The 56,117-nt window shown below is 71.4% G+C and carries 52 protein-coding genes and 1 pseudogene (2 of these 53 only partly in view); 32 read left to right on the top strand and 21 right to left on the bottom strand.

The features are described from left to right. Positions 1-499, top strand: partial view of an acyl-CoA dehydrogenase family protein gene (locus JHE00_RS30470; protein ID WP_200324839.1) — the 3' end only. The gene continues 1,604 nt to the left of window position 1, outside the view; the window shows 499 of its 2,103 coding nt (coding positions 1,605-2,103); its start codon lies beyond the left edge, outside the window; it ends in the stop codon at positions 497-499. On the opposite strand, the gene JHE00_RS30475 is transcribed toward JHE00_RS30470, so the two are convergent. Continuing rightward, positions 496-1,731, bottom strand: a complete 1,236-nt coding sequence (locus JHE00_RS30475; RefSeq protein ID WP_200324842.1) for an alpha/beta hydrolase — start codon at positions 1,729-1,731, stop codon at positions 496-498. The genes JHE00_RS30470 and JHE00_RS30475 overlap by 4 nt on opposite strands. A gap of 41 nt (positions 1,732-1,772) precedes the next feature. Between JHE00_RS30475 and JHE00_RS30480 the strand changes: the two genes are divergently transcribed. The 7 genes from JHE00_RS30480 to JHE00_RS30510 all read left to right on the top strand — a co-directional run bounded on the left by JHE00_RS30480 (position 1,773) and on the right by JHE00_RS30510 (position 8,668). After that, entirely contained in the window at positions 1,773-3,164 is a 1,392-nt protein-coding gene (locus JHE00_RS30480; protein WP_200324844.1) for a WS/DGAT/MGAT family O-acyltransferase, read from the top strand. A gap of 73 nt (positions 3,165-3,237) precedes the next feature. After that, positions 3,238-4,311 carry an acyl-CoA dehydrogenase family protein gene (locus tag JHE00_RS30485; protein WP_200325085.1) on the top strand — a complete coding sequence of 358 codons (1,074 nt, stop codon included), beginning with the start codon at positions 3,238-3,240 and terminating at the stop codon, positions 4,309-4,311. Continuing rightward, entirely contained in the window at positions 4,311-5,474 is a 1,164-nt protein-coding gene (locus tag JHE00_RS30490; RefSeq protein ID WP_200324846.1) for an acyl-CoA dehydrogenase family protein, read from the top strand. Before JHE00_RS30485 ends, JHE00_RS30490 begins: the two co-directional genes overlap by 1 nt. Beyond that, the gene (locus tag JHE00_RS30495; protein ID WP_200324848.1) at positions 5,471-6,418 is read left to right on the top strand and encodes a bifunctional MaoC family dehydratase N-terminal/OB-fold nucleic acid binding domain-containing protein; all 948 of its coding nucleotides are present in this window, start codon (positions 5,471-5,473) and stop codon (positions 6,416-6,418) included. Before JHE00_RS30490 ends, JHE00_RS30495 begins: the two co-directional genes overlap by 4 nt. Then, the gene (locus tag JHE00_RS30500; protein WP_200324850.1) at positions 6,415-6,825 is read left to right on the top strand and encodes a MaoC family dehydratase; all 411 of its coding nucleotides are present in this window, start codon (positions 6,415-6,417) and stop codon (positions 6,823-6,825) included. The genes JHE00_RS30495 and JHE00_RS30500 overlap by 4 nt, the downstream gene beginning before the upstream one ends. Further along, a complete protein-coding gene (locus tag JHE00_RS30505; protein WP_200324852.1) occupies positions 6,822-7,994 on the top strand; it encodes a lipid-transfer protein in 1,173 nt (390 codons plus the stop codon). The genes JHE00_RS30500 and JHE00_RS30505 overlap by 4 nt, the downstream gene beginning before the upstream one ends. Before the next feature lie 83 nt (positions 7,995-8,077). Then, complete coding sequence (locus JHE00_RS30510; RefSeq protein WP_200324854.1) at positions 8,078-8,668, top strand: DUF5134 domain-containing protein; 591 nt, start codon at positions 8,078-8,080, stop codon at positions 8,666-8,668. 16 nt (positions 8,669-8,684) lie between these two features. Here the strand turns inward: JHE00_RS30510 and chsH3 are convergent, their stop codons facing one another. From chsH3 to kstD, 5 genes are read right to left on the bottom strand one after another with little or no spacing between them, the layout of a single operon-like run. Then, on the bottom strand, positions 8,685-9,548 hold the full coding sequence (gene chsH3, locus JHE00_RS30515; protein ID WP_200324856.1) for an enoyl-CoA hydratase ChsH3: 864 nt from the start codon (positions 9,546-9,548) through the stop codon (positions 8,685-8,687). Between the two features lie 13 nt (positions 9,549-9,561). After that, entirely contained in the window at positions 9,562-10,581 is a 1,020-nt protein-coding gene (locus tag JHE00_RS30520; RefSeq protein ID WP_200324858.1) for a ferredoxin--NADP reductase, read from the bottom strand. Next, entirely contained in the window at positions 10,574-10,843 is a 270-nt protein-coding gene (locus JHE00_RS30525) for a hypothetical protein (RefSeq protein ID WP_200324860.1), read from the bottom strand. The genes JHE00_RS30520 and JHE00_RS30525 overlap by 8 nt, the downstream gene beginning before the upstream one ends. Beyond that, positions 10,843-11,982, bottom strand: coding sequence for a 3-ketosteroid-9-alpha-monooxygenase, oxygenase component (locus JHE00_RS30530; protein WP_200324862.1), 1,140 nt, complete (start codon positions 11,980-11,982; stop codon positions 10,843-10,845). The genes JHE00_RS30525 and JHE00_RS30530 overlap by 1 nt, the downstream gene beginning before the upstream one ends. After that, entirely contained in the window at positions 11,979-13,688 is a 1,710-nt protein-coding gene (kstD, locus tag JHE00_RS30535; protein WP_200324864.1) for a 3-oxosteroid 1-dehydrogenase, read from the bottom strand. The genes JHE00_RS30530 and kstD overlap by 4 nt, the downstream gene beginning before the upstream one ends. Before the next feature lie 97 nt (positions 13,689-13,785). On the opposite strand from kstD, the pseudogene JHE00_RS30540 reads away from it, so the two are divergent. The 7 genes and pseudogenes from JHE00_RS30540 (at position 13,786) to JHE00_RS30570 (ending at position 20,048) form a co-directional block, all read left to right on the top strand. Beyond that, positions 13,786-15,370, top strand: a pseudogene (locus JHE00_RS30540) (FAD-binding protein). Positions 15,371-15,429: 59 nt separating this feature from the next. Then, complete coding sequence (hsaA, locus tag JHE00_RS30545; RefSeq protein ID WP_200324868.1) at positions 15,430-16,608, top strand: 3-hydroxy-9,10-secoandrosta-1,3,5(10)-triene-9,17-dione monooxygenase oxygenase subunit; 1,179 nt, start codon at positions 15,430-15,432, stop codon at positions 16,606-16,608. 2 nt (positions 16,609-16,610) lie between these two features. Next, positions 16,611-17,453, top strand: coding sequence for a 4,5:9,10-diseco-3-hydroxy-5,9,17-trioxoandrosta-1(10),2-diene-4-oate hydrolase (gene hsaD, locus JHE00_RS30550; RefSeq protein WP_200324870.1), 843 nt, complete (start codon positions 16,611-16,613; stop codon positions 17,451-17,453). Continuing rightward, positions 17,453-18,358 carry an iron-dependent extradiol dioxygenase HsaC gene (gene hsaC / locus JHE00_RS30555; RefSeq protein WP_200324872.1) on the top strand — a complete coding sequence of 302 codons (906 nt, stop codon included), beginning with the start codon at positions 17,453-17,455 and terminating at the stop codon, positions 18,356-18,358. Before hsaD ends, hsaC begins: the two co-directional genes overlap by 1 nt. After that, on the top strand, positions 18,355-18,888 hold the full coding sequence (gene hsaB / locus JHE00_RS30560) for a 3-hydroxy-9,10-secoandrosta-1,3,5(10)-triene-9,17-dione monooxygenase reductase subunit (RefSeq protein WP_200324875.1): 534 nt from the start codon (positions 18,355-18,357) through the stop codon (positions 18,886-18,888). The genes hsaC and hsaB overlap by 4 nt, the downstream gene beginning before the upstream one ends. Positions 18,889-18,917: 29 nt before the next feature. Further along, entirely contained in the window at positions 18,918-19,670 is a 753-nt protein-coding gene (locus JHE00_RS30565) for an SDR family oxidoreductase (protein ID WP_200324877.1), read from the top strand. An 81-nt stretch (positions 19,671-19,751) separates the two neighbouring features. Further along, a complete protein-coding gene (locus tag JHE00_RS30570; protein WP_200324879.1) occupies positions 19,752-20,048 on the top strand; it encodes a hypothetical protein in 297 nt (98 codons plus the stop codon). Here the strand turns inward: JHE00_RS30570 and JHE00_RS30575 are convergent. Beyond that, a complete protein-coding gene (locus JHE00_RS30575) occupies positions 20,045-21,208 on the bottom strand; it encodes a steroid 3-ketoacyl-CoA thiolase (RefSeq protein WP_200324881.1) in 1,164 nt (387 codons plus the stop codon). The genes JHE00_RS30570 and JHE00_RS30575 overlap by 4 nt on opposite strands. Positions 21,209-21,452: 244 nt before the next feature. Here JHE00_RS30575 and JHE00_RS30580 point away from each other — a divergent pair, with 244 nt between their 5' ends. Beyond that, positions 21,453-22,679 carry a cytochrome P450 gene (locus JHE00_RS30580; protein WP_200324883.1) on the top strand — a complete coding sequence of 409 codons (1,227 nt, stop codon included), beginning with the start codon at positions 21,453-21,455 and terminating at the stop codon, positions 22,677-22,679. A 344-nt stretch (positions 22,680-23,023) separates the two neighbouring features. Here JHE00_RS30580 and JHE00_RS30585 read toward each other — a convergent pair whose 3' ends face one another. Genes JHE00_RS30585 through JHE00_RS30595 form a run of 3 tightly spaced genes read right to left on the bottom strand, consistent with a single transcriptional unit; the run spans position 23,024 to position 26,259 of the window. After that, positions 23,024-24,190, bottom strand: coding sequence for a thiolase family protein (locus JHE00_RS30585; protein ID WP_200324885.1), 1,167 nt, complete (start codon positions 24,188-24,190; stop codon positions 23,024-23,026). A gap of 3 nt (positions 24,191-24,193) precedes the next feature. Next, positions 24,194-25,249 carry a thiolase family protein gene (locus JHE00_RS30590; RefSeq protein ID WP_200324887.1) on the bottom strand — a complete coding sequence of 352 codons (1,056 nt, stop codon included), beginning with the start codon at positions 25,247-25,249 and terminating at the stop codon, positions 24,194-24,196. A 14-nt stretch (positions 25,250-25,263) separates the two neighbouring features. Continuing rightward, a complete protein-coding gene (locus tag JHE00_RS30595) occupies positions 25,264-26,259 on the bottom strand; it encodes a Zn-ribbon domain-containing OB-fold protein (RefSeq protein WP_200324889.1) in 996 nt (331 codons plus the stop codon). A 100-nt stretch (positions 26,260-26,359) separates the two neighbouring features. Here JHE00_RS30595 and JHE00_RS30600 point away from each other — a divergent pair, with 100 nt between their 5' ends. Next, the gene (locus JHE00_RS30600) at positions 26,360-27,934 is read left to right on the top strand and encodes an acyl-CoA synthetase (RefSeq protein ID WP_200324891.1); all 1,575 of its coding nucleotides are present in this window, start codon (positions 26,360-26,362) and stop codon (positions 27,932-27,934) included. A 60-nt stretch (positions 27,935-27,994) separates the two neighbouring features. Here the strand turns inward: JHE00_RS30600 and JHE00_RS30605 are convergent, their stop codons facing one another. Further along, positions 27,995-28,783, bottom strand: a complete 789-nt coding sequence (locus JHE00_RS30605; protein ID WP_200324893.1) for a crotonase/enoyl-CoA hydratase family protein — start codon at positions 28,781-28,783, stop codon at positions 27,995-27,997. 89 nt (positions 28,784-28,872) lie between these two features. On the opposite strand from JHE00_RS30605, the gene JHE00_RS30610 reads away from it, so the two are divergent. Together JHE00_RS30610 and JHE00_RS30615 are read left to right on the top strand one after the other, a co-directional pair. After that, complete coding sequence (locus tag JHE00_RS30610; RefSeq protein ID WP_200324895.1) at positions 28,873-30,492, top strand: acyl-CoA synthetase; 1,620 nt, start codon at positions 28,873-28,875, stop codon at positions 30,490-30,492. 13 nt (positions 30,493-30,505) lie between these two features. Continuing rightward, the gene (locus tag JHE00_RS30615; RefSeq protein ID WP_200324897.1) at positions 30,506-31,618 is read left to right on the top strand and encodes an NAD(P)H-dependent flavin oxidoreductase; all 1,113 of its coding nucleotides are present in this window, start codon (positions 30,506-30,508) and stop codon (positions 31,616-31,618) included. Positions 31,619-31,633: 15 nt separating this feature from the next. Here JHE00_RS30615 and JHE00_RS30620 read toward each other — a convergent pair whose 3' ends face one another. Beyond that, complete coding sequence (locus JHE00_RS30620) at positions 31,634-32,878, bottom strand: APC family permease (RefSeq protein ID WP_200324899.1); 1,245 nt, start codon at positions 32,876-32,878, stop codon at positions 31,634-31,636. Between the two features lie 77 nt (positions 32,879-32,955). On the opposite strand from JHE00_RS30620, the gene JHE00_RS30625 reads away from it, so the two are divergent. Both JHE00_RS30625 and JHE00_RS30630 read left to right on the top strand, forming a co-directional pair. Continuing rightward, positions 32,956-33,417 carry a hypothetical protein gene (locus JHE00_RS30625; RefSeq protein ID WP_200324901.1) on the top strand — a complete coding sequence of 154 codons (462 nt, stop codon included), beginning with the start codon at positions 32,956-32,958 and terminating at the stop codon, positions 33,415-33,417. Between the two features lie 20 nt (positions 33,418-33,437). Continuing rightward, positions 33,438-33,884, top strand: coding sequence for an SRPBCC family protein (locus tag JHE00_RS30630; protein WP_200324903.1), 447 nt, complete (start codon positions 33,438-33,440; stop codon positions 33,882-33,884). A 62-nt stretch (positions 33,885-33,946) separates the two neighbouring features. Here the strand turns inward: JHE00_RS30630 and JHE00_RS30635 are convergent, their stop codons facing one another. The 4 genes from JHE00_RS30635 to JHE00_RS30650 form a co-directional block, all read right to left on the bottom strand. After that, positions 33,947-35,611, bottom strand: coding sequence for a fumarate hydratase (locus tag JHE00_RS30635; RefSeq protein ID WP_200324905.1), 1,665 nt, complete (start codon positions 35,609-35,611; stop codon positions 33,947-33,949). A gap of 322 nt (positions 35,612-35,933) precedes the next feature. Then, positions 35,934-36,962 carry a sigma-70 family RNA polymerase sigma factor gene (locus tag JHE00_RS30640; protein WP_230425249.1) on the bottom strand — a complete coding sequence of 343 codons (1,029 nt, stop codon included), beginning with the start codon at positions 36,960-36,962 and terminating at the stop codon, positions 35,934-35,936. Positions 36,963-37,209: 247 nt separating this feature from the next. Further along, a complete protein-coding gene (gene dtd, locus JHE00_RS30645; RefSeq protein WP_200324907.1) occupies positions 37,210-37,635 on the bottom strand; it encodes a D-aminoacyl-tRNA deacylase in 426 nt (141 codons plus the stop codon). Beyond that, positions 37,632-39,122 carry a DUF7782 domain-containing protein gene (locus tag JHE00_RS30650; RefSeq protein ID WP_200324909.1) on the bottom strand — a complete coding sequence of 497 codons (1,491 nt, stop codon included), beginning with the start codon at positions 39,120-39,122 and terminating at the stop codon, positions 37,632-37,634. Before JHE00_RS30650 ends, dtd begins: the two co-directional genes overlap by 4 nt. A gap of 83 nt (positions 39,123-39,205) precedes the next feature. On the opposite strand from JHE00_RS30650, the gene JHE00_RS30655 reads away from it, so the two are divergent. Next, the gene (locus JHE00_RS30655) at positions 39,206-40,477 is read left to right on the top strand and encodes an amidohydrolase (RefSeq protein ID WP_200324911.1); all 1,272 of its coding nucleotides are present in this window, start codon (positions 39,206-39,208) and stop codon (positions 40,475-40,477) included. A gap of 25 nt (positions 40,478-40,502) precedes the next feature. After that, positions 40,503-40,832, top strand: a complete 330-nt coding sequence (locus JHE00_RS30660; protein ID WP_307832190.1) for a DUF3099 domain-containing protein — start codon at positions 40,503-40,505, stop codon at positions 40,830-40,832. Between the two features lie 7 nt (positions 40,833-40,839). On the opposite strand, the gene JHE00_RS30665 is transcribed toward JHE00_RS30660, so the two are convergent. Together JHE00_RS30665 and JHE00_RS30670 are read right to left on the bottom strand one after the other, a co-directional pair. Beyond that, positions 40,840-41,715 (bottom strand): carbohydrate kinase family protein, encoded by an 876-nt coding sequence (locus JHE00_RS30665; RefSeq protein ID WP_200324913.1) that lies wholly within the window; start codon positions 41,713-41,715, stop codon positions 40,840-40,842. Further along, positions 41,712-42,611 carry a pseudouridine-5'-phosphate glycosidase gene (locus tag JHE00_RS30670; RefSeq protein WP_230425250.1) on the bottom strand — a complete coding sequence of 300 codons (900 nt, stop codon included), beginning with the start codon at positions 42,609-42,611 and terminating at the stop codon, positions 41,712-41,714. The genes JHE00_RS30665 and JHE00_RS30670 overlap by 4 nt, the downstream gene beginning before the upstream one ends. A gap of 123 nt (positions 42,612-42,734) precedes the next feature. Here JHE00_RS30670 and JHE00_RS30675 point away from each other — a divergent pair, with 123 nt between their 5' ends. Then, positions 42,735-42,986: a DUF3039 domain-containing protein gene (locus tag JHE00_RS30675; RefSeq protein WP_200324917.1), complete on the top strand. Its 252-nt coding sequence runs from the start codon at positions 42,735-42,737 to the stop codon at positions 42,984-42,986. On the opposite strand, the gene JHE00_RS30680 is transcribed toward JHE00_RS30675, so the two are convergent. After that, positions 42,950-44,203: a YihY/virulence factor BrkB family protein gene (locus JHE00_RS30680; RefSeq protein ID WP_200324919.1), complete on the bottom strand. Its 1,254-nt coding sequence runs from the start codon at positions 44,201-44,203 to the stop codon at positions 42,950-42,952. The two genes, JHE00_RS30675 and JHE00_RS30680, sit on opposite strands and share 37 nt — an antisense overlap. A gap of 207 nt (positions 44,204-44,410) precedes the next feature. Here JHE00_RS30680 and JHE00_RS30685 point away from each other — a divergent pair, with 207 nt between their 5' ends. From JHE00_RS30685 to JHE00_RS30705, 5 genes are all read left to right on the top strand, one after another. After that, complete coding sequence (locus JHE00_RS30685) at positions 44,411-46,168, top strand: DEAD/DEAH box helicase (protein ID WP_200324921.1); 1,758 nt, start codon at positions 44,411-44,413, stop codon at positions 46,166-46,168. Positions 46,169-46,637: 469 nt separating this feature from the next. Next, positions 46,638-47,774, top strand: coding sequence for a sugar ABC transporter substrate-binding protein (locus tag JHE00_RS30690; RefSeq protein WP_200324923.1), 1,137 nt, complete (start codon positions 46,638-46,640; stop codon positions 47,772-47,774). Positions 47,775-47,857: 83 nt separating this feature from the next. Then, on the top strand, positions 47,858-48,631 hold the full coding sequence (locus tag JHE00_RS30695) for an ATP-binding cassette domain-containing protein (RefSeq protein WP_200324925.1): 774 nt from the start codon (positions 47,858-47,860) through the stop codon (positions 48,629-48,631). A 37-nt stretch (positions 48,632-48,668) separates the two neighbouring features. After that, positions 48,669-50,087 carry a sugar ABC transporter permease gene (locus JHE00_RS30700; protein WP_200324927.1) on the top strand — a complete coding sequence of 473 codons (1,419 nt, stop codon included), beginning with the start codon at positions 48,669-48,671 and terminating at the stop codon, positions 50,085-50,087. Positions 50,088-50,112: 25 nt separating this feature from the next. Continuing rightward, positions 50,113-51,282 carry an ROK family transcriptional regulator gene (locus tag JHE00_RS30705; RefSeq protein WP_200324929.1) on the top strand — a complete coding sequence of 390 codons (1,170 nt, stop codon included), beginning with the start codon at positions 50,113-50,115 and terminating at the stop codon, positions 51,280-51,282. Positions 51,283-51,298: 16 nt separating this feature from the next. Here the strand turns inward: JHE00_RS30705 and JHE00_RS30710 are convergent, their stop codons facing one another. Further along, positions 51,299-52,771, bottom strand: coding sequence for a PepSY-associated TM helix domain-containing protein (locus JHE00_RS30710; RefSeq protein WP_200324931.1), 1,473 nt, complete (start codon positions 52,769-52,771; stop codon positions 51,299-51,301). A 137-nt stretch (positions 52,772-52,908) separates the two neighbouring features. Continuing rightward, entirely contained in the window at positions 52,909-53,088 is a 180-nt protein-coding gene (locus JHE00_RS30715; RefSeq protein WP_200324933.1) for a DUF7455 domain-containing protein, read from the bottom strand. 228 nt (positions 53,089-53,316) lie between these two features. Between JHE00_RS30715 and JHE00_RS30720 the strand changes: the two genes are divergently transcribed. The 3 genes in view from JHE00_RS30720 to JHE00_RS30730 are tightly spaced (at most 46 nt apart) and all read left to right on the top strand, a layout consistent with a single transcriptional unit that may run on beyond the window. Next, positions 53,317-54,207 (top strand): EamA family transporter, encoded by an 891-nt coding sequence (locus tag JHE00_RS30720; RefSeq protein ID WP_200324935.1) that lies wholly within the window; start codon positions 53,317-53,319, stop codon positions 54,205-54,207. 46 nt (positions 54,208-54,253) lie between these two features. Then, entirely contained in the window at positions 54,254-55,606 is a 1,353-nt protein-coding gene (locus JHE00_RS30725; RefSeq protein ID WP_200324938.1) for a type I glutamate--ammonia ligase, read from the top strand. A gap of 4 nt (positions 55,607-55,610) precedes the next feature. Next, positions 55,611-56,117, top strand: the 5' portion of a protein-coding gene (locus tag JHE00_RS30730; RefSeq protein ID WP_200324939.1) for a DUF6885 family protein. 294 nt of this gene lie beyond the right edge of the window; the window shows 507 of its 801 coding nt (coding positions 1-507); its start codon is at positions 55,611-55,613; the stop codon falls past the right edge of the window.

The raw sequence follows: 56,117 nt of genomic DNA on the forward strand, positions 1-56,117 counted from the left end.
GCGGTTCAACGAGGTGTTCCTCGACGACGTGTTCGTGCCCGACGTCGACGTGGTGGGCGAGGTGAACGACGGCTGGCGGCTGGCCAGAACGACGCTCGCCAACGAACGGGTGGCGCTGGGCGGCGGCTCGTCGGTGGGCGAGGCCGTGGAGGAGCTGCTGGACTCGGGATCCGCGCTCGATCCCGAGCGCCTGGGTGCGCTCGTGGTGGGCGGCTCGGCGGTGTCGGTGCTCGGACTGCGCGACACGGTGCGCCGCCTCGAGGGCGGGCAGCCGGGGCCGGAGTCGAGCGTGTCGAAGCTGCTGGGCGTGCGGCACCGGCAGGACGTCGCCGAGGCCGCCCTGGACGCGCTGGGGGAGCGGGCGGTCGCGGTCGACGAGTCGACCTCGGCCGCGCAGCACGAGTTCCTGCTGACCCGGTGTCTGAGCATCGCGGGCGGGACCACGCAGGTGCTGCTCAACGTGGTGGCCGAGCGGCTCTTGGGCCTGCCCCGCGGCTAGCGGGTCTCGGCCAGGTGGTGCAGGTAGGTCCACTCCAGGAAGCGCTCCACGCCGCGCACGACGTGGGCGCTGCGGATGGAGGGGAACAGGTCGAACGCGTGCTGCGCGCCGGGGATCTCCGCGTAGGCGACCGTGCTGGGGGAGATCTCGCGCAGCCTGTGGACGAACTCGCGCGCCTCGCGCACCGGCACGAGCGTGTCGTTCTCGCCGTGGATGACGAAGAACGGCGGTGCCTTGTCGGTGATCCGGTCGAGCGGCGAGGTGGCCACGTAGTCGTCGAGGAACTCGTCGGGGTCCTTGCCCACCACGAAGCGGGAGAGCAGCCGCCGCCGGGCGGTGCTGGCCGTGGAGCCGCTCGTGGCGGCGAAGTCGTAGACCCCGTAGTGCGGCACGCACGCCTGCACGCTCGTGTCGATGTCGGTGAAGCCGGGCTGCAGTCGCGGGTCGTTGGGCGTGAGCGCGAGCAGCGCGGACAGGTGCCCGCCCGCGGAGCCGCCCGTGGCCACCACGTAGCCGGGGTCGCCGCCGTACTCGGTGATGTGCTCGCGAATCCACGCCAGCGCGCGCTTGGCGGCGACGATATGATCGGGCCAGTGCGCTCTGGGGGAGAGCGGATAGTTGATCGCGACGCACACCCAGCCGCGCTGGGCCATGTGCAGCATCAGCGGAACGCCCTGCTGGTCCTTGTTGCCGACCGTCCAGGCTCCGCCGTGCACCTGCAGCAGCACAGGCCTGCCCGACACCGGCTCGCGCGGCCGGTAGACGTCGAGCAGGAACCGCCGCCCGCCCCGCGCGTAGGCGATGTCGCGGTCGATCCGCACGTCCTTGTTGCGCATGCGGAAGGGCAGCACCAGCCGGCCCCACGGCGTGGCGAGGTCCTGCGGGCTCGGCGGCCGGTGCAGTCCCTCGTGGTAGCCGGGTCCGAGCACCTCGATCAGCGCCTGCTCGACGGCGCCCTTGGCGCGCCTCGCCGACGCGACCAGCCCGCCCAGTCCCGCGGCGGACAGCCCCGCCAAAGCGAGGCCGGACTTGTCGGCGCCGCGCACACCGTGCTTGGCGACGTGGGCCGCGGTGTCGGCGGCGGTGAGCGCGAGCAGGTGCGGGGCCAGCTCCGAGGTGAGCCAGCCCGCGAAGAAGGCGGGAAACGCGGTGCGGCTGCCGCGCAACGGGCGCAGGGCGTTGATCGTGAGCGCCAGCTGCGCCGCCCGGCGAGTGCGGAACGACGGGTGCATGATCGGAGAGCGTACCGACGTCGGTCGCTTACGCTAGGCGAGTGGAGCGACTGAGCGGGCTCGATGCGAGCTTCCTCTACCTGGAAACGTCCTCGCAGCTGTTGCACGTGTGCGGGCTGGTGACGCTGGACCCGTCGACCGTGCCCGGTGGCTACGGCTTCGACCGGTTGCGCACGCGGCTGGCCGAGCGAGTGGCGCTGCACCCGGCGTTCCGGCGCAGGCTGCACAACCCGGTGCTGAATCTCAACCATCCCGTGTGGGTGGAGGACGAGGACTTCGACCTCGACCGGCACCTGGTCCGCGACGAGGTTCCCGCGCCCGGTGGCCGGGAGCAGCTCGCCGCCGTGTGCGCGCGGATCGCGGGGACGCCGCTGGACCGTTCGCGCCCGCTGTGGGAGATCCATGTCCTCGAAGGACTGTCCGGCGGCGGCGTCGCCGTGTTCGCGAAGATGCACCACGCGAGCGTGGACGGCGTCAGCGGAGCGAACCTGCTGACCTTCCTCGCCGGGCTCGAACCCGACTCGCCACCACCCGATCCGGGGACCGGCGATGCGGTGAACCCGGCGCCGCCCGGCCCGCTGGCGATACTGCGCACCAGTGCGCTCGACGTCGCGCGCAAGCCGGTGGAGTTCGCGCGCCTGCTGCCGGGGCTGCTCGAGCTGGTGCCGCGGTGGGTGGGCCGTTCGCTGCAGGGCAAGGGCATGGCCACGCCGTTCACGGCACCGCGCACGTCGTTCAACGCCACGATCACCGCCGAGCGCGCGGTCGCGTTCGCCACGGTCGGCCTGGACGACGTGAAGGCCGTCAAGAACGCCTTCTCCGTCACGGTCAACGACGCGGTACTGGCGATCTGCGCGGGCGCGCTGCGCCGGTACCTGCTGGAGCGCGGGGAGCTGCCGGAGGACCCGCTGGTGGCGACCGTGCCGGTGTCGGTGCAGGAACGCAGCGACCGCGAGGAGGGCAGCAACCGCATCTCGGCGTTCTTCGCTTCCCTGCCCACCCACCTGGCCGATCCGGCGGCGCGGGTGTTCATGCTCGCGGAGAACAACCGGCTCTCGAAGGAACACCACCACGCCATCGACGCCGACATGCTCCAGGACTGGGCGCAGTTCGCGGCGGCGACGACGTTCGGGCTCGCCGTGCGGGCCTACTCGGCGCTGCGCCTGGCGGAGAAGCATCCGGTGGTGCACAACTTGGTGATCTCCAACGTGCCCGGCCCGCCGGTGCCGCTGTACCTGCTGGGCGCGAAGGTGACGGGGCTCTACCCGCTCGGGCCGGTCTTTCACGGCGCGGGCCTCAACATCACGGTGCTCTCGCAGGGCGGTTCCGTGGACATCGGCCTGCTCGCCGCACGAGAACTCGTTCCAGATCTGTGGCACCTCGCCGACGCCGTCCCGGACGCGCTCGCGGAACTCCTCGACGCCAGGCCCTGAATCCCGGGGTTGCCCGGATCGGCTCCCGTGGTTAAGACTAGAACGTGTTTCAGTCTTGGCCGTGAGGAGCAGTGTGGACTTCACCCCCGACGAGACGCAGCGGGAGATCGCCGAGCTCACCGCGGGCGTGCTGGACAAGGCAGGCGACGACGGCGACCGGGCCTGGCGCGGCCTCGCCGAGGCCGGGCTGCTCGCGCTGTCGCTGCCCGCCGAGCTGGGCGGTGACGGGCTCGGCGTCGCCGAGGTCGCCGCCGTGCTCACCGAGACCGGCCGGGTCGCCGCGCCGGTACCCGCACTGGCCACGCTCGCGCTCGGCGTGCTGCCGCTGGGCGCGCTCGGCACGCCGGGCCAGCGCGCGGAACTGCTGCCCGAGGCCGCCGAGTCGGGCGCCGTGCTCACCGCGGCGCTGCACGAGCCCTCCGACCCGCTGACGATCCGGCCCGCCACCACCGCCGTCGCCGACGACGGCGCGTGGCGGCTCACCGGTACCAAGATCGGTGTCCCGTACGCCGGAGCAGCGCGCCGCGTGCTCGTGCCCGCGACTCTGCCCGGCGGCACGGGCGTGTTCCTCGTCGACCCGCACGGTGACGGGGTCACGCTCACCGCCACGCCCACCTCGTCGGGCTCACCCGAGCACACGCTGCGGCTCGACGGCGCCGTCGTCGCCGACACCGACCTGCTCGGCAGCGCCGGCGCGGGCCGGGCGCTGCGGACCCTGCACCGGTTCGCGCTCGCGGGCACCGCCGCGATCGGAGACGGCGCGCTGGCAGGCGCGCTCGCGCTCACCACGGGCCACCTCGGCACGCGCGAGCAGTTCGGCAGGCCGCTCGCGACGTTCCAGGCGGTGGCGCAGGAGATCGCCGACGTCTACGTCGCCTCCCGCACCGTGCACCTCGCGGCCACCTCCGCGGTGTGGCGGCTCGGTGCCGGACTCGACCCCGATGGCGAGCTCGACATCGCCGCCTACTGGCTCGCCGAGCAAGCGCCCCGCGCGCTCGCGGCGTGTCATCACCTGCACGGCGGCGTCGGACTCGACGTCACCTATCCGCTGCACCGCTACTCCTCGCTCGTCAAGGACCTCGTGCGCGGTCTCGGCGGCGTGGAGTCGCGGCTGGAGCGCGTCGGCGCGCTCGTGGGAGGTGCGTGATGGACGTCGAGCTCACCGCCGCACAGCGGGAGCTGCGGGCCGAGCTGCGCAGCTACTTCGCCGGGCTGGTCTCGCCGGAGGAACGCGAGTCGATGCTGCGCGAGCGCCACGGCGCGACCTTCCGCGAGATCGTGCGCCGGATGGGCCGGGACGGCTGGCTCGGCGTCGGCTGGCCCGTCGAGTACGGCGGCCGCGGCTTCGGCCCCGTCGAGCAGCACCTGTTCGCCGACGAGGCCGCCCGCGCCGACGTGCAGCTGCCGTCGGTGACTCTGCAGACCGTCGGGCCCACGCTGCAGCAGTTCGGCACCGAGGAGCAGAAGGCGCGGTTCCTGCCGAAGATCCTGGCGGGCGAGGTGCACTTCGCCATCGGCTACACCGAGCCCGAGGCGGGCACCGACCTGGCCTCGCTGCGCACCACCGCCGTGCGCGACGGCGACGACTACGTGGTCAACGGGCAGAAGATCTTCACCACCGGCGCGCACGACGCCGACCACATCTGGCTCGCCGTGCGCACCGATCCGGACGCGCCGAAGCACAAGGGCATCTCGATCCTCATCGTGGACACCGCCGACCCTGGCTTCTCGTGGACGCCGATCATCACGTGCGACGGCGCGCACCACGTCAACGCCACGTACTACTCCGACGTGCGCGTGCCCGCGGCCAACCTGGTGGGCGAGCCGAACCGGGGCTGGAAGCTCATCACCACTCAGCTCAACCACGAGCGCGTGATGCTCGGGCCGGCCGGGCGCATCGGCGGGCTCTACGACCGCGTCCGCGACTGGGCCGCGGCCCGCACGATCCCCGACGGCACCCCGCTGCTGGAGCTGCCGGACGTGCGCAGGGCGCTGGCCGAGACGCTCGCCGTGGTGCGCGTGAACGAGCTGCTGAACTGGCAGGTCGCCGTCTCCGACGCGGGATCGGTGGCTGACGCCTCCGCCACCAAGGTGTTCTCCTCCGATCGCCAGCAGCGTGCGAGCAGGCTGCTGGAGGAGGTCGTCGGCAGGCACGGCGACCCGGCCGAGCCAGCCACCGCCGAGCTGGCGCGGTGGCTGGACGTGCTGGCCAAGCGCAACCTGGTGCTGACCTTCGGCGGCGGCGTCAACGAGATCCAACGGGAGCTGATCGCCATGTTCGGACTGGGACTGCCGAGGGTGCCGCGATGAGCGACATCACCGACGTCACCGACATCACCGACATCACCGCCGCGGCGCGGCGGATCGCCGACAAGGGGCCCTCGCGACGCAGGCTCTCCCGCGACCCGGTGAACCAGGCGATGGTCAACAACTGGGCGGAGGCACTGGGCGACACCAACCCGGTCTACACCGACCCGGAGTTCGCCGAGCGCTCCGTCCACGGTGGACTCGTCGCGCCGCCCGCGATGGCGCAGGTGTGGTCGATGGCTGGCCTGCACGGCGCCCGCGCGACCGACGATCCGCTCGGCGCCATGATCGCGATACTGGACGACGCGGGTTACACGTCGGTGGTGGCGACCAACTCCGAGCAGACCTACCACCGCTACCTGCGGCCGGGCGAGCACGTGTCGTCCTCCATCGTGCTCGAGGACGTCACCGGCCCCAAGCGCACCGCGCTGGGCGAGGGCTGGTTCGTCACCACCAGAACCACCTGGTACGTCGGCGACGAGGCCGTGGCCGAGATGCTCTTCCGCATCCTCAAGTTCAGCCCCGCCGCCCGGCCAGGGACCGTGCCCGACCCCGGCGCCGTGCTGCGGCCGGTGATCAGCCGGGACACGGAGTTCTTCTGGGAGGGCACCCGCAAGGGCGAGCTGCGCATCCAGCGCTGGGGCGAGACGCTGCGTCACCCGCCGGGCCCGATGCCGCCTGACGGCGATCTCTCCGCCGAACCGGACTACGTCGTGGCCGCTGGAACCGGCACCGTCTACAGCTACCTGGTGCACCACCACCCGCAGGTGCCGGGCAAGACGTTGCCGTTCGTGGTCGCGCTCGTGGAACTCGACGAGGGTGTGCGCGTGCTCGGCGAGCTGCTCGACGCGGACCCGGAACAGGTCCACATCGGGCTTCCCGTCGAGGCGGCGTTCCTGCGCGTCGACGACGAGCTGACCCTGCCCGCGTGGAAGGTGCGCCCATGACCGTCACCCCCGGCACCGAACTGCCACCGCTGACCATCGAGGCCACGCCGACGTTCGTGGTGAGCACCGCGCTGGCCACGCGCGACTTCCAGGACGTGCACCACGACCGCGACGCCGCGGTGGAACGCGGCTCGAAGGACATCTTCCTCAACATCCTCACCGACACCGGCCTGGTGCAGCGCTTCGTCACCGACTGGGCGGGCCCGGAGGCTCTCGTGCGCTCGATCAGGATCCGGCTCGGCGTGCCCTGCTACGCCTACGACACGCTCACCTTCACCGGTCACGTCACCGGCCTCGTCTCCGACGTCGACGGCGACGAGGCCGAGATCGCCGTGACGGCCACCGGCGACCTGGGCGACCACGTCACGGGCACGGTGCGGGTGCTGCTGCCGGGCGGCGCGTCGTGACGGGCCTGGCGGGCAGGGCGGCGATCGCGGGCATCGGCGCCACCGAGTTCTCCAAGGACTCCGGGCGCAGTGAGCTGCGGCTGGCGGCGGAGGCCGTGCGCGCCGCGCTCGCGGACGCGGGGCTGACACCAGCCGATGTGGACGGACTGGTCACGTTCACGATGGACGGCAACGCCGAGATCGCCGTGGCGCGCGAGCTCGGCATCCCGGAGCTGACGTTCTTCAGCCGCGTGCACTACGGCGGCGGCGCGGCCGCGGCGACCGTGCAGCAGGCGGCGATGGCCGTGGCGAGCGGGGTCGCCGACGTGGTGGTGGCCTACCGCGCGTTCAACGAGCGCTCCGGGCAGCGCTTCGGGCAGGTGTCGTCGGCGGCGGCGCAGCAGGTGAACACCTCGGGCGTGGACAACGCGTTCCACTATCCGATGGGCCTGGCCACGCCCGCTGCGACCGTCGCGATGGTGGCGCAGCGCTACCTGCACACCTACGGCGCCACGAGCGAGGACTTCGGCCGGGTCGCGGTGCTCGACCGCAAACACGCCGCGACCAACCCGAACGCCTGGTTCCACGGCAAGCCCATCACGCTGGAGCAGCACCAGGCCTCCCGCTGGGTCGCCGAGCCGCTGCACCTGCTCGACTGCTGCCAGGAGAGCGACGGCGGGGTGGCCCTGGTGGTCACCAGTGCCGAGCGTGCCCGCGATCTCGCCCGGCCACCGGTGGTGGTCGCGGCCGCCGCGCAGGGCAGCGGGCCCGACCAGTACACGATGACCAGCTACTACCGCGACGATCTCGCCGCGCTGCCCGAGATGGGTGTCGTGGGCAGGCAGCTCTGGCGTCAGTCCGGGCTCGAGCACTCCGATGTGGACGTCGCGGTGCTCTACGACCACTTCACCCCGTACGTGCTCATGCAGCTGGAGGAGCTGGGCTTCTGCGGCCGTGGAGAGGCCGGGGACCTGGTGGCCGGCGGCGAGCTCGAACTGGACGGGTCGCTGCCGTTGAACCCCCACGGCGGCCAGCTGGGCGAGGCCTACATCCACGGCATGAACGGCATCGCCGAGGCCGTGCGGCAGGTGCGCGGCACCGCGGTGAACCAGGTCGCCGGCGCCCGCACCGTCGTGGTCACCGCCGGCACCGGGGTGCCCACGAGCGGACTGGTCCTCTCCGCCGACTGAGCCGGCTACCTCACCCGGGCGACTCTTGGCTTGCGCTCGCGCGCGTGCCACCGTGGACCCACGGCGCGGCGAGTGAGGTGGCGATGGGGATTCCGGGAAGCGTGGCGTGGCTGCTGACGGGGGCCTTTCTGCTGCTCACCCTGCCCTGCGTGCTGCGCCTCGTCCGGCTCGACTACGTCCGCCTCGGCGGCGGCGTGCGCCAGATCGACCTCGCCGCGCTGCTGATGACGCTGGCGATGGTCGCCATGGTGTCGCCGGTCGGCGCGCCCGTGCCCGTACCCGGCTGGCAGGCGCTGTTCCTGCTCACGGCGGGCTGGTTCCTGGTCGGCGCCGTGCGCGGCCGCCGCGCGGAAGGGGTGTGCCGCGGCTGCGACCTGCACCACGCGCTCTCGGCCGTGGCGATGCTCTACATGCTCACGGCGATGCCGCATGGCGGGCACGGGACGTGGCCCACCATGGTCGCGGGAGACGACCCGGCGAGCCTCGCGTGGCCGGTGGTGGCCGTGCTCGCCGCGGTGTACTTCGCCGTCGACGGCGTGCGGGCCGGGGTGCGCGCGCTGCACACGGTGCGCGGCGGTGCGGCGGCGTCGCTGCCCGAGGGCTTCGGCTCGCGCACCCTCTGCCGCGTCGTGATGGGGCTGGGCATGGGTTACCTGTTCGCGGCGGCGCTCTGAGCAGGCCTGTGAAAATTCACCCGGCTTCGGTCAGCACCGCGTCGGAGAGCACGGGCGCGTCGTCGCGCTCGGGGGCCGTGGTGATGACGAGCAGGCGCGTGCCCTCGCGCCAGACGCGGGTGCGCAGCGGCTCGCCGGGCAGCACGATGCCGGCGAACTTCGCCGACCACGACCCGACCCGCGTCACGTCCGCGTCGAGCAGCGCGTCGGTGACGGCCTTGGCAACGACTCCGTAGGTGCACAGGCCGTGCAGGATCGGCGCGTCGAACCCGGCGGCCCTCGCGAACTCCGGGTCGGCGTGCAGCGGGTTGCGGTCGCCGCAGAGCCGGTAGAGCAGCGCCTGCTGCGGCAGGGTCGGGGTGTCGAGCACGACGTCGGGCTCCCGGCCTGGCGGCTCCACGCGGTCGGAGGTGCCGCGCCTGCCACCGAAGCCGCCCTCGCCGCGGGCGAAGATGCTCGACCGCGACGTCCACAGTGGATCACCGGACTCGGAGCGGACCTCCAGCTCCGAGATGATCACCGCGGCCTTGCCCTTGTCGAGCACGTCGACGATGCGGGAGCGGCCCCTCGCCGCGCCCTCGACGGGAATCGGCCGGTGCAGCACCACCTCCTGGGTGCCGTGCACGACCCTGGCCAGGTCCACGTCGATACCGGGAAACGTCACCGCGGGCGGGGAGAACACACGCAGGTTGGGGGCCACGGTGGCGAAGCTCGGCAGCACCCGCAGGTCACGCTCGTAGGCGTAGCGCAGCTCGCGCTCGTCGCCGGGATCCGCGCCCGCGCCCAGTGCCAGGTGGTAGAGCAGCACGTCGGACGAGGTCCAGGCGAACGACGTCTCGCCGAGGTCGGCCCCGATGGCGGTGTCGGCGTCGATGGGCACGAAAGGAACTCCCTCACTCGTAGCTGATCGTGACCTCGTCGGTGAGCGGCAGCGACTGACAGGCCAGCACGATGCCCTCGGCGATGTCGTCGGAGTCGAGCACGTCGTTGTTCAGCATCTTCACCTCGCCGGAGACGATCCGGCAGGCGCACGCGCTGCACTGACCCTCGCGGCACGAGTACGGCGCGTCGAGACCGGAGTCGAGCAGCAGGTCCAGCAGCCTGCGCCTGCGCGGCCACGCGAACGCGTGCTCCCGGCCGTCGAGCGAGACCGCCAGCGCCGTGGGCTCCTCCCCGGCCTCGTCCCCGGCGGATGCCTCGTCCGCCACCGCCTCGAAGGGGTTTCCCTCCAGCGAGACGAACTTCTCCACGTGCACGCGCGAGCGGGGCACGCCCAGCTCGCCCAGCGCGGTGGTGACCGCCGCCATGAACGGGCGGGGGCCGCACACGAACGCCTCGCGATCGGCGAGCGGCGCGGCGAGTACCCGCAGCCGCTCCGGGTCCGGCAGGCCCTGCAGCGTCTCCAGCCAGTGCACCACCGTGAGCCTGCCGGGATGGGCGAGCGCGAGCTCGCGCAGCGCGTCGGCGAAGATCACCGAGCGCTCGTCGCGGTTGGCGTAGACGAGCGTGACCGCGCCGCGTCCCGCGGCGAGCACGGACTTGACGATCGAGAGCACGGGAGTGATCCCGCTGCCCGCCGCGAACAGTGCGAGGTCGGCGTCGAGCGAGGCCGGGGTGAACAGCCCGCTCGGCGGCAGCACCTCCAGTTCGGTGCCCTCGGTGACGTGATCGCAGATCCAGTGGGACGCGTAGCCGTCGCGCTTCACCGTGACCTGCGGGGCCTCGCCGGTGCTGGGCGAGCTCGACAGCGAGTAGCAGCGTGCCACCGAGCCGCACTCGTCGCTGGGGACGCGCACGGTGAGGAACTGCCCCGGCCGGTAGTCCAGGTCGGCGTCGAACACCACCGAGCACGCCTCGGCGGTCTCGGCGACCACAGTGGACACCCGCAGGCGCATCGATCGCACCTCAGTCATGGGCGAAGGTGCCTTCCCTGGCCGCCTCGTCGATGCTCTCGCCCAGCTTCTCGCACGAGTCGAGCAGCGCGGGGTGTGCGCCCTCGGCGACCCGCGCGGCGAACACGGGGCAGCTGGTGGCCGCGTCGGTGGTCCACTGGATGCTCGTGTGCGCCGGGCTGTTCTTCTTCGCCAGCACCGTCGTGTCGCACGAGCGACACGCCACGGGGACCAGCCTGGCGGTGAGGAAGTCGTCGCGGTCGGCCAGCGTCTCGGCGCGCACTACGACACCCCGGCTTCCTGTTGCTGACGCGCCAGGTTGTCGGCGACCTCCCGCTCCCACACCTCGTTGGCGCGCGTGGTGTCGACCTCGAACTCGAAGCGCTGCGTCATGTCGTCGGTGACGTCGGCCGCGTCGACGTAGAACTGGTCGTACCAGCGGCGCAGCTGGTACACCGGCCCGTCCTCCTCGCACAGCAGCGGGTTGTCGATGGGCGTCTTGTTCCGCCAGATCTCCACGTCCTGCAGGAACCCGACCCCGATGCCCTTGGCGAACTTGCCCGCGATCTTGTCGGCCTGCTCGTCGGAGACACCGGGCAGCTTCTTGACGATCACGCCCCACTGCAGCACGAACGAGTTCTCTGAGACGGGGTAGTGGCAGTTGATCAGCACGTTCTCGATCTCGAGGCCGTTGTAGGTGTTGAGCAGCGTGTTGATCATGTACGAGGGGCCGAAGTACGAGGCCTCGGAGCGCAGCAGGTTCTCCTCGCCGCCGTAGTTGGAGGCCATGCCGACGTCGGGGCGGCCCTTGGTGTTGAGGTACTGCGTGGCGACGTGGCCCTCGAAGACGTTCTTGAAGTAGGTCGGGAACGCGAAGTGGATGTAGAAGAAGTGGGCCATGTCCACGACGTTGTCCACGATCTCGCGGCAGTTGGCGCCCTCGATGAGCACCGAGTCCCACGTCCAGTTGCTCCACTCGCCGTTGAAGACGCCGTCGATGCGCGGGATCACGATGTCGTCCGGCGGCGGGTTGCCCTCCGGGTCGTGCCACACGAACAGCTGCTTGTTCTCCTCGAGCGTGAGCCACGACCGCGTGCGCGCTCGCAGTGGAACCCTTTTGGCGTAGGGGATCGAGACGCACTTGCCGTTGCCCGCCCAGCGCCAGTCGTGGAACGGGCACGCGATCTCGTTGCCCTTGACGCTGCCCTGGGTGAGGTCGCCGCCCATGTGCCTGCAGTAGCCGTCGAGGACGTGCACCTCGCCGTCCTCGCCCTGGAACACCACGAGCTTGGTGCCGAACGCGGTGATGGCGTGGGGTTTGCCGTCCTTGAAGGTGTCCGCGAGCCCGAGGCAGTGCCAGCCGCGGGCGAATCGGGTGGGCGGTGCGCCCGCGTCGATCGTGCGAACGGCTGCCTGCGTCATTGCGGACCTCCAGCGTGTCGTGCCGTGGGCTGTGCTCGATTCTGTGCGGCGAGATGGCGTGCCGCAAGGTATCCGAAGACCATCGCGGGCCCGATCGTCGCGCCGGGTCCCGCGTAGGTGCGGCCCATCACGGCGGCGCTGGTGTTGCCCGCCGCGTACAGGCCGTCGATCGGGGTGCCGTCCTCGCGCAGGACGCGCGCGTGCACGTCGGTGACCAGACCACCCTTGGTGCCGAGGTCGCCGGGCACGATCCTCACCGCGTAGAACGGTGCCCGCTCCAGTGCGCCGAGGCTCGGGTTGGGCCTGGTGCGCGGGTCGCCGTAGTAGTGGTCGTAGGCGCTCGCGCCGCGGCCGAAGTCCTCGTCGACGCCCCGGCGGGCGAAGCCGTTGAACCGCTGGACGGTGGCGGCCAGCGCGTCGGCGGGGACGTCGATCCGCTCCGCGAGTCCCTCCAGCGTCGAGGACTTCGCGGCGACGCCCGCCTTGAACCAGCGGCCGGGCAGCGGCTGGCGCGGGCCGAGGCCGGTGAACATGTAGCGGTTGAGGTAGCGCTGGTCGAACACCAGCCAGGTCGGGATGTTGTGCGCGGGTCCGTCGCCGGGGCCGTACATCGCGTGCACGGCCTCCACGTAGGGCGCGGACTCGTTGACGAAGCGCTCGCCGCGGGCGTTGACCATGACGCAGCCGGGCCGGGAGCGCTCGGCGAGGGCGAACCACGGCCCCCCGGTGAGCGGCAGCGACGGCCCCCACCACGCGTCGTCCATCAGGTCCACACCCGCGCCGAGCCGCAGTCCCTCGGTGATGCCGTCGCCGGTGTTGCCGACGGCTCCGACCGTCCACTGTGTGCCGATGGGCTGCCGCTGGTACTTCTGGCGCAGCTGCTCGTTGTGCTCGAACCCGCCGGAGGCGAGCACGACGCCGAGGCGGGCGCGCACGAGCAGCTCCTCGCCGCCGGAGTCGACGAGCACGCCGGTGACCACTCCGTCCTGGGTGCGCAGGCCGGTCATCGGCGTGGACAGCCAGACGGGCACGTCGGCGCGCTGCAACCCGGCGCGCAGTCCCGCGGAGAGCGCCTGGCCCATCGACAGCAGCCGTTGTCCGGTGAGCCTGCCCCTGAGCCAGCGCAGCCCGAGCGCGACCAGCCGGGCGAGCCCGCGCGGGTGGCGGGCCAGCAGGCTCAGCCAGCGGAAGTCCGCCTGCGTGATCGGCACGCCGAGGGGCGGCGCGCTGTAGGGCGGTTCGAGGTGGGCGAGCTCGGCGCCGAGGACCTTGCCGTCGAGCGGGGCGGGCTCGACGGAGCGCCCGCCGGGCCGTCCGCCGGGGGCCTCGGGGTGGTAGTCGGAGTAGTCGCGCACCCAGCGCAGCCGCAGTGGGGTGTGCTCGTGCACGAACGCGACCACGTCGGGGCCGTGGTCGAGAAAGGCCTGCCTGCGCTCGGCGGGCACGACGTCGCCGACGATCGACTCGAGGTAGCGGCGCGCGTCCTCGGGGGTGTCGGTGACGCCCGCCGCGCGCAGCGCCTCGTTGCCGGGAATCCAGACACCGCCGCCGGAGCGGGCGGTGGAACCGCCGAAGCACGCGGCCTTCTCCAGCACGACGACGTCGAGACCCTCGTGGGCGGCGGCCAGCGCCGCGGTCATCCCCGCGGCTCCGCTGCCCACCACGGCGACGTCGAACTCCGCGGAGCGGTCGGCGTCCCCTGCCATGCCACCTCCTGGAACACGTTATAGGCGACTGCGCCGCTGGTTGACGGCGCTTCGGTCACGATAGACGAGAACGTGTTTCAGTTCTAGGGTAGTCGTCGTGAGCGGTCATGCGGATGTGATTGTCGTTGGATTCGGCGCCGCCGGCGCGTGCGCGGCCATCGAGGCCGCCGAGGCGGGCGTCGAGGTACTGGTGCTCGACCGCTTCGGCGGGGGAGGGGCGAGCGCGCTCAGCGGCGGCATCGTCTACGCGGGCGGAGGCACCGTGCAGCAGCGCGACGCGGGCGTGGACGACTCGGCCGACGCGATGTTCGACTACCTCCGGCTGGAGGTCGGCGACGCCGTGTCGGAGCGGACGCTGCGCCGCTTCTGCGACTCCAGCCCGGAGATGGTCACGTGGCTGGAGCAGCGCGGCGTGCCCTTCGAGGGCAGCCTGTGCCCGGTCAAGACCTCCTACCCGAACAACGACTACTACCTCTACTACTCCGGCAGTGAGTCGGCGGGCGGGTTCCGCGACGCCGCCAAGCCAGCCGCGCGCGGGCACCGGGCCCGTGGGCGCGGCACCTCCGGCAAGGTGCTCTTCGCTGGCCTCGCCGGTGCGGCGAAGGCCCGGGGCGTGCGGGTGCTGCCGCGCACGACCGCGTACGAGCTGATGACCGAGGACGGCGCGGTCACCGGCGTGCGGGTGCGGACGCTGCGCGACGCGCCGCGCTGGGCGCGCGGGGCCCATCGCCTGCTGGGCGGGCTCTCCGCGAAGCCGGGGATCTACGTGCCCGCGCTCCGCCGGGTGCTGCAGCGCGGCGTCGAGCGGATCGAGCGGCGGTACGCGCGCGAGGCCGCGCTGACGGCGCGCCGCGCCGTGGTGCTCGCCGCGGGCGGCTTCATCGCGAACCGCGCGCTGGTGCGCGAGCACGCCCCCGCCTACCGCGGCGGGCTGCCGCTCGGGACGGCCGGGGACGACGGCTCGGGCCTGCGGCTCGGCACCGGAGCCGGTGCGGCGACCGCCGCGCTGGACAAGGTCTCGGCGTGGCGGTTCCTCACCCCGCCCAGTGCGTTCCTCGGCGGAATCCTCGTGGGGCCCGACGGCGGGCGGTTCATCGACGAGTCCCGTTACGGCGCGGCGATCGGCGAGGCCATGATCCACGCGCACCAGGGCAGGGGCTGGCTGCTCGTCGACGACGAGATCGTGCGCAGGGCGCGTGCCGGGGTGCGCGGGGAGAGCCAGTGGTTCCAGTGGCTGCAGACGGTCTTCCTGCTGCGCCGGGGCCGGGTGAGCGCCGGTTCGCTCGCCGAGGTCGCGCGCAAGGCGGGTGTCGACCCCGACGGCCTGGTCGAGTCAGTGCGTGCCTATCGGGCCGACGACGCCGACCCGCTGGGCAAGCCCGCCGAGTTCGTGGCGCCGCTCGCGACGCCACCGTACTCGCTCGTGGACCTCTCGATCCGGCCGAACATCGGGTACCCGTGCCCGATGCTGACGCTCGGCGGGCTCGTCGTGGACGAGGACACCGGTCAGGTTCGGGACGGCGAGGGCGCGCCGATCGCCGGGCTGTACGCGGCGGGACGCACCGCGGTGGGAATCTGTTCCAGTTCCTACGTCAGTGGCCTCTCGCTCGCGGATTGTGTGTTCTCAGGAAGAAGGGCGGGACTGGCCGTGTCGGGGTGACAAAAACGAGAACGTGTTCTAGTCTTGGCTACGTCAGACCAGGTAGACCCGCACGGGTTCGTGACCAGGAACGAGGCAGGTATGAGCGAGCAGGGCACCCACGCGGTGATCGCCGGGATCGGGGAACTGCTGCCCGTCCTGCGCGAGCGCGCGCAGGAGGCCGAGGACGCACGCCGAATTCCCGACGCGTCGATCAAGGCCCTGCAGGAGACCGGTTTCTTCAAACTGCTGCAGCCCAAGCCCTACGGCGGCTACGAGGCCGACCCGGTGACCTTCTACACGGCCGTCAAGCTCATCGCGAGCGCGTGTGGCTCCACCGGCTGGGTCGCGTCGATCCTCGGCGTGCATCCCTGGCACGTCGCGCTCTTCGACGCCGAGGCACAGCGGGAGGTCTGGGCCGACGACCTGGACACGCGGATCTCGTCGTCGTACGCGCCGATGGGCAAGGCGACGGTCGTGGACGGGGGCTACCGGCTCTCCGGCAAGTGGAGCTTCTCCTCGGGCTGCGACCACGCGAGGTGGGTCCTGCTCGGCGCTCCCGCGTTCGACGCCGACGGCAAGCCGGTGGACTTCTGCACCTACCTGCTGCCGATCGCCGACTACGCGATCGAGGACGTCTGGGACACCGTGGGCCTGCGCGGTACCGGGAGCAACGACGTGGCCGTCGACGACGTGTTCGTGCCCCAGCACCGCGCGCTGAGCTTCGTCGCGACGTCGAAGTGCCGGACGCCGGGCCAGGAGGTGAACCCGGGGCCGCTGTACCGGCTGCCGTACGGCTCGGTGCACCCCAGCACCATCACGGCGCCGATCATCGGGATGGCCCAGGGCGCCTACGACGCCCACGTGGAGTACCAGCGCCAGCGCGTGCGAGCCTCCTACATGGGTGAGCAGTCCAAAGAGGACCCGTTCGCGAAGGTGCGGATCGCCGAGGCCGCCAGCGAGATCGACGCCGCGTGGCTGCAGCTGACCCACAACATCGACGAGCTGTACCAGATCGCCTGCGAGGGCGGGAAACTTCCGTTCGCGACGCGACTGCGGGTGCGGCGCGACCAGGTGCGCGGCACCGAGCGTGCGATCAGCGCAATCGACCGGCTCTTCGAGAACTCCGGCGGCCGCGCGCTGCGGGCGGGCACGCCGATCCAGCGGTTCTGGCGCGACGCCCACGCCGGGCGCGTGCACGCCGCCAACGATCCCGAGCGGGCCTACACGATGTTCGGCACCGGCGCCTTCGGGCTGCCCGTCGAGAACGCGATGGTGTGAGCATGACCGAGGGTTCCTACGTCGAGGCCCGGCCAGGGCTGCGGCTGCACTACCACGAGGCGGGCGCCGAGCACGCCGAGACCGTGATCCTGTTGCACGGCGGCGGTCCCGGTGCCTCGGCGTGGAGCAACTTCTCCCGCAACCTCGGGGTGTTCGGCAAGTCCTTCCGCACACTCGCGGTCGACCAGCCAGGATTCGGCCGCTCCGGCAAACCGACCGACCATCCGCAGTACTTCACGCACAGCGCGCACGCCGTCGTCGGGCTGATGGACGCGCTCGGCATCGAGAAGGCCCACCTCGTCGGCAACTCACTCGGCGGGGGAGCGGCGGTGCGGCTCGCGCTCGACCACCCCGACCGCGCGGGCAGGCTGGTGCTGATGGGGCCGGGCGGGCTGAGCCTCAACGTCTTCGCGCCCGATCCCACCGAGGGTGTGAAGAACCTCGCGAAGTTCGGCGGGGCGCCCAGCCGTGAGCGGCTCGAGGCGTTCCTGCGCGTGATGGTGCACGACCAGTCGCTGATCACCGACGAGCTCGTCGACGAGCGCTTCGCCGCGGCGAACACGCCGGAGTCGCTGGCCGCGATGGCCGCGATGGGCGCCTCGTTCGCGCGGCCCGAGACCTACGAACAGGGCCTGCTGTGGCGGGAGGCGCACCGGCTGCGTCAGCGCGTGCTGCTGGTGTGGGGCCGCGAGGACCGGGTGAACCCGCTCGATGGCGCTCTGCTGGCGCTCAAGACGATCCCGCGCGCGCAGCTGCACGTGTTCGGCCGGTGCGGGCACTGGGCGCAGCTGGAGAAGTTCGACGAGTTCAACAGGCTGGCCATCGACTTTCTGAAGGACGACTGATGGGTATTCGCTCACTCGGCTACCTGCGCATCGAGGCCACCGACATGGCCGCGTGGCGCGAGTACGGACTCAAGGTGCTCGGCATGGTCGAGGGCACGGGCACCGACCCCGACGCGCTCTACCTGCGGATGGACGACTTCCCCGCGCGCCTGGTGATCGCGCCCGGCGACAGCGACCGGCTCGCGCAGGTGGGCTGGGAGGCCGCCAACGCCGCCGAGCTGGAGGAGGTGCGGCAGCGCCTGGCCGCGCACGACGTGCCCTTCAAGGAGGGCACCGCCGAGCAGAAGGCCGACCGCGGGGTCTACGAGCTGATCACCTTCGACGACCCCTCCGGCAACACGCTCGAGGTCTTCCACGGCGTCGCCCTGCAGCACCGCCGGGTCGTCAGCCCGTACGGGCACCGGTTCGTCACCGGCGAGCAGGGCCTCGGCCACGTGGTGCTCTCCACCCACGACGACGATGCGGCGCTGCGGTTCTACCGCGACGTGCTCGGCTTCCGGCTGCGCGACTCGATGCGCCTGCCGCCGCAGCTCGTCGGCAGGCCGGCCGACGGCGATCCGGCGTGGCTGCGGTTCTTCGGCTGCAACCCACGCCACCACAGCCTCGCGTTCCTGCCGATGCCCACGCCGAGCGGGATCGTGCACCTGATGGTGGAGGTGGAGAACACCGACGACGTGGGCCTGTGTCTCGACCGCGCGCTGCGCCGCAAGGTGCCGATGTCGGCGACACTGGGCAGGCACGTCAACGACCTGATGCTGTCGTTCTACATGAAGACGCCCGGCGGGTTCGACGTCGAGTTCGGCTGCGAGGGCAGGCAGGTCGACGACGAGGCGTGGATCGCGCGCGAGAGCACGGCCGTGAGCCTGTGGGGCCACGACTTCTCCGTCGGGGCGCACGGGCAATGACGTCGGTGACGCTCGACCCGGCACGGTTCCGCTCGGTGCTCGGGCACTTCTGCACGGGCGTGGCCGTGGTGACCGCGTGCGACGGCGACGAGCCCGTCGGCTTCGCGTGCCAGTCGTTCGCGGCGCTCTCACTCGACCCGCCACTCGTGCTGTTCTGCCCGGCCAGGACCTCGCGCACGTGGCCGGTGATCGAGCGGGCAGGCCGGTTCGCGGTGAGCGTGCTGTCCGGCGGGCAGCGCGACGTGAGCGTGACGTTCGGGGCGCGCGGCGCCGACAAGTTCGACGCCGTGGACTGGAGCAGGGCACCGAGCGGCGCGCCGCTGCTCACCGGCGCGCTGACGTGGATCGACTGCGATCTGGAGGCCGTGCACGAGGCGGGCGACCACTACGTCGTCATCGGCAGGGTCACCGCGCTCGGCGAGGACTCCGGCGCCCGGCCGCTGCTGTTCTACCGGGGCCGCTACACGGTCACCGAGACCGAGGCGGTGGGCGAGCTGTTCACCTGGCCGCGCCCCGACGACTGGTTCTGAGCGATCGAGGCATGCGGTAAGAACGCTGCATGACTCACGAGCGCGTGGCAGTGGTGACGGGGGCGGGCAGCGGGATCGGCAGGAGCGTGGCGCGGGCGATGCTCGCCGACGGCTACCGGGTGGCACTCGCCGGCAGGCGCCCCGAACCCCTGCGCGAGACCGCCGAGGGCGCGGTGGGTTCTGAGCGGGCGCTGGTCGTGCCCACCGACGTCACCGACGACGACGCCGTGGCCGCCCTGTTCGCCGCCGTGCGTCAGCGGTGGGGCCGGGTCGACGTGCTGGTGAACAACGCGGGCACCTTCGGCGCGCCCGGCTCGGTCGACACGCTGTCGGTCGAGGACTGGCGCCGGACCGTGGACGTGAACCTGACGGGCATGTTCCTCTGCGCCCACCACGCGGTGCGGCTGATGAAGGAGCAGGAGCCCCGGGGCGGGCGGATCATCAACAACGGCTCCATCTCGGCGCACGCGCCCCGGCCCGAGACCGTGGCGTACTCGGCGACCAAGCACGCGGTCACGGGGCTCACCAAGTCGATCTCGCTCGACGGCAGGGCCTTCGACGTCGCGTGTGGACAGATCGACATCGGCAACGCGGCGACGGAGCTGACCGCGGGAATCGCGACCGGGGCCAGGCAGGCCGACGGCTCGATCCGGCCGGAGCCGACGTTCGACGTCGCCCACGTGGCCGAGGCGGTGCTGCACATGGCCGCGCTGCCGCTGTCGGCCAACGTCGGGTTCCTGACGCTCACCGCCACCGCGATGCCGTTTCTGGGGCGCGGCTGAAAATCCGCTCGTTGACGTGGTGCGGGACTCGGCGCACTCTGCGGACGCGGGGGCCACAGTGCGACGGAAAGGGTGTGAGCCATGACGTTCGTGCAACTCATCGAGTTCAAGACGACCCGCTACAACGAGATGAACTCGCTCATCGACGGCTGGCTGCGCGAGACCGAGGGCAAGCGCACCGCCGCCCATGCCGTGATGACGCAGGACCGGGACCACCCCGGCACCTATCTCGAGATCGTGGAGTTCCCGTCCTACGACGAGGCCATGGCGAACTCGAACCTGCCGGAGACGAGCAAGTTCGCGGAGAAGATGAGCGCGCTCTGCGACGGTCCTCCGGTGTTCCACAACCTCGACGTGGTCCGCGACGACCGCGTCTAGACCCGCTCGAGAATCGTGGCGGTGGACAGCGCGCCGCCCGCGCACATCGAGACCAGCGCCGTCGTGGCGTCGCGTCGTTCGAGTTCGTGCAGCGCGGTGGTGAGCAGCCGCGTGCCGGTGTTGCCGACGGGGTGACCGAGCGCGATCGCGCCGCCGTTGACGTTGACCAGCGCCGGGTCGGGCTCGTGCACCCGCTGCCACGACAGCACCACCGACGCGAACGCCTCGTTGACCTCGAACAGGTCCACCTCGGAGATCGTCATGCCCGCGCGCTCGAGCACGCGGCGCGTGGCCTGCACGGGCCCGTCGAGGTGATAGTACGGCTCGGCACCGACGAGGGCCTGCGCGCGCAGCCGCGCCCTCGGGCGCAGACCGAGTTCCTCGGCGCGGTCGGAGTCCATGAGCAGCACCGCGGAGGCACCGTCGGAGATCTGTGAGGACGTGCCCGCGGTGTGCACACCGTCCTCGAGTACGGGCTTGAGCGTCGCGAGCGCCTCGGTGCTCGTCTCGCGCAGGCCCTGGTCGCGGGCGACCAGCCGGGTCTCGCCGGTCGGCGTGCCGTCCGTGCCCAGCACCGGTGCCTTGACGGGCACGACCTCGCGGTCGAAGCGGCCCTGTTCCCACGCGGCGGCGGCCTTGCGCTGCGAGGCCAGGCCGAACGCGTCGACGTCGGCGCGGGTGATGCCGCGTCGCGTCGCGATGCGCTCGGCGGCGCGGTACTGGTCGGGCAGGTCGATCGACCACGTCGGCGGCCTGCGCGACCCGGCGTCCACGCCGGTGTTGGCGCCGAGCGGCACCCGGCTCATCGCCTCGACGCCGCAGGCGATGCCGACCTCGATCGCGCCGGCGGCGATCAGCCCGGCGACGAGGTGGGCGGCCTGCTGCGCGGAGCCGCACTGCGCGTCCACGGTCGTCGCTCCGCACTCCTGGGGCAGCCCGGCGTGCAGCCACGCGGTGCGCGTGACGTTGCCGGCCTGCTCGCCGGCCTGCGTGACGTTGCCGCCGATCACCTGCTCGACGAGGTCGGGGTCCAGTTCCGCGCGCTCCAGCACGGCGGACTGGGCCGTGCCCAGCAGTTCCGCCGCGTGCAGGCCCGCGAGCAGGCCCGCGCGCTTGCCGATGGGGGTGCGCACGGCCTCGACGATGACGGGTACGCCCACGCTGCTCTCCTCAGGCCTCCGGGGAATCTCGGTCAAAACTAGAACACGTTCTTAATCTTGGCAACGCCCGGCGAGGTCAACCGCCGTTCGGTTACCGATCGCACCGGCGTTGTCTACCAGGAGTTTCAAGATCCTCACCGATTAAGTAAACGGGGTTCACTCGACATCTTCCGTGAGTTAACGCCGTATGCTTCAATCGAGTTCTAGAACGTGTTCCACGACACTGCTGTCGGAGGTACGGCGCATGAGCTCGTCGCTACTGCCCACCGGATTCGACTTCACCGATCCCGATCTGTACGCGAGCAGGCTCCCGTTGGAGGAGTTCGCGCTGTTGCGCCAGACGGCTCCCGTCTGGTGGAACCCCCAGCCGTTCAACAGGGCGGGGTTCCAGGACGAGGGATATTGGGTGGTCACCCGGCTCGAAGACGTCAAGACCGTGTCCCGGGACAGCGAGTTGTACTCGTCCCGGGAGAAGACCGCCATCATCCGCTTCGACGAGAACATGACGGAGGACGGACTCAACGCCAACCGGCTCGTACTGCTGAACATGGACGCGCCGCAGCACACCAAGCTGCGGCGGATCGTGTCCAAGGGGTTCACGCCGAGGGCCATCGGCAGGCTCGAGGAGGCACTGCGGTCGCGGGCGAAGGAGATCGTGCGCACCGCCAAGGAGAAGGGCTCCGGTGACTTCGTCGCCGACATCGCGTGCGAGCTGCCCCTGCAGGCCATCGCCGAGCTCATCGGAATCCCGCAGGAGGACCGGCTCAAGATCTTCGACTGGTCCAACCAGATGATCGGCTACGACGACCCCGAGTACGACATCGAACCGCTCGCCGCGTCGGCCGAGCTCGTCGGCTACGCGTTCAACATGGCCGAACAGCGCCGGGGCTGCCCGATGGACGACATCGTCACCACACTCGTCCAGGCCGATGTGGACGGTGAGTCGCTGTCGTCGGACGAGTTCGGCTTCTTCGTGATCCTGCTGGCGGTGGCGGGCAACGAGACCACCCGCAACGCCATCACCCACGGCATGAAGGCCCTGCTCGACCATCCGGACCAGTGGGAGATCTACAAGGATCGGCGGCCCAAGACCGCACCCGACGAGATCGTCCGCTGGGCCACGCCGGTGGTCTCGTTCCAGCGCACCGCCACCCGCGATACCGAGCTCGGCGGGCAGCACATCAAGGCGGGCGACCGGGTCGGCATGTTCTACAGCTCGGCCAACTTCGACCCCGAGGTCTTCGAGGAGCCCGAGAAGTTCGACGTGCTGCGCGAGGACAACCCGCACGTCGGCTTCGGCGGGACCGGGTCGCACTACTGCATCGGCGCCAACCTGGCGCGCCTGGAGATCGACCTGATCTTCAATGCGATCGCCGACGAGATGCCGAACATCCGCGAGCTCGAACAGCCCGACCGGCTGCGCTCGGGCTGGCTCAACGGCATCAAGCACTACCGGGTGGCCTACGAGTAGAGCCGGCTCGCTCCAGCGACCTCGTGCGTCGCGTGCCCGGCACGCGACGCACGAGGTCGTGTGCCCACCGTCGGCTACCGCGACGCTGTCGAGGCGCCCAGGCTCTGGGGCACGCTGCGGGGCCTGACGGCGGACGCGGCCCGGGTCCCGAAACACATCGCGGGTCGTCTCGCGCGAGCAGGACTGTGCCCGGCCCGAGCCCGGGTTCGGCTGGTGATCGCCGATCGCGCCGGGCCGCGCCACCGCCGTGCACGACCGGCGCCGTGCACCCCGCGCGCACAGGGTCTCGGCCGAACTCGCCCCGGCTTGGCGAGGGCGCGTCGTTCGGCTCCGGGGCCTCGGGCTCAGCTGCCCGGTTTGGCCGAGCCGACCACCCACATCGAGAAGTACTGCGAGCCGCCGCCGTAGGCGTGGCCGAGTGCGGTGCGGGCGCCGTCGACCTGATAGTCGCCCGCGCGGCCCATCACCTGCTTGGCCGCCTCCGAGAAGCGCAGCATGCCCGAGGCGCCGATGGGGTTGGACGAGAGCACGCCGCCCGACGGGTTCACCGGCAGCCGTCCGCCCAGCGCGGTCTCGCCTGCCTCGGTGAGCTTCCAGCCCTCGCCCTCCGCCATGAAGCCGAGGTTCTCCAGCCACATCGGCTCGAACCAGGAGAACGGCACGTAGATCTCCGCGGTGTCCACCTGGGACAGCGGGTCGGTGATCCCGGCCTCCTTCCACAGCGCCGCGGCCGCGTCCCGGCCCGCCTGCGGGTTCACCTGGTCGCGTCCCGCGAACGTGGTGGGTTCGGTGCGCATGGCCGTCGCGTGGATCCACGCCGCACCGCCCTCGACGGCGTCGCCGGAGGACTCGTCACCGAGCACCATCGCGCACGCGCCGTCGGAGGAGGGGCAGGTCTCGTCGTAGCGGATCGGGTCCCACAGCATCTGCGACGCCCGCACCGACTCCACGGTGATGTCGGGCTGGCGCAGGTGCGCGAACGGGTTGAGCGCGCCGTTGCGCCGGTCCTTCGCCGCGACGATGGCGCCGACGTGCTCGGGCGCGCCGGAGCGCCGCAGGTAGGAGCGCACGTGCGGCGCGAAGTACCCGCCCGCGCCCGCTCCGACCGGCATCTGGAAGGGCGGCAGGATCGACAGCGCCCACATCGCGTTGGACTCGGACTGCTTCTCGAACGCCACCGTCAGCACCTTCCGGTGCACCCCGGCCTGGATCAGGCTCGCCGCGACCAGCGCGGTCGAGCCGCCCACCGAGCCCGCGGTGTGCACGCGCAGCAGTGGTTTGCCGTTCGCGCCCAGTGCGTCGGCGAGGAACAGCTCGGGCATCATCACGCCCTCGAACATGTCGGGCGCCTTGCCGAGCACGACGGCGTCGATCTCGGGCCAGTCCACCTGGGCGTCGGCCAGCGCGCGGTCGACGGCCTCGCGCAGCAGCCCCGGCATCGACACGTCGGTGCGCTTCGCGCGGTGGTGGGTCTGTCCGGTGCCGAGCACGGCGGCGAGTTGCTTGGCCACGCCTTAGCCCCTTTCCAGTACTGCCACGAGGTTCTGCTGCAACGCGGGCCCGCTCGTCGCGTGCGCGACGGTCCGCCGCGCGTTGCCCGCGAGGATCTGCCGGGCGGCCTCACCGATGCGGACCAGCCCGGCCGAGAACATCGGGTTGCCGGTGAGCGCGCCGCCCGAGGGGTTCACCCGCACGCCGTCACCGAGACCGAGCGCGTCGCGCACGATCAGCTCCTGGTGTGTGAACGGCGCGTGCAGCTCGGCGATGTCGACGTCCGTGCCCACCCCGGCCGCGCGGCCGGCGAGCTCGGTCGAGGGGGAGCGGGTCAGATCGCGGCTGCCGAGCGCGGGGGAGTCGACGCGGTGGTCGATGCCGGTGACGACGGCGGGCCGTTCCACGAGGTCGCGGGCCCGCTCGGCGGAGGCCAGCACGATCACGGCGGCGCCGTCGGTGACGGGCGCGATGTCGTGTGCCCGCAACGGATCCGCGACGACGGGCGCGTCCAGCAGTGTCGCGGCGTCGGTGTCGCCGGAGACCTGGGCGAACGGGTTGCCCGCGGCGTCGCGCCTGCTGCGGGCGGCGACCTCGGCGAGGTCCTGCTCGCTCCACCGGCCCGAGTCCAGCCCCATCCGGGCCTGGATGCCGGCCACCGAGATCGAGTCCGGCCACAGCGGCGCCACGACGTAGGGGTCGAGCTGCAGCGCGAGCACCCGGCGCAGCTGCCCGGCCGAGGACTTGCCGAAGCCGTACACCAGCGCGGTGTCCACCTCGCCCATGCGGATCTTCAGCCACGCCTCGTAGAGCGCCCACGCCGCGTCCATCTCCACGTGCGACTCGTGGATGGGCGGGAACGCGCCGATCGCGTCCACCGCGGCGATGAACGAGAACGCGCGGCCCGCGAGATAGTCCGACGAACCGGAACACCAGAACCCGATGTCCTTTGTGGACAAGCCGGTCTGCTCGAAGACCTCCGTGAAGATCGGCACGAGCATCTCGACACCGTTGGTGGTGCCCTGGGTCCTGCGCACGTTCGGCGACTGCGCGAACCCCACCACCGCAACCTCGGTCATGGCAGCGACACTCCTCACAGATGGTGGGCGAAGGACTCGTACGGCGCGTCGGGCTCGCCCGTCGGTTCGAAGTGCGCGATGTTCTCCAGCGTGGTCGAGAACTGCTCGCGCGGCTTCCAGCTGGCCCGCACGCGCAGGCCCATGCGCACCTCGGAGGCCTCGCAGCCGAGCACGAGGTGCAGGAACGCGATGTCGGCGCCGTCGAGCAGGATGTAGGCCGCGACGTAAGGGGGCTTGAGGCGCTGGCCGAGGAACGGCACGTTGACGATGCAGAACGTGGTGACGGTCCCGGTGTCGGGCAGCTCGACCTCGTCGGTGGTCGGCACGCCGTCGGTGGGGCACGCGCCGCGCGGCGGGACGTAGACCTTGCCACACGCGGGACAACGCTGCCCGAGCAGTTTCCCCTCGGCCAGGCCGCGCAGGTACCGGCTCTCCTCCGGCGACGCGGAGTGCAGGAAGTTCAGGTGGATCGGCGTGATGACCGTGCTCACCGGATCGCCCTCGGCCCGGTCGGCCACCGGTGGCGGCGCGGGCGCGGGTGCGGGGTCCCCGGGCGGGGACTCGGTGCTGACGAAGCACACGATGTCGCGGATGTGGCCCACCGGCTCGTCGGCCCAGCGGGCCCGCACGCGCATGCCGGTGCGGATGCCGGCGGGGGAGCCGGCGTCGACGGCGTGCAGCAGGCTCGTGTCGGCGCCGTCGAGGCGGATCAGCGCCCACGCGAACGGACGCCGCAGGGGCTGGCCGTCCAGCGGCTCGGCGACCCACGACCAGGACTCGACGGTGCCCTCGTCGGCGACGTCGGTGAACTCGGTCAGCGCACGGGCCGTGGCCGGGTCGTACTCGACGGGCGGCACGTGGACGCGGCCGTCGTCGCCGCGCACCCCGAGCACGCGCCGCTCGCGCAGCGCGTTGACGAAGCGCCCGAGGACGGGACCGACCGAGCGGGTGTAGTCGAAGCCCACGTCGAGCGGAGCCGACAGCGGGGTCTCGGTTTCGGCGGCAGTCACGACAGAAGTGAAACACGTTCTCGTGATCTCGGCAAGAATTACCAAGCGCGTGTAGCTGGCCTTGCTTGCTCAATAGTGGAACGCGTTCTAGATTTGGGGCATGCCCACTACCTCCGCCCAGGCACTGGACACCATCGGCCTGTGGAACCTCGCGGCCGAGCGACCCGACCTCGTCGCGGTGGTCGATCCCGACGGCACCGAGCTCACCTACGGCGAGCTGGCGGCCAAGGCCAACGCCTACGCGCGCGGGCTGCGGGCGCTCGGTCTCGAGGCCGGGGACGCGATCGTGGTGCTGCAACCGAACGGGGCCGAGCTGCTCGCCGCCTACTTCGCCGCGCTGCAGTCCGGGCTCTACGTGGTGATGGTCAACTGGCACCTCGTGGGCCCCGAGATCGCCTACATCATCACAGACTCCGGCGCCAGGGCCTTCCTCGCGCACGAGCGCTTCGCCGACGTCGCCGTCGCGGCGGCGGACGAGGCGGGCCTCGCCGCCGGCACGCGGTTCGCCGTCGGCGCCGTCCCCGGTTTCCGTGACGTCGCCGAACTGGCCGCGTCGGGCGGGCAGGGCAGGCCCGACCAGCGGACCGCGGGCTCGCCGATGCTCTACACCTCCGGCACCACCGGGCGGCCCAAGGGCGTGCGGCGCCCGCTCACCGGTGCCGACCCCGACTCCGTGCCCGCGGCGTCGACGTGGTTCTTCGGCATCTTCGGGCTCGCGCCGTTCGACGGGCACGTGCATCTGTGCGGCTCGCCGCTCTATCACACGGCGGTGCTCAACTTCGTCGCGATCTCCATCCAGCTCGGACATCCCGCGGTGCTCATGGACCGCTGGGACCCGGAGCGGATGCTGGAGCTGATCCAGCGCCACCGCGTGACGCACAGCCACATGGTGCCCACCCAGTTCCGCAGGCTGCTCGCGCTGCCGGAGGACGTGCGCGAGCGCTACGACGTGTCGTCGCTGCGCACCATGATCCACGGCGCCGCGCCGTGCCCGCACGAGGTGAAGCGCCGGATGCTCGACTGGTGGGGGCCCGTGGTCACCGAGTACTACGCGGCCACGGAGGGCGGCGGCACCGCGATCAACGGCGAGGAATGGTTGCGCAAACCCGGATCGGTGGGCAGGCCGTGGCCGGGCTCGACGATCAAGGTGCTCGACGACGACGGTGAGGAGCTACCGCCGGGCGAGGCCGGCACCGTCTACATGCGCATGGGCGACTCGTCGTTCGAGTACCACAAGGACAGGGAGAAGACCGAGAAAGCCAGGGTGGGCAACCTGTTCACGCTCGGCGACATCGGCTACCTCGACGAGGACGGCTACCTCTACCTGCACGACCGCAAGAACGACATGATCATCTCGGGTGGGGTCAACATCTATCCGGCCGAGATCGAGAATGAGCTGGTGCTGCACCCCAAGGTCGCTGACGTGGCCGTGTTCGGCGTTCCGCACGAGGACTGGGGCGAGGAGATCAAGGCTGTGGTCCAGCCCGCGGACGGCGTCGAGCCCTCCGAGGAGCTGACCGGCGAGCTGCTGGAGTACGCGCGCGGCAGGCTCGCGAAGTTCAAGCTGCCCCGCAGTGTCGACTACGTCGAGGCGCTGCCGAGGGATCCCAACGGCAAGCTCTACAAGCGCACGCTGCGCGACCCGTACTGGCAGGGCCGCGAACGCGCCATCTGATCTGAGCACGGATGCGGAGCTCGTGAGCACGGGCCCCGCACCGCTCCAGGAACCGCCTCGTCAGCGGCCGCGGAACTCGGGCCTGCGCTTCTCCGCGAAGGCGCGTGGACCTTCCTTGGCGTCCTCGCTCGCGAAGACGGTGACGCCGTACTGGGCGTCGAGCTTGAAGGCCTCCTCCTCGTGCATGCCCTCGGTGTCGCGCATCGTGCGCAGGATCGCCCGCACCGCGAGCGGTCCGTTCGCGGCGATAGCGTCGGCGATCTCCAGTGCCGTGTCCAGCGCCGTGCCGTCGGGGACGACGCGGCCGATCAGCCCGATGTCCGCGGCCTCGGCCGCGGAGAGGTGCTTGCCGGTCAGCAGGATCTCGGCGGCGAGGGTGTACGGGATCTGCCGGGGCAGGCGCACCGCGGAGCCGCCGAGCGGGAACAGGCCCCACCGTGCTTCCGAGACGCCGAACTTCGCGCTCTCGCCCGCGATCCGGATGTCGGTGCCCTGCAGGATCTCCGTGCCGCCCGCGATCGCAGGCCCCTCCACGGCGGCGATCAGGGGTTTGGTGAGCCTGCGGCCCTTGAGCAGGCCGTCGATGCGGCTCGGGTCGAAGGTGCCCCGCTCGAACGCCGTGGACGGGCTGTCGCGGCTCATCGACTTGAGGTCCGCGCCCGCGCAGAAGGCCCCGCCGGCCCCGGTGAGCACGCAACTGCGGATCTCCGGGTCCTCGTCGACGCGATCCCACGCCTCGACCATGATCGCCAGCATCTCGCCGGTGAGCGCGTTGCGGGCGTGCGGGCGGTTCATCGTCACCACGAGTGTGTGCCCGCGTTGTTCCACCAGGGCGTGCGCGTCGGTCATCGCTGCCTCTCGTCCGGCGTCGTTCGGGGCCGATGCGGGATCGGTCCAGCACCATTGCCCGAAACAATAACATGTTCTAATTTGGTCTCGTGGCATTCAACATCGCAGATCTGCTCGAGCACGCCGTCGACGCCGTGCCGGATCGCACCGCGGTCGTCTGCGACGGCAGGCGCCTGACGTACGCGCAACTGGACGAGCGCGCCAACCGCCTCGCCCATCACCTCGCCGCGAACGGGATCGGCAAGGGTGATCACATCGGCGTCTATTCCCGCAATTCCATCGAGATGATCGAGACGATGTTCGCGGCGTACAAGCTGCGGGCCATCGCGATCAACGTCAACTACCGCTACGTCCACGGCGAGCTGACCTACCTGTTCACCAACGCCGACCTGGTGGCGCTCGTCCACGAGCGGCAGTACTCCGACAAGGTCGCCGCTGTGCTGCCCGAGACGCCCGAACTGAAACATGTTTTAGTGATCGAGGACGGTAGCGACGCCGACTTCGCCGCGCACGGCGGCATCGCCTACGAGGACGCGCTGGCGCAGACCTCGCCGGCGCGCGACTTCGGCGAGCGCAGCCCCGACGACCTCTACATCCTCTACACCGGCGGCACCACCGGATACCCGAAGGGCGTCATCTGGCGCCACGAGGACGTGTGGCGCGCGCTCGGCGGCGGCATCGACTTCGTCACCGGCGAGTACGTGCCCGACGAGTGGACGATGGCCGAGCAGGGCAAGCAGGGCGCGCTCGTGCGCCTGCCCACCGCGCCGCTGATCCACGGCGCCGCGCAGTGGGCCGCGTTCGGCGCGCTGTTCTCCGGCGGCATCGTGGTGTTCGTCCCGCAGTTCGACGCCCACGAGATCTGGCGGACCATCGAACGGGAGAAGGTCCAGGTCCTCACGATCGTCGGCGACGCGATGGCGCGCCCGCTGATCGAGGCCTACCGCGAGGGCGGCTACGACGCCTCCTCGCTCGTCGCCGTCTCCAGTCACGCGGCGCTGTTCTCCCAGTCGGTCAAGCAGGAGTACCTCGACGCCTTCCCGAACACCGTGCTCACCGACGCGATCGGCTCCTCCGAGAGCGGCTTCACCGGCATCGGCATGATGGCCAAGGACGCCGACCACTCCGCCGGCCCGCGCGTGAACTTCGGCAAGGACGCGATCCTGCTCGACGACGACGGCAACGTGGTGCCCGCCGAGGCGGGCGCCGTGGGCCGCATCGGCCGCCGGGGGCACGTGCCGCTCGGCTACTACAAGGACCCCGCCAAGAGCGAGACGATCTTCGTCGAGGCGGGCGGCGTGCGCTACGTCGTGCCGGGCGACTACGCCCGCTACGAGGACGACGGAACCGTCACCCTGCTGGGCCGCGGCTCGCAGTGCGTCAACACCGGCGGCGAGAAGGTGTTCCCCGAGGAGGTCGAGGGCGCGCTCAAGTCGCATCCGGACGTCTTCGACGCGCTCGTGATCGCCGTGCCCGACGAACGGCTCGGCCAGCGCGTCGGCGCCGTGCTCCAGGTGCGGCCCGGCGCCGCCACCGACCTCGCGGCGATCGAGGCGCACGTGCGCACCGAGATCGCGGGGTACAAGGTGCCGCGCAGCCTGTGGCTGGCCGACGAGATCTCGCGCTCGCCCAGTGGCAAGCCCGACTATCCGTGGGCCCAGCGGTACGCGGCCGAGCACGAGCCGGCCGTCGAGATGCTCAAAGCGTAGGAGGACCTCAGGAATGCGCACCGCGCTGTGCGACCGGTTCGGGATCGACCTGCCGATCGTCGGGTTCACCCCCTCGGAACACGTGGCCGCCGCGATCAGCAGGGCGGGCGGTCTCGGCGTGCTCGGCTGCGTCCGGTTCAACGACGCCGCCGAGCTCGACAAGGTCCTGCACTGGATGGACGCCAACACCGGCGGCAAGCCCTACGGCGTCGACGTCGTGATGCCCTCGACGGTGCCCACCGAGGGCAGCTCGGTCGACCTGACCAAGCTGATCCCGGACGAGCACCGGGCGTTCGTCGAGCGCACGCTCGCCGAGCTCGGGGTGCCGGAGCTGCCCGAGGGCACCGACGAACGGGCCGGGGTCCTCGGCTGGCTGCACTCGGTGGCCCGCTCGCACGTCGAGGTGGCGCTCGAACACCCCATCGCGCTCATCGCCAACGCGCTCGGCTCCCCGCCGCCCGACGTCATCGCGCAGGCCCACGACCACGGCGTGCCCGTGGCGGCGCTCGCGGGCAAGGCCGAGCACGCCGTGCGGCACGTGGACAACGGCGTCGATGTCGTCGTCGCGCAGGGCTACGAGGCGGGCGGGCACACCGGCGAGATCGCCTCGATGGTGCTGCTGCCCGAGATCGTCGACGCGGTGGGGGAGCGGGCGCCCGTGCTCGCCGCGGGCGGCATCGGCACCGGCAGACAGGCCGCCGCCGCGCTCGCGCTCGGCGCCGAGGGCGTGTGGACGGGCTCGCTGTGGCTCGCGACCAGGGAGTACCTGGAGACCATGCCGGAGTCCGAGGCCATGCAGCGCGCGCTGGTCGGCGCGACCTCGGCCGACACGGTGCGCACCCGCATCTACACCGGCAAACCCGCGCGGCTGCTCAAAACGCGCTGGACCGAGGCGTGGTCGTCGCCCGAGGCGCCCGAGCCGCTGCCGATGCCGCTGCAGAACCTGCTCGTCGCGCCCGCCCACGACCGCATCCACGCCGCCGCCGACCCGTCGGTGGTGTCGATGCCGGTGGGCCAGATCGTCGGCAGGCTCACCGAGATCCGCGCGGTCGCCGACGTGATCGAGGGACTGCTGGCCGACTTCGAGAGCGCGGTCGACCGGCTCGACGGCGTGCGCGGGAGCTGAGACCTCCGGGTCTCGTCAGCGCTGCGCGCCCTGCCGGATGAGGTAGGTGACCGCGCCGATCGCGAGCACGAGCGCGCCGGAGAGCACCGACGACAGCGGCAGGTGCACCGCCAGCAGCACGCACCCGGCCAGGCCGAGCGCGGGCACCACGCGGTCGGCCCGCAGCGTCCACGCGCTCGCGTTGGCGATCGCGTAGTAGACGAGCACCGCGAACGACGAGAACCCGATCGCGTCGCGCAGATCGGCCGTCGACACCAGCACGGCAACCACCACGCCGACCGCCAGTTCGGCGTGGTGGGGCACGGCGAAGCGCGGGTGGACCGCCGCGAGCGGGCGCGGCAGATGGCCGTCGCGAGCCATCGCCAGCACGGTCCTGGACACGCCGAGCACCAGCGCCAGCAGCGCGCCGAGCGCGGCCAGCGCGGCACCGGCGCGCACCACCGGCACCAGCCACGACCACGACGTCGTCTCCACCGCGCGCGCCACCGGGTCGGTCGCGGTACCCAGGGCCGACGGCCCGAGCGTGAGCAGCAGCGTCACCGCCAGCGCCGCGTACACCACGAGCACGATCCCGAGCGCCAGCGGCACCGCCCTCGGGATGGTGCGGGCCGGGTCGCGCACCTCCTCGCCGAGCGTGGCGATGCGCGCGTACCCCGCGAACGCGAAGAACAGCAGTCCCGCTGACTCCAGCACTCCCGTCACCCCGGTGCCGGGAAACGGCGCCAGCCGCTCGGCCGAGGGCGAGCCGGCCACGAGCATCGCCACCACCGCCGAGGCCAGCACCAGCAGGCTCACCGTCACCAGGATCTTCGCCGCGAACGCCGAGCGGTGCACTCCCCGGTAGTTCAGTGCCGTCACCAGCGCGACCGCGGCCACCGCCAGCAGGCTCCGCCACGGCTGTCCCGCGTCCGGCGCCACGTACAGCGCCACCGTGAGCGCCATCGCCGCGCAGCTCGCCGTCTTGCCGACCACGAATCCCCAGCCCGCCAAGTGCCCCCAGAACGGGCCCAGCCGTTCGCGGCCGTAGACGTAGGTCCCGCCGGAGGCGGGATAGCGGGCGGCGAGCCGGGCCGATGAGGTCGCATTGCAGTAGGCGACCACGGCCGCCACCGCGAGCCCGAGCAGCAGTCCCGAGCCCGCCACCCCGGCCGCGGGGGCGAACGCGGCGAACACACCGGCGCCGATCATCGAGGACAGGCCCACCACCACGGCGTCGCCGGTGCCGAGCCTGCGGGCGAGCCCGCCGGAATTCGCTGTCATGCCGTGCAACCTAACGTGGCGCCCGTTACGTCTTCCCCACCAGCAGATGACCGATCAGCGGAAAGGGGAGATTCGTCGTGAGGTGGAAAGAGACGCTCATCGGTGCCGGTGCGGTACTGGCGTTCGCCACCGCGTGCGGCGGCCAGGCCGAGACCGCGAGTCCGGCGGCCGAGCCTTCTCCTGCCTCGCAGGAGCTGTCCAAGGAACCAGCCGATCCGCCCGCGGACGAGCAGAAGGGCACGCCCGTGCCCGCCGCGCAGATCAATGGCGATGAGCTGCCCGAGGGCTATCCCGTGGAGGTGGCCGCGGACGGCCGCACGCTGACCATCACCGGCCAGGAGGGCGGCTGCAGCAAGGCCAGCGCCGAGGTCGGCGAGCAGCGCGGCGACCGTGTCACCGTGACGATGGTGCAGACGAAACCCGCGGACAAGAACACGATGTGCACGATGGACATGCGCTACCCGCCCGTCACCGTGCGGCTCGACCAGCCGCTCGAGGACAGGATGGTGCAGCTGGAATACGCCGAGCGCGAGGAGTGAACGGCGTTTAGGGTGACGCCATGACTTCCCGTCAGGTCTCCGTCACCGCGACCATCGCTGCCACGCCCGAGCAGCTCTTCGACCTGCTGACCGACCCGGCCAAGCATGCGCTGCTCGACGGCTCCGGCACGGTCCGGGCTGCCAGGGACGGCAACCCGGACCGCCTGGAGCTCGGCTCCGAGTTCGGCATGGACATGAAGATGGGCGCCTCGTACAAGATCAAGAACACCGTGGTCGAGTACGAGAAGGACCGGCTCATCGCGTGGCGGCACTTCAACGGCCACCGCTGGCGCTGGCAGCTCGAACCGGCGGGCGACGGCACGACCGAGGTCACCGAGACCTTCGACTGGTCCACCGCCCGCGTGCCGTTCCTGATCGAGCTCGCCCGGTTCCCCGCGAAGAACAAGAAGGGCATCCGGCAGACGCTCGACCGCCTCACCGAGATGTTCAGCGCAGACGGCACGTAGTACAGATACGCAGACGACTCGGCCCCGGACGATGCACGCCGTCCGGGGCCGAGTCGTGTGGGTCAGCGGAACGAGATCTGCAGCACCGGCTCGGAGGTCTCGGCGAAGAAGTCGTTGCCCTTGTCGTCGATGACGATGAAGGCGGGGAACTCCTCGACCTCGATCTTCCACACGGCTTCCATGCCGAGCTCGGGGTACTCCAGCACCTCGACCTTCTTGATGCAGTCCTGCGCGAGGCGCGCCGCGGGGCCGCCGATCGAGCCGAGGTAAAAGCCACCGTGCTGCTGGCACGAGGCCGTCACCTTGGCCGAGCGGTTGCCCTTCGCGAGCATCACCATCGAGCCGCCCGCGGCCTGGAACTGCTCGACGTAGGAGTCCATGCGCCCCGCCGTCGTGGGGCCGAACGAGCCCGACGCGTAGCCTTCCGGCGTCTTGGCCGGACCGGCGTAGTACACCGGGTGGTCGCGCAGGTACTGCGGCATGTCCTCGCCGGCGTCGAGCCGCTCGGCGATCTTGGCGTGGGCGATGTCGCGCGCCACCACCAGCGGGCCGGTCAGGCTCAGCCGGGTTTTCACCGGCAGCGCCGACAGCTGCTCGCGAATCTCCGCCATCGGCCGGTTCAGGTCGACGGACACGACCTCCTCAGACAGGTCGTCCTCGGTGACCTCGGGCAGGAACCGCGCCGGGTCGCGTTCCAGCTGCTCGATGAACACGCCGTCGGCGGTGATCTTGGCCTTGGCCTGGCGGTCGGCCGAGCAGGACACCGCGATGCCGACGGGACACGACGCGCCGTGGCGGGGCAGGCGGATCACGCGCACGTCGTGGCAGAAGTACTTGCCGCCGAACTGGGCGCCGATGCCGAACTGGCGGGTCATCTCCAGGACCTGCTGCTCGAGGTCGGTGTCGCGGAACCCGTGGCCCAGCGGGGAACCCTCGGAGGGCAGGTCGTCGAGGTAGCGCGCCGACGCCAGCTTGGCGACCTTGAGGTTGTACTCGGCCGACGTACCGCCCACGACGATCGCCAGGTGGTACGGCGGGCAGGCCGCCGTACCGAGACCGCGCAGCTTCTCGTCGAGGAACCTGGCCAGCCGCTTCGGGTTCAGGACGGCCTTGGTCTCCTGGTAGAGGAACGTCTTGTTGGCGCTGCCGCCGCCCTTGGCCATGAACAGGAACTCGTAGGACGGGTCGCTCTCGCCATCCTTGTGGTAGAGCTCGATCTGCGCGGGCAGGTTGGTGCCGGTGTTGCGCTCGTCCCAGAAGTTCACCGGGGCCATCTGTGAGTACCGCAGGTTGAGGTTCTGGTAGGCGTCGAAGACGCCCCGGGACAGCGCCTCCTCGTCGGTGCCGCCGGTGAGCACGCCTTCGCTGCGCTTGCCGACGACGATGGCCGTGCCGGTGTCCTGGCACATCGGCAGCACGCCTCCCGCGGAGATGGCCGCGTTGCGCAGCAGGTCCATCGCCACGAACCGGTCGTTGCCGCTGGCCTCGGGGTCGTCGACGATCGCGCGCAGCTGCTCCAGGTGCGAGGAGCGCAGCAGGTGCTGGATGTCGGTGATCGCGGTGCGGGCCAGGGTGGTGAGCGCCTCCGGCTCGATCTGCAGGAAGCGACGGCCGCCCGCCTCGACGATCCGCACCCCCTCGTCGGTCACGAGCCGGTACTCGGTGCGCGTGTCCTTGCCCAGCGGCAGGACTTCGGTGTGCTGAAACTGGGTGGTGGGTGGGGTCACAGCTCGGGCTCCGTCGCACGTGGTGAAGTCGGAAAAGTGGCTTCGACCGTACCGCGCGTGGTCATCGGTGGAGCTGCACCCGGGCCGCCGCGCGACGCAGATCACCTGCGCAGACCCCGGACATGTGGAAGGCCGGGCCCACCCCGACGGACCCGACCTTCCGGGCACGCGATCGATGTGACTAGACACCGTCCGCGAAGTCCTCGACCACGCAGACGTGTGGGTGGCGAGGCCGTTGCCCCGCCACCCACTTGTCTTCACGTGATCCGCATCACAGGACGACGCGGGGGTTGGCCCGCCCTCGCGGGGAGGGCGGAGTTCGTCAGCTGGCGTAGGCGCGCAACCGGTCGGCGCGCTCGCCCTGCCGCAGCTTGGACATGACCTCGCGCTCGATCTGGCGCACCCTCTCGCGCGAGAGGCCGAAGTGCTTGCCGATCTGGTCGAGCGTGCGGGGCTGGCCGTCGTCGAGGCCGTAGCGCAGCCGGATGACGTGCTGCTCGCGGTCATCGAGCGTCGCGAGCACGCGGCGCATGTCGTCCTGCAGCAGGCCGGAGATGACGGCGCTCTCGGCGTCGGTGGCCTCGGAGTCCTCGATGAAGTCGCCGAGCGGGGCGTCCTCTTCGGTGCCCACCGGCATGTCGAGGCTCACCGGGTCACGCGCGTGGTCGAGCAGGCTCGACACCTTCTCGGCGGCGATGCCCGACTCGGCGGCCAGCTCGTCGTTGGTGGCCTCGCGGCCGAGCTGCTGGTGCAGGTCACGCTTGATCCTGGCGAGCTTGTTCACCTGCTCCACGAGGTGGACGGGCAGGCGGATGGTGCGGCCCTGGTCGGCCATGCCGCGGGTGATGGCCTGACGGATCCACCACGTCGCGTACGTCGAGAACTTGAACCCCTTGGAGTAGTCGAACTTCTCCACCGCCCTGATCAGTCCCAGGTTCCCCTCCTGGATCAGGTCGAGCAGCGGCATCCCCCGGCCGGTGTAGCGCTTCGCGAGCGACACGACGAGCCGCAGGTTGGCCTGCAGCAGGTGGTTCTTGGCGACCCTGCCGTCGCGGATGAGCGCGGTGAGCTCGGTCCTGCGCTGGGCGGAGAGGTCGTCGGTGCTGTCCAGCATGTGCTGGGCGAACACGCCTGCCTCGATCCGCTTGGCCAGGTCGACCTCCTGCGCCGCCGTCAGCAGCGCGGTCTTGCCGATGCCGTTGAGATACACACGGACGAGGTCCGCGGCGGGGCCCTGGGCGTCGAGGTCGGGCTCCGCGGTGGGAATAGTGGCCACGTCCTCGCGAGCGGCCAGTGGGAAGTCGCGCTCGCGGATCCCGCGGGCCTCACGGTCGAGAGTCTGGACGGACATTCTGCCTCCCCGGTCAACGGGCTGACGTGTGCTGCGTACCCACGCCTGCGTCGCGCTTCGCCCCGGAAAGCCTGTGGAACCCACCGGCGCGAGCCCAGCTTGCTGGCTGGACACTCGGATCAACGCCGGTGCACGCCGAATCGTTCCCGAGCGCGACGCTGTGTTGAGCGCCTCACGTTGAAGCAATGCTGAGGTTTTCCTGAGAAGGCGGGAACCGGGGCACTCCGGCCGGTTTTCTTAACCTGGTCTAAACCTCGACCAGCACGGTGAACGGCCCGTCGTTCACGCTGTGCACCGCCATCATCGCCCCGAACCTGCCCGTGCTCACCGTGGCGCCGCGCTCGCGCAGCTCGCTCACCACCGAGTCCACGAGCCGCTCCGCCGCCTCCGGCCTGGCCGCCGCGGTCCACGATGGACGGCGGCCCTTGCGGGTGTCGCCGTAGAGAGTGAACTGGGAGACCACCAGCAGCGGTGCATCGGCGCTCGCACATGATTCCTCGTCGTGCAGGATGCGGAGTTCGTGCAGTTTGCGCGCCATCGTGGCGGCCTGCTCCGGTGTGTCCTCGGTGTGAATTCCCAGCAGTACCAACAGGCCGGGCTCGTCGATCGCGCCGACGACCTCGCCCTCGACGGTCACCGAGGCCTCCGTGACGCGGGCCGCGACCGCCCTCATGCCACCACCTCGAGCATCCCGTGCCGGACCAGCTCGGCGACCACCGGCAGTGCGGCGTCCTCGAGTTCGGTCTCGTCCTCGCCGTGCGCCACGGCCAGCAGCCCCAGCAGATCCGACAGCGGCAGCAGACCCCGGCAGCCCGCCAGCAGGGCGGTCGCCAGCTCGTCGAGTTCGTGCTGCCAGCCCGGGCCGTCGATGCGGTGCAGCCGCCGGATCGCCGTCCGCCAGCCGTCGTCGCCCGGCTCGTCGACGCGCTCCAGCACCACCGAGTCCGGTACCCGGAACACGGTGTCCAGCAGGCGGGAACCGTGGCCGCGCAACCACTCCACGCGATCGAGCCATCCGGCCGCCTCGGTGCCCAGCGGGTCGTCGTAGGCCTGCCGCAGGTCCTCGCACACGATGGTCGGCACGCCCTCGGTGCGGCGCAGGGTCACGAACCCGAAGCCGACGCCCTCCACGTCGTGCTCGGAGAACCAGTCGAGCCACGCCGCGGCCTTCGTCCTGCCCTCCGCCGAGCGCGGGTCGATGCCCGCGTCGCGCAGCCAGGTGCCGACGTAGAGCGCGGGCTCGGCGATGTCGCGCTGCACGAACCACGCGTCGGTGCCCTGCGGCAGCCACCGGCTCACCCGGTCGGACCAGTCCTCGCCCTCCACGTGCAGCCACGACGCGAGCAGCTGGCCCACGCCGCCGTCGGTGAGGAACGCGGGCAGCTGGCGCACCACGAGCGCGCTCGCGTCGTCACCGGCCAGTCCCGAGTCGCGGTAGGTGTAGTCGACCCTCGGCGGCCCGACCACGAACGGCGGGTTGCACACGATCTGGTCGAACCGCCTGCGCGCCACGGGAGCGAACCACTCGCCGCGCGCCAGCTCCACGTCGAGCTCGTTGAGCTGGAATGTGCCCCGCGCGAGCCGCAGTGCTCGCTCGGACACGTCGGTGGCGGTGATGCGCCGCGCGTGCCTGCTCGCGTGCAGCGCCTGCACGCCGTTGCCGGTGCCCAGATCCAGCAGCGTGTCCACGGGGCGACGGCTGGTGGCCCTGACGAGGCTCAGCGACGCGTGCCCGACCCCGAGCACGTGGTCCTCGCCGACGGCCGCGCCCAGCTGGTCGGAGTCCAGATCGGAGACGACCCACCAGGAACCCTGGTCGTCGCCGTGCGGGCGCACGTCCAGCCCCGCCCGCAGGTACCCGCCGTCGGCGCGCAGCAGTCCCGAGGCGACGGCGTCCTCCACCGGAAGGCCGCCGAGTGCCGAGCGCACCGCGCGCTCCGGCTCCGCCTCGCCGAGCAGGAACAGCCGGATGAACGTGCCCAGCGTTCCCGCGTCGCCGCTGGCCCGCAGCGCGGGCACCGGCTCACCACGGCCGAGGGCGGCGTGGGCGGCACCGCCGAGCGCCTCCACCACCCCGTCGGTGTCGTAGCGCGCCGCGAGGAAGGCCTCCCGCAGCCGGGCGCAGAGATCGGGGGACAGATCCGGAAGTACGTCGCTCACGGTGTGTCATCGTCCCACGGCACATGCGCCGCGGCGCCGTTCGGTACCGGGCGCGCTCCGGCCCCGCGTGGTCAGATGTGCGCATGGGGACCCGAGTGACGAGCGTGCTGTCCGGACTCGACGAGACGCTGCCCGACCTGGAGCGGCTCTACGTCGACCTCCACCGGCATCCGGAGCTGTCGTTCCGCGAGACCAGGACGGCGGCCGAGCTCGCGCGGCGGTTGCGCGGGGCCGGTTTCGAGGTGCACGCCGGGATCGGCGGTACCGGCGTGCTCGGCGTCCTGCGCAACGGTGAGGGCCCGACCGTGCTGCTGCGCGCCGACATCGACGCGCTGCCGGTGGAGGAACGCACCGGGCTCGACTACGCCAGCACCGTGCGCGCCGCCGGGGACGACGGCACCGAGGTGCCCGTGATGCACGCGTGCGGGCACGACATGCACGCCACGTGGCTCTCCGGCGCCGCCGCGCTGCTCGCCGAGGGCCGCGCCGACTGGTCGGGAACCCTGCTCGCCGTGTTCCAGCCGGGGGAGGAGTCCGGCGGCGGCGCGCGGGCGATGGTCGAGGACGGGTTGTTCGAGCGGGCGGGCACGCCGGATTTCGTGTTCGGCCAGCACGTCACGCCGGGGCCGGCGGGCTGGGTGCTCACCCGGCCCGGTGTGCTCATGGCGGCGACCGACGCGCTGCGCGTCACCCTGCACGGCCGCGGCGGGCACGGCTCCCGTCCCGAGACGACCGTGGACCCGGTGGTGCTGGCCTCGTCGGTGGTGCAACGGCTGCAGACGATCGTCTCGCGCGAGCTGGCCGCCACCGAGTCGGCGGTGGTCACCGTCGGGTCGCTGCACGCGGGCACGGCGCACAACATCATCCCCGACGACGCGACCCTCGAACTCAACATCCGTACCTTCGACACCCAGGTCCGCGCGCGGGTGCTCGCCGCGGTCGCGCGCATCGTGCGCGGCGAGGCCGAGGCCGCGGGCTCGCCGAGGGAACCGGACCTCACCGAACTCGCGTCGTTTCCGGTGACCGCCAACGACGACGCGGCCACGGCACGCCTGACCGCCGCGTTCAGCGAGTATTTTCCCGACGGCCGCGTGTGGGATGCGCCACTCGTCACCGGCAGCGAGGACTTCGGCGAGCTGGGCACCGGGGCCGGGGTGCCTTCGGTGTTCTGGCTGGTCGGCGGGCTGGACGAGCGGATGGTGCTCGACGCGCTGGGCGCGGGCCGGTTCGAGACCGACGTTCCCTCGAACCATTCGTCCCGGTTTGCCCCGGTTCTGCATCCGACCCTGCGCACGGGTGTGGAGACTCTTGTGGTGGCGGCGCTGGACCGACTCGCCTCCCCGCCTGTCGCGTGAGCCCGGACGGTGGGAGCATGAGTTGGTGGAGGTGAGGCCAGTGCACGAGCACGAGAAGCGGACCGATCCGGTGCTGATCACCGCTGCAGCACCCTCCTACGACGACGAGTTGGCCGCCCGCAAGCGCAAGTACGTCCTCACCATGGGGATGCGGTTTCCGTGCCTGATTCTGGCCGGCATCTTCTACCAGACGTGGTGGCTCGCACTGGCGCTGATCGTGCTGTCCGTGCCGCTGCCGTGGATCGCGGTCCTGATCGCCAACGACCGCCCGCCGCGCAAGGCCGAAGAGGTCAGCCGCTACCAGCGTGAGGCGAAACAGATCGAGGACCGCGACCACCGCGTCATCGACGGCTGAGCGAGGGTCAGTTCTCGGGAGGCTGCGCGCCCACGCGGCTGACCGCCAGCGAGCCCAGCCGCACGCCCGTCCGCAGGCTGTCCTCTGTGGACTCTCCGCGCAGCCACGCGGCGAGCAGGCCCGCGTTGAAGGCGTCGCCGGCTCCGGTGCTGTCCACGCACGGCACGGGATCCGACGGCACGCTGTGGACACCGTCGCGGCCCACCCAGGACGCGCCGCCCAGTCCGGTGGTCACGACCACGGCTCCCACCGTGTCGAGCAACCGGGCCGCGGCGTCGACGCCCGGCTCGCCCGCGATGGCCTCGAGTTCCACCGCGTTGGGCAGCAGCACGTCCACGCCGTGCACGTCGTCGAGGAACGCGGCGGGGTCGGTGAGCAGTGCCGCCGACTGCGGGTCGACCGACGTCGTCAGCCCGGCCTCGCGTGCGGCGGCCAGTGCCGCCAGTCCCGCGGGCCGCGACGACGGATCGAGCAGGACGTAGCCGGACAGGTGCAGGTGCCGGGCACCGGCCAGCGCCCCGGCGTCGACGTCCTCGGGACACAGGTTCGCGTTGGCTCCCCGGTCCGGCAGCATGCTGCGCTGGCCGTCGTTGTCGACGAGCACCACGACGCAGCACGTCGGAGCCTCGGCGTCGACGGCGAAGGCGCACTCGACGCCCGCGGCCTCGAGTCCGGTGCGCACGGCGTGCCCGCCCAGGTCGGTGCCGATCCGCGCGACGAGTGTGGGCTGAGCGCCCGCCGTGCGCAGCCACAGCGCCGTGTTGGCCCCCGCACCGCCGCCGGTCAGCCGCACCCGGGCTCGGGTGTCGCCGCCGTGCACCACGGGTCCGTCGTGCCGCGCCACCACGTCGAGGCCGGCGTCGCCGACGACGACCACCTTCACGACGCCAGCTCCACGGCCACCTGCGCGGCCAGCCGCACGTTCGAGACGACGAGCTCCTCGTTCGCGTCCAGGCTCACGCCGCCGCTCGCGGTGTGGAAGTGCTCCAGCAGCACGGGCGTGACGTCCGCGCCGTGCACGTCGCGGGAGGCCACCAGTTCCATTCCCTCGGCGAGCAGCCGGTCGTGCAGCGCTCTGTCCATTTCGAACTCGCGGGGGACGGGGTTGGCCAGCAGCACACCGGAGTCGGCGAACCGGCGGTGCGCCGAGACGACCGCGGCGACCTGTGCGGGGTCGTCCACCCGGTGCGGCACGGGCAGGCCCGACGAGCGCAGGTAGAAGCTCGGGAAGTCGTCGGTGCCGTACCCCAGTACCGGCACTGAGTTGGTCTCCAGCACCTCCAGCGTCGCCGGGATGTCGAGGATCGACTTCATGCCCGAGCACACCACCAGCACGGGCGTGCGCGCGAGCGCGCCGAGGTCGGCAGAGACGTCCCACGTCGTCGTGGTGCCGGGCAGGGGAAGGTGCACGCCGCCGAGCCCGCCGGTGCCGAACACGCCGATACCGGCCGCGTGGGCGAGCGAGGCGGTGCTGGCCACCGTGGTGGCCCCGGAACCGCCGAGCGCCATCGTGGCACCGAGATCGCGCAGCGAGAGCTTGTCCAGGTCCGCGTCGGGTGCGCACACGCGCTCGAGCTGGGCGCGGGAGAGGCCGATCAGCGCCTGCCCATCGAGCACGGCGATCGTGGCGGGCACGGCTCCCCCCTCGCGCACGGTCCGCTCGAGGCGGTGGCCGACGTCGAGGTTGCGGCCCGGCGGCAGGCCGTGGGACAGGATGGTGCTCTCGAGCGCGACGACGGCGACGCCGTCCGCGAGTGCGTCCGCGACCTCGGCGGACATGGCGAGACGGTGGGAAGCGGGGCTGATCACGCTACGCATCCTGGCCTACCGGCCGGTCGGGAACCGCCGGTGGGTGGGTGATCGGGTGAGCCGGCCGGGGCGTTCATGCGGCATGATGGATGCGTGAGTACGCAGACTTTGCCCGAGGTGGACACCCGGCCCGAGGGGACCGACTCCACCGACGACGACGCACCGAAGATGTTCCACTACGTGCGCAAGAACAAGATCGCCGAGAGCGCGGTCATGGGAAGCCACGTGGTCGCCCTGTGCGGTGAGGTGTTCCCGGTGACGAAGTCGCCGAAGCCCGGCGCGCCCGTGTGCCCCGACTGCAAGAAGATCTACGAGGGTCTGCCGCCCGGCGGCGGCGACGAGTAGTCCGCGTCCTCGGGGTCGGCCCTCCGGGTCTCGCCCGCCGGGGACTCCGTCCCGGCGGGCTCGCCGGCCGACCCGTCCGACGGGCTCTCCTCGGCCTTGCCGTTGCGGGCCTCCGGCCCCGTGGGCTCGGTCGGCTGAGCGGGTTCGGTCGGCTCCGCTGACTCCTCCGGCGCCTCTGGCTCCGGCTTGCGCGGCCTGCGCAGCGGGATGGTCGTCCGCTGCCAGAGGCTCATGCCCTCCTGCTCGCGGATGCGCTCGCCCGCCCGCTCCATCTCGAGCCTGCGCCAGCGGCGGCGCTGCCTGCGGGTCATCTTCGCGGGCCAGATCTCCTGGATCGCGCTGTTGAAATACGCGCCGGCCACGATCGCGAGGCCGATGAAGAACGTGAACAGCAGGAACGCGATCGGCGTCGCCAGCGCCCCGTAGGTGTAGCCGGTGGTCGTGATCCAGCTGATGTAGATCCGCAGCCCGATGCTGGACAGCAGGAAGATGCCCATCGCCAGCGCCGCGCCGGGCAGCCCGCGGTGCCACGGCAGCTTGCGCGGCAGGGCCAGCTTGTAGAGCGTGGCCAGCGCGAGCACCAGCACCAGCGCGACGGTGGGGTAGTAGAGGGTGCCCACCCATTCGGCGATGGTGGGCCGCCAGTCGACGGGGAAGAACTCCGGCAGCAGGTCGGGCCCGATCGCCACGATCGGCAGGCCGACCACCAGCAGCACCAGGCTCGCCAAGTAGAGCAGCAGCGCGAAGATCCGCTGCCACACCTCGTTGCGCACGCCGTACTGGTCGTGGGCCACCGTGATGGCGTCGACGAACGACGACATCGCCGACGAACCCGCCCACAGGGAGATCAGGAAGCCGACCGAGACGATCTCACTCTTTCCCGTGGTCAGGATGTTGTCCACGGTCGGTTCGATGATCTGGCGCACGACGCTGCCGGAGAAGATCGTCTCGGAGAAGTCGATGATGTTGTCGTGCACCTGGCCCACGATGGTGGAGCCGAACCAGTCGCCGATGAAGCCGAGGCTGCCGAGCAGGCCGAGCAGCAGCGGGGGCAGCGACAACGTCTGCCAGAACGCCGCCTCGGCGGCCTCCGAGAAGATGTTGCCGGCCCACGCTTTGCTCAGCGTTCGGCTGACGAGGCGGAACCCCTTGCGCCTGACCCGGGGTTCAGGCGCGCGGCCACCCTCGTCCTGCTTGTCCGGGTCTCGTGTCTCCATCGCGCTTCAAGCATGGTCTATGCGCTGGAGTTTGGCGCGCCGGGTCCCTATCCGGCGTGGCGCCGGGCGCCGATGTCGTGGGTGGCAGGTACTCTCGTCGGCGCGCCCTCACCGCGGAACCGGCACGGCTGCCGGGGACGCCCCTCGTGGGGGCCTTCGTGTGTCCGCGAACGCGCGGGCGAGTCGGCGAGAGGAGTGGGAGCGGCGGTGTCGGACACGGCTCAGACCCAGCCAGGGTTCGCCGCGCCCGAACCCCAGCACGACTCCACCGCCCGGCCACTGCGCGCGTGGCAGCGCAGGGCACTCACCCGGTACCTGACGCAGCGGCCCAAGGACTTCCTCGCGGTCGCGACACCCGGCGCGGGCAAGACGGTGTTCGGCCTGCGGATCGCGGCGGAGCTGCTGTCGGACCGCACGATCGAGGCGATCACCATCGTCACGCCCACCGAGCACCTCAAGCACCAGTGGGCGATCGCGGCCGCCGGGGCGGGCATCGCCATCGACTCGAACTTCCGCAACACCACGGGCGTCACCTCGTCGGACTACCAGGGCGTCGCGGTCACCTACGCCCAGGTCGCCGCCCATCCGAACCTGCACCGGGTGCGCACCGAGAACCGCAAGACGCTGGTGATCCTCGACGAGATCCACCACGCGGGCGACGCCAAGTCGTGGGGCGACGCGACCTCGGAGGCGTTCACGCCCGCGGCGCGCAGGCTCGCACTCACCGGTACGCCGTTCCGCAGTGACGACTCGCCGATCCCGTTCATCTCCTACGAGCCGGACGCGGACGGGTCCCTGCGCAGCAAGGCGGACCACTCCTACGGCTACGCCGACGCGCTCGCCGACGGCGTCGTCCGGCCCGTGGTGTTCCTCGCCTACTCGGGTGAGGCGTCGTGGCGCACGAGTGCGGGCGACGAGTTCACCGCGCGGCTCGGCGAGCCGCTCACGGCCGAGCAGACGGCCAGGGCGTGGCGCACCGCGCTCGACCCGGGCGGGGAGTGGGTGCCGTCGGTGCTGCAGGCCGCCGACACGCGGCTCACCCAGCTGCGCGCGGCCGGGATCCCGGACGCGGGCGGGCTGGTGATCGCCACCGACCAGGAGTCGGCGCGCGCCTACGCCAAGATCCTCACCCGGATCTCGGGCGAGGAACCCGTGGTGGTGCTCTCCGACGATCCCCAGGCCACCAGGCGAATCGGCGAGTTCTCCGACACCGACGATCGCTGGCTCGTGGCCGTGCGCATGGTGTCGGAGGGCGTGGACGTTCCCCGGCTCGCCGTCGGCGTGTACGCGACGAGCGCGTCGACACCGCTGTTCTTCGCTCAGGCCATCGGCCGGTTCGTGCGATCGCGGCAGCCGGGCGAGACGGCCAGCGTGTTCCTCCCGAGCGTGCCGGTGCTGCTGGAGCTGGCCAGCGAGCTGGAGGCTCAGCGCGACCACGTGCTCGGCAAGCCGCACCGCGAGAAGGACGGTTGGGACGACGAGCTGCTGGTCGCCGCCAACCGCACCGAGGACGAGCCGGGCGAGGAGGAGAAGGCGTTCACGTCGCTGGGCGCCTCGGCCGAGCTCGATCAGGTGATCTACGACGGCAACTCCTTCGGCACGGCGGTGTTCTCGGGCAGCGACGAGGAGCAGGAGTATCTGGGCCTGCCGGGGCTGCTCGAGCCGGACCAGGTGCGCGCGTTGCTGCGCAAGCGGCAGGAGGAGCAGCTCGCCGATTCCAAGCGGCGCAAGCCGGAGGCCGACGCGGGCCCGGCCGAGGTGACGCCGAGGCCGAGGTCGGTGGGCGAGCGGATCCACTCGCTGCGCAAGGAGCTGAACGCGCTCGTCGGCGTGTACCACCACCGCACCCGCAAGCCGCACGGCGCGATCCACAACGAGCTGCGCCGCATCTGCGGCGGCCCGCCCACCGCCATGGCGACGGTGGAACAACTGGAAGAACGCATAGCCACCCTCCGCAGCTGGTAATCCCGCCACCGCCGCACGCCACCGTGCGGAGTCCTGCGCTCCGGCCCGTTCCGTGCCGCAACCGCAGGCCCAGTCGATGAATGTTCTGTGCCCTCAATCAGTCCCGGTTCAATGTTCGAGGCCCTGTACTGGCGAGCGGGCTTCGCGGTGGGGCAGAGAGTTCCGCGCTGGGGCTGGCGATCCCGTGGCGAGGCGGACCCGCCCCGCGCGCGAGTCCCGTCGAGGACCTGGTCGATATCCACCGACGTCCCGACTGCACGACTCGCGCGGATGGGCGGGGACTCTCGGGAACCTGAGGTGCCCGTTGGGTTACCAAACCGTGTCCGGTTCGAGCGGACTTAATCGTTCCAGAACTCTTTCGGGTACCCGGATGGCAGGCATATGTTGTCGGCCACAACATTTGCGCGACGGTGCGCCGGCCCTTTCCGGGCCGCCGCTCGTCGGCTGGAATTCCGGAAAGGTTCTACGGATGCGGACCAAGAGACCTCTTGCATTCGCCGCTGCTGTCCTGGGCGTTACGTTGACGCTCGCGGCGTGCGGCGCCAACACCGGGGGCGGCGACGAGGGCGGCGCGGGCGACTCGTCCGCGCAGGGCGAAGCCGGCCCGAACGGCAAGGTCGGAGTGATCCTGCCCGAGACGGCGACGTCGGCGCGCTGGGAGGGCTTCGACAAGCCGATGCTCGAAGAGGCGTTGCGCGCCGAGGGCTTCGACCCCGACGTCCAGAACGCCCAGGGTGACGTCCAGAAGTTCTCGACACTGGCCGACGGCATGATCGCCCAGGGCGTCAAGGTGCTCGTGATCGCCTCGATCAACAGCGAGGTCGGCAGCGCGGTCGCCACGAAGGCGAAGAACGCGGGCATCCCGACCATCGACTACGACCGACTCAACCTCGGTGGCGGCTCCGACTACTACGTGTCCTTCGACAACGTGCGGGTCGGCGAGCTGCAGGGTGAGGGCCTCGTGCAGGCGCTCGAGGGCAAGCGCGGCGCCCAGGTGATCGAGATCGAGGGCGCGCCGACGGACAACAACGCGACGCTCTTCCACGAGGGCCAGCGCAACGTCCTCAAGCCGCTCTACGACGACGGCACGCTCGAGCTCGTGCAGAGCCAGCCGATCGACGACTGGAACAACCAGAAGGGCGGCACGACCTTCGAGCAGATCCTGACGTCCAACGGCGGCAAGGTCGACGGTGTCGTCGCCGCCAACGACGGCCTGGCCGGCGCGATCATCACCGTGCTCAAGAAGAACGGCATGGGCGGCGGCGCCGTCCCGGTGACCGGTCAGGACGCCACCCCGGACGGCCTCAAGGCGATCCTGCGCGGCGACCAGTACATGACCGTGTTCAAGCCGATCCAGCAGGAGGCGGAGGCCACGGCCAAGCTCGTGGCGGCGCTGGCCAGCGGTGACACGGCGGCTGCCGACGAGCTCGCGAAGGACACGAGCAACGACCCCGAGGGCAACCGCGAGGTCAAGTCCGTGCTGCTGGAGCCGACGCTGATCACCAGGGACGAGGTCAAGCGCGTGATCGACGAAGGTTACGTGAAGGCCGACGAGGTGTGCACGGGCGACTTGCAGCAGGCCTGCACGGAACTCGGCATCTCCTGACCGGTGCCCGATCTCCGGGGCGGGACGCGTACCCCGACAACGCGTCCCGTCCCGGCCCCACGAAAGACTCGACAGGGACAAGCATGAGCGAGCCCATCCTGCACATCACCGGTCTGAACAAGACCTTCGGACCGGTTCACGTCCTGCACGACATCGACCTCGACGTTCGTGCGGGTGAGGTCACGGCCCTCGTCGGCGACAACGGTGCCGGCAAGTCGACGCTCGTCAAGTGCATCGCGGGCATCCACGGTGCCGACTCGGGCACGGTCGAGTTCCAGGGCAAGCCGGTGCACATCCGCAGCCCGAAGGACGCCGCCGAGCTCGGCATCGAGGTCGTCTACCAGGACCTCGCGCTGGCCGACAATCTCGACATCGTCCAGAACATGTTCCTCGGCCGCGAGCGCGGCAGCTCGTGGCTGCTCGACGAGGCCAGCATGGAGAAGGCGGCGCGCGAGACGCTCGCGTCGCTGTCGGTGCGCACGGTGAAGTCCGTGCGCACACCCGTGTCCGCACTCTCCGGCGGACAGCGCCAGACCGTGGCGATCGCCAAGTCGGTGCTGTGGGACAGCAAGGTCGTGCTGCTCGACGAGCCGACGGCGGCGCTCGGTGTCGCACAGACGCGTCAGGTGCTCGACCTGGTCCGCAGGCTCGCCGAGCAGGGGCTCGGCGTGGTGCTGATCAGCCACAACATGGCCGACGTCTTCGAGGTCGCCGACCGCATCGCGGTGCTCTACCTCGGCCGGATGGTCGCGGAGGTCCACACCAAGGACGTCACCCACGGGCAGGTCGTGGAGCTGATCACCGCGGGCCGCTCCGGCGACATCGGCCTCGCCCGGCCCGAGCACGCCGTGCTGTGAGCCGGTGAACGATCCCGTGAACCAGAAAGAACCCACCATGACTCAAACTCCCACGGAGTCGTCGAACACGGCGATCACCGACTTCGGCATCGACACCACCACCATGTCGACGTCCGAGGCGGTGCGGGACTACGTCTCCCGGCTCCGCGCAGGCCAGCTCGGGTCGCTGCCCGCGCTGCTCGGCCTGGTCGCGCTCGTCATCATGTTCGCATCACTGTCCGATGTGTTCCTGTCGCTCAACAACCTCGCGAACCTGCTCGCCCAGGGGGCGGGGCAGACGATCATCGCGATGGGCATCGTCTTCGTCCTGCTGGTCGGCGAGATCGACCTGTCGGCGGGTACGGCGTCCGGTGTCGCGGGCGCGGTGCTGGCGATGCACTTCGCGGAGAACGGCAACCTGATGGGCGGGATGGGCTCCACGGTCTTCGTCCTGTTCCTGGCCGCACTGGGGCTCGGGGCGGTGCTCGCCGCGCTATTGCGCATCTGGGCCGGTACCGCGATCTCCGTATTGGGCATCGTGATCGCGGCCTCGGGGATGGCCGCCAACCCGTGGATCGAGATGCTGCTCGCGCTGTGCACGGGCACGGCGATCGGCTGCATCACCGGCTACCTCGTGTCGCGCATCGGCATGCCGTCCTTTGTGGTCACTCTCGCGCTGTTCCTCGCGTGGCAGGGCGTGATCCTGCAGTTCATCGGCGAGGGCGGGGTGATCGGCATCAGCAGCTCCCCGGTGCTCAACCAGGTCGCCAACGGAAACCTGTCGGTGCTCGGCAGCTGGGTGCTGTGCGTTGTCGCGGTCGGTGGCTTCGCGGCGCTGACCCTGGGCAGGCACTACTCGCGGCTGCGGCGGGGACTGGTCACCCAGCCGACCTCGATCGTGTTCTTCAAAGCGGGCGCGATGGCGGCGATCGGCATCGCGGCCACCGCGCTGCTGACGATCAACCGCGCGCCCAACGACAACATCGTGATCACCGGCGTGCCCTACGTGGTGCCGATCGTGCTCGGCCTGCTCGTCATCGGCACCTACGTGTTGAACCGGACGCAGTACGGCAGGCACATCTACGCCGTCGGCGGCAACCGCGAGGCCGCGCGCCGCGCGGGCGTCAACGTCACCAAGATCCGCGCGAGCGTGTTCGTGGTGTGCTCGTCGGTGGCCGCGCTCGGTGCGATCGTCTACTCGTCGAAGGTCGGTTCGGTGGACCCGCAGGCCGGTGGCCTCAACACCCTGCTGTTCGCGGTCGGTGCGGCCGTGATCGGTGGTGCGTCGCTGTTCGGCGGCCGGGGCCGGGTCTCCGACGCGGTCATCGGTGGCTCAGTGCTCGCCGTGGTCGCCAACGGTCTGGGGCTGCTCTCCCAGCCCGCCGCGGTGGTGTCCATCGTGACCGGCCTGGTGCTGTTGCTCGCCGCGACCGTCGACGCGCTGTCGCGTCGTCGCGCGGCCTCCGCGGCACGATGAGTTCGGGTGATGGAACGATAACGTCGTGACCAGCACACCCGTGTCCCGACCAGACGAGGTGCGCCGGTACAACCGTTCGAGTCTGCTCCGTCTCCTGCACGTGGGCGGCCCGGTCACGAGGGCCAGGCTGGCGACGGAGCTCGGGCTCAACCGCAGCACCATCAAGACGCTGGTGGACGGTCTCGCCGAGGCCGGCGTGGTCGAGGAACGGGTGCCCCGGCCGGGGCGCGGTGCGGGCAGGCCGTCACTGCTGGTGCTGCCGCAACCGCAGGCCGCGGTGGTGCTGGCGGTGGACATCCAGGTGGAGCACGTCGCGATCGCACTGGTCGGTCTCGGCGGGCTCATCCTGGGCCGCAACAGCTGGAACCTGCACCGGCGCACCCGTGAGCCCGGCGAGGTGATCACCCACGTCCTGGAGTCGACGTCGTTGCTGGCCGCGGACCTCGACCTCACTCCGGTGGCGTGCGGCATCTCGGTTCCGGGCGTGGTGCGCCGCGCCGACGGCCGGGTGCACGAGGCGCCGAACCTGCGCTGGTCCGACGTCGCGCTGGGCTCCCGGATGTCGGGCGCGCTCGACGTGCCGGTGGTGGTGGGCAACGACGCCGAGCTCGGCGCACTGGCCGAGTACCTGCGCGGGACCGCGCGGGGCACCTCGGATCTCGTGTTCGTCTCCGCCGACATCGGCGTGGGCGGGGGAGTGATCGCCCAGGGCGCTCCGTTGCGCGGCGCCTCGGGCTTCCTCGGCGAGCTCGGGCACATGATCGTGCACCCGGGTGGGCGGCCCTGTTACTGCGGCAACATCGGCTGCTGGGAGACCGAGATCGGGGAGTCGGCGCTGCGCACCGCGCTGTCGCTGCCCGCGACCAGTCCGCGGGGCGCCATCATCGTGGAGTTGCGGGAACTCGGTGCGGATCCCGTCGCGTCGGTCAAGGTGCTCGGCGAGTTCGCCGAGTGGCTCACCCTCGGACTGGTCAACGTCGTCAATCTGTTCGGACCTGAGCAGGTGGTGCTCGGCGACCTGTTCGCGGCCCTGCCACCCGTGATCCTGGAACAGGTGAGCGACGAGGTGCGCAAGCGCAGCATGGTGAGCCGTGCGGTCGGTGGCGTCCGGATCGGCAAGTCCTCGCTCGGCGCCGATGTGAAGCTGCTCGGCGCTGCCGAGGCCGCCTTCGAGGGCGTCCTCGACAGCGTCTGAGCGACTGCGCGCGTGGTTACCGCCGGGCCGCGGTCTGGCGGCGTTTGCGTGCGGCCAGCAGCGCGTCGATGATCAGGAACCCCGCCAGCGAGACTCCCAGCAGCGGCAGGAACCAGCCGACGAAGACCGCCGCGACCGTGAGTAACGCCAGCGCCCACGGTGGCACCCGCCGCCACCCGCCTCTCGGGAACGGCCTGGCCAGCGCGAACCCGGCGTCCTTCGTGGGTCTGCGCTGCCACCACATGCGATAGCCGAGCACCACGAGCGTGATCACCGCGAGGCACACGGCCGTCAGCACGAGCTGGTTGGGCAGCCCGAAGAGCAGGCCCATGTGCGCGTCGACGCCCCAGCGGGCGAGCTTGGCCATCAGCGGCCAGTCGTCGAAATGCACCACCTCGAGCACCTGGGCGGTGTTCGGGTCGATGGCCGCGGCGTCCTGGGCCGAGGGCCACACGCGGGGGACCCGCTGGACGACGTAGACCTCGCCCTCGCCGGAGGGCGGCCTGATCTCCACGGGATCCTCGAAGCCCTCGCTCCTGGCCGCGGCCAGCACGCGGTCGATCCCGGAGTTCGTGACCGGCATGTCGGGTGCGTCGGCACCGGCACCGTGGTCGCCGTGGTCACCGTGCTCGCCATGCCCGCTGTGCTCGCCGGTGCCGTCGCCGGTCCCGTCACCGGTCCCGGTACCGGTACCGGTGGCGCCGTGTTCGGCGTGCTCACCGGCCGACGCCGAGACCGTCGGGGTCTCCCACGACAGGGACGATCTGAGATCGGTGACCCGTTGCCCGGCGAACTGCGACCACGTGAGCCCGGTCGCGGAGAGGAACAACAGCGCCAGCGCCACCCAGGTCCCGGTGACGCCGTGCCAGGACAGCGTGCGCCGCCGCCCGGTGGCGGTGCGGTCGGGCACGAGGCGCTTGCGGCGCCGCCTGCCCCACCAGAGCACGAGCCCGCCGAGCACCACGACCCACAGCCAGCTGGCGGCGAGCTCGCTGTAGAGGCGGCCGACGTCGCCGAGGTGCAGACCCCGGTGCAGCTGGTCGAGCCACGCGCGCACGGGCAGCGCCTGCCCCGAGCCGTAGGTCTCGAGCACCCCGCGGATCTCGCCGTCGTAGGGGTTGACGAACACGGTGTGGAAGTAGCTCTCGGCCAGCCCCGGCGTCGAGAAGATCACCTGTGTCGTGTCGGTCGGCGAGGGGGAGGGGCGGACCGCGGACAGAGTGCTGTCGGGCAGTTCCGCCTCGGCCGCCGCGACCTGTTCGGACAGTGCCACCGAGGTCGTCTCGGGCGTCACGTGCAGCTCGTGGTCGTAGATCGCCTCGTCGAGCTGCGGCGAGAAGATGTAGAGCAGCCCCGTCAGCGCGGCGATGAGAATGAACGGGCCGACGAGGATGCCGGCGTAGAAGTGCAGCCGCAACAGCAGCGGCCGCAGAGTCCAGCGGGATGGCGGCTCGGCGCTCGGCTTCTCGATCTCGGCCTCGGTCGACATGACTGTCAGGTCGCCTGCCGGAGCTCCCTGGTTCCCGCAAGATCAGGGTGTGGTTCTTGTCACTGTCCCTTGTGTAGCAGAACGGGCGGGGACCCTCGTCAGGATCCCCGCCCGTTCTCGCGGCTGGTTGTGGCGGCTCAGCGCTGGATGTCGGCTTCCAGCTCCTTGAGCTTGGCTTCGTACTCGCGTCCGTGGTGCCCGCAGAACAGCAGCTCTCCGCCGCTTGGGAGTACTGCGCGCAACTGTGCGGCTGCCCCGCAGCGGTCGCAACGGTCCGCAGCGGTCAGGTCGGGGCGGGTGAGCGTCGGTGAAGTCATGGGGGTCTCCCTCCGTCCCGGCATCGGGAGCCGATGCCATCAGTTCAGCCGCGATCACCTCGTCGGGCGGAGTGCCTCCCTCGGTGTTCGCTGCCTCCACTCTTGCAGACGTTTCGCGGCCCGCAAGTGTTCCCGTGTGTGTGGGAGGTGTGTCACGCCGAATTACCCCAGATGTCCTAGATCGATCCCGGAATGCAGGAAACGATCACCCCGTCGATCACGTTTGCCATGGTCAGGCACCATCAAGGCGTGGACATCGCGGCGTCGAAACGACGGATCGACCGGCTACCGGCCCCGATCTTGTTCGTTCTCAGCGGAATTTCCATGTACGTCGGCGCGGCGCTCGCGGTGTGGCTGTTTCCCGAGTCGTCACCGTCCGGAGTCGCGTGGTTGCGCTGTCTGGGTGCCGCGTTGATCCTGCTGGCGTGGCGTAGACCGGGTAGGGCCGCGTGGCGTGGTCGCCCATTGCTCCTCGCGGGTGCGTTCGGCGTGGTCACGGCCGGGATGAACGTGGTGTTCTACGAGGCGATCGCCCGGCTGCCGCTCGGCACGGTCGTCGCGCTGGAGTTCGTCGGCCCGGTCGTGGTCGCCGCGTTCGGCTCCCGGGGCCGCCGCGACATCGCGGCGCTGGTGTTCGTGGCGGCCGGGGTGCTGTGCATCGCCGACGTCCAGCTCAGGGGCAGTCCCGCCGGCGTGGCCTTCGCGCTGGCCGCCGCCGCGGCATGGGCGGGCTACATCCTGCTCGGCAAGAAGGTCGCGCTCGGTGGCAACGGCATCGACAGCCTCGCGGTGGGCTTCGCCGTGGCCACCGTGGTGCTCTCGCCGCTGGCGCTCGGCACGGGCGGCGTGTGGGGTCACCCGGACCTGCTGACGCTGGGCATCGGCGTGGGCCTGCTGTCCACCGTGGTGCCCTACGTCCTCGACCAGGTGGTGCTGCGCCGCGTCGGGCAGGCCCGGTTCGCGGTGCTGCTGGCGCTGCTGCCCGTGACGGCGACGCTCACCGGCATCGTGGTGCTGGGCCAGGTCCCGAGCCTGCTGGAGGCGCTGGGCATCCTCGCCGTGGTCGGCGGGGTGGCGCTGCGCTCGCGCGACGAGCCCGCGGTGCGTGAACCGCCGTAGCCGCCAGCGGCGTGACCGGCGCCCGTGCCGCTGGCAGGATGAGTCGATGAGCAAGGCGGCATCGGCGACGGCGAAGGACCTCGCCCTCGCCGGCGTGCGGGGCGTGCACCTGTCCTGGGCCGACAACAACGGCATTCCGCGCTCGCGGATCGTGCCGATCGGCGGCCTCGCCGACGCCGCGAGCCGCGGGGTGGGCGCCACCACGCTGTTCGCCGTCTTCGACACCCACGACCGCATCACCTATGCCCACGCCGGGCTGAGCACGCCCTCGGGCGATGTCCGGCTGTTCCCGGTGCTCGAGCGCCTGCGCAGGCTCGCGGGCCAGCCCGCGCTCGCGTGGGCGCCGGCCCGGCAGGTCGCGCCCGACGGCTCGCCGTGGCCGTACTGCCAGCGCGGTGTGCTGGAACGCCAGGTCGCCGAGGCGGCCGCGAAGGGCCTTGAGCTGCGCGCGGGCTTCGAACTCGAGTTCTCGATCGCCCCGCTCGGCAGCTCGGGCATCACGGCGGCGCCCGGTCACACCGGCCCGGCGTACAGCCCGCACGCACTCGTCGGGCTCGACGGGTTCGTGGCGGCCCTGCTGCACGACGTCGAGGCCAATGGGCTGCGGATCGGCCAGCTGCACGCCGAGTACGGGCTCGCCCAGCTGGAGCTGAGCCTGGCCGCGACCGATCCGCTCTCGGCCGCCGACGACCAGCTGCTCGCCCGCCAGACCATCCACGCCGCCGCGCACGCCCACGGCCTGCGAGCCAGTTTCGCGCCGTTGGTCAGCCCGCAGGCCGCGGGCAACGGCTGGCACCTGCACACGTCGGTGTGGCGGCAGGGCCGCAACCTGCTCGCCGGCCGCGAGGTCCCGGACACCGACGGCGCCGCCTACGTCGCGGGCCTGCTGCGCGACCTGCCCGCGCTGACCGCCGTGACCGCGCCGAGCGTGCCCTCCACCGCGCGCCTGCGCCCCGGTTACTTCGCCAGCGCCCACGCGTTCTGGGGCACGGAGAACCGTGAGGCGCCGCTGCGCTACGTCCCCGGTACCCAACTGCTCGGCGACGAGCACGCCAACGTCGAGTACAAGCCGTGCGACGCCTCGGCGAACCCGTACCTGGCGCTCGCGGTGGTGCTCGCCGCCGGCGTCGCGGGCATCGAGGATGGGCTGGAACCGCCCCCTCCGATCGCCGCCGACCCCGGAACGTGGGACGACGCCGAGCGCGAGACCCACGGCGTGCACCGGCTACCGTCGTCGCCCGCGGAGCAGGCGGCCGCGCTCGCCGCGTCGCCGCGCGTGTCCGGGGTGCTCGGCGACGAGCTGCTGGGCGCGTTCCAAGCGGTCAGGGCCTCCGACGCCGACTGGGCCAACGGCAAGCGGATCGACGAGCTCGTCGACGCGCACCTGTGGCGGTACTGACGCCGTGTCCCTGCTCGACGAGGTGCACCCGCTGCCCGGTGCCGAGGAGATCCTCGCGAACGCGAGCGCCGAGCGTCCGCAGAAGGACGAGCTGTGCGGCGCCTTCGCCGGTCTGGTGGCGCTGCGGGCCCACGGCGTCGAGGTGAACGACCAGGACGAGGTGGCGCTCGCGGCGGGCACCGTGCTGGCCGAGGACGGCTCGGCGAGCCTGCCACCGGGGGAGAAGGGCCGCGCGGACTTCCGGCTGGCCCTGCCGGGCACGGCCGACGAGGAGCTGGCGGGCACGTCCGCGATCGGCGTCGCGCGGGCGATCGAGACGCTCTCGGGCGGCACACTGTGCGCCGTGCCCGCGAGCGGGAACTGGACGGAGTCCTCGGTCCGTGCGTTGCTGGCGGGTGCGCGCGGCCTGCCGCTGGTCGCGCTGATCGCCAACGTCGACACGGGCTCGTTCGCCGCACCCGATACCCCGGAACGAGCCCTGCGTGACTACCTCGACACCGGAATCGTTCCA

The organism is Prauserella cavernicola, from assembly GCF_016595675.1.
Taxonomy (GTDB): Bacteria; Actinomycetota; Actinomycetes; order Mycobacteriales; family Pseudonocardiaceae; genus Prauserella_A; species Prauserella_A cavernicola.

Bases quoted from the DNA above. Each gene is read 5' to 3' on its own strand.
- JHE00_RS30720 (WP_200324935.1), top strand. From the start codon at position 53,317: ATGGTCAGGCACCATCAAGGCGTGGACATCGCGGCGTCGAAACGACGG.
- JHE00_RS30640 (WP_230425249.1), bottom strand. From the start codon at position 36,962: ATGTCCGTCCAGACTCTCGACCGTGAGGCCCGCGGGATCCGCGAGCGC.
- JHE00_RS30700 (WP_200324927.1), top strand. From the start codon at position 48,669: ATGACTCAAACTCCCACGGAGTCGTCGAACACGGCGATCACCGACTTC.
- JHE00_RS30620 (WP_200324899.1), bottom strand. From the start codon at position 32,878: ATGACAGCGAATTCCGGCGGGCTCGCCCGCAGGCTCGGCACCGGCGAC.
- JHE00_RS30600 (WP_200324891.1), top strand. From the start codon at position 26,360: ATGCCCACTACCTCCGCCCAGGCACTGGACACCATCGGCCTGTGGAAC.
- JHE00_RS30725 (WP_200324938.1), top strand. From the start codon at position 54,254: ATGAGCAAGGCGGCATCGGCGACGGCGAAGGACCTCGCCCTCGCCGGC.
- JHE00_RS30695 (WP_200324925.1), top strand. From the start codon at position 47,858: ATGAGCGAGCCCATCCTGCACATCACCGGTCTGAACAAGACCTTCGGA.
- JHE00_RS30590 (WP_200324887.1), bottom strand. From the start codon at position 25,249: ATGACCGAGGTTGCGGTGGTGGGGTTCGCGCAGTCGCCGAACGTGCGC.
- JHE00_RS30715 (WP_200324933.1), bottom strand. From the start codon at position 53,088: ATGACTTCACCGACGCTCACCCGCCCCGACCTGACCGCTGCGGACCGT.
- JHE00_RS30710 (WP_200324931.1), bottom strand. From the start codon at position 52,771: ATGTCGACCGAGGCCGAGATCGAGAAGCCGAGCGCCGAGCCGCCATCC.
- JHE00_RS30670 (WP_230425250.1), bottom strand. From the start codon at position 42,611: ATGTCCGCCGAGGTCGCGGACGCACTCGCGGACGGCGTCGCCGTCGTC.
- JHE00_RS30580 (WP_200324883.1), top strand. From the start codon at position 21,453: ATGAGCTCGTCGCTACTGCCCACCGGATTCGACTTCACCGATCCCGAT.
- JHE00_RS30615 (WP_200324897.1), top strand. From the start codon at position 30,506: ATGCGCACCGCGCTGTGCGACCGGTTCGGGATCGACCTGCCGATCGTC.
- kstD (WP_200324864.1), bottom strand. From the start codon at position 13,688: ATGGCAGGGGACGCCGACCGCTCCGCGGAGTTCGACGTCGCCGTGGTG.
- hsaC (WP_200324872.1), top strand. From the start codon at position 17,453: ATGGGTATTCGCTCACTCGGCTACCTGCGCATCGAGGCCACCGACATG.
- JHE00_RS30630 (WP_200324903.1), top strand. From the start codon at position 33,438: ATGACTTCCCGTCAGGTCTCCGTCACCGCGACCATCGCTGCCACGCCC.
- JHE00_RS30510 (WP_200324854.1), top strand. From the start codon at position 8,078: ATGGGGATTCCGGGAAGCGTGGCGTGGCTGCTGACGGGGGCCTTTCTG.
- JHE00_RS30475 (WP_200324842.1), bottom strand. From the start codon at position 1,731: ATGCACCCGTCGTTCCGCACTCGCCGGGCGGCGCAGCTGGCGCTCACG.
- hsaA (WP_200324868.1), top strand. From the start codon at position 15,430: ATGAGCGAGCAGGGCACCCACGCGGTGATCGCCGGGATCGGGGAACTG.
- JHE00_RS30570 (WP_200324879.1), top strand. From the start codon at position 19,752: ATGACGTTCGTGCAACTCATCGAGTTCAAGACGACCCGCTACAACGAG.
- dtd (WP_200324907.1), bottom strand. From the start codon at position 37,635: ATGAGGGCGGTCGCGGCCCGCGTCACGGAGGCCTCGGTGACCGTCGAG.
- hsaB (WP_200324875.1), top strand. From the start codon at position 18,355: ATGACGTCGGTGACGCTCGACCCGGCACGGTTCCGCTCGGTGCTCGGG.
- hsaD (WP_200324870.1), top strand. From the start codon at position 16,611: ATGACCGAGGGTTCCTACGTCGAGGCCCGGCCAGGGCTGCGGCTGCAC.
- JHE00_RS30490 (WP_200324846.1), top strand. From the start codon at position 4,311: ATGGACGTCGAGCTCACCGCCGCACAGCGGGAGCTGCGGGCCGAGCTG.
- JHE00_RS30655 (WP_200324911.1), top strand. From the start codon at position 39,206: ATGGGGACCCGAGTGACGAGCGTGCTGTCCGGACTCGACGAGACGCTG.
- JHE00_RS30565 (WP_200324877.1), top strand. From the start codon at position 18,918: ATGACTCACGAGCGCGTGGCAGTGGTGACGGGGGCGGGCAGCGGGATC.
- JHE00_RS30605 (WP_200324893.1), bottom strand. From the start codon at position 28,783: ATGACCGACGCGCACGCCCTGGTGGAACAACGCGGGCACACACTCGTG.
- JHE00_RS30690 (WP_200324923.1), top strand. From the start codon at position 46,638: ATGCGGACCAAGAGACCTCTTGCATTCGCCGCTGCTGTCCTGGGCGTT.
- JHE00_RS30680 (WP_200324919.1), bottom strand. From the start codon at position 44,203: ATGGAGACACGAGACCCGGACAAGCAGGACGAGGGTGGCCGCGCGCCT.
- JHE00_RS30520 (WP_200324858.1), bottom strand. From the start codon at position 10,581: ATGACTGAGGTGCGATCGATGCGCCTGCGGGTGTCCACTGTGGTCGCC.
- JHE00_RS30530 (WP_200324862.1), bottom strand. From the start codon at position 11,982: ATGACGCAGGCAGCCGTTCGCACGATCGACGCGGGCGCACCGCCCACC.
- JHE00_RS30495 (WP_200324848.1), top strand. From the start codon at position 5,471: ATGAGCGACATCACCGACGTCACCGACATCACCGACATCACCGCCGCG.
- JHE00_RS30500 (WP_200324850.1), top strand. From the start codon at position 6,415: ATGACCGTCACCCCCGGCACCGAACTGCCACCGCTGACCATCGAGGCC.